Origin of the sequence: Eisenbergiella tayi, assembly GCF_001881565.1 — a bacterium.
GTDB classification, from domain to species: domain Bacteria; phylum Bacillota; class Clostridia; order Lachnospirales; family Lachnospiraceae; genus Eisenbergiella; species Eisenbergiella tayi.
The window spans coordinates 1,184,749-1,242,419 of record NZ_MPDJ01000001.1 but is presented as its reverse complement, the minus strand read 5'-3'; the positions used below and the strand labels follow the sequence as shown (position 1 = coordinate 1,242,419).

The 57,671-nt window shown below is 46.2% G+C and carries 46 protein-coding genes and 1 tRNA gene (1 of these 47 running past the window's edge); 34 read left to right on the top strand and 13 right to left on the bottom strand.

What is annotated here, in order from left to right; genetic code table 11:
* From BLA28_RS05135 to BLA28_RS05110, 6 genes are all read left to right on the top strand, one after another.
* Positions 1 to 721: the end of a response regulator transcription factor gene (locus BLA28_RS05135; protein ID WP_069156215.1), read on the top strand. 728 nt of this gene lie to the left of the window's left edge; 721 of the gene's 1,449 nt are visible here — the last part of the coding sequence; its start codon lies off the left edge, out of view; it ends in the stop codon at positions 719 to 721.
* Positions 722 to 890: 169 nt separating this feature from the next.
* Entirely contained in the window at positions 891 to 2,312 is a 1,422-nt protein-coding gene (locus BLA28_RS05130; protein WP_069156214.1) for an ABC transporter substrate-binding protein, read from the top strand.
* An 85-nt stretch (positions 2,313 to 2,397) separates the two neighbouring features.
* Positions 2,398 to 3,300, top strand: a complete 903-nt coding sequence (locus BLA28_RS05125; RefSeq protein WP_069156620.1) for a carbohydrate ABC transporter permease — start codon at positions 2,398 to 2,400, stop codon at positions 3,298 to 3,300.
* Positions 3,301 to 3,302: 2 nt separating this feature from the next.
* Entirely contained in the window at positions 3,303 to 4,130 is an 828-nt protein-coding gene (locus tag BLA28_RS05120) for a carbohydrate ABC transporter permease (RefSeq protein WP_044969881.1), read from the top strand.
* Between the two features lie 47 nt (positions 4,131 to 4,177).
* Positions 4,178 to 5,887, top strand: a complete 1,710-nt coding sequence (locus BLA28_RS05115) for an amylo-alpha-1,6-glucosidase (RefSeq protein WP_069156213.1) — start codon at positions 4,178 to 4,180, stop codon at positions 5,885 to 5,887.
* A 142-nt stretch (positions 5,888 to 6,029) separates the two neighbouring features.
* Entirely contained in the window at positions 6,030 to 7,952 is a 1,923-nt protein-coding gene (locus BLA28_RS05110; protein WP_069156212.1) for a glycoside hydrolase family 36 protein, read from the top strand.
* A gap of 31 nt (positions 7,953 to 7,983) precedes the next feature.
* On the opposite strand, the gene BLA28_RS05105 is transcribed toward BLA28_RS05110, so the two are convergent.
* Together BLA28_RS05105 and BLA28_RS05100 are read right to left on the bottom strand one after the other, a co-directional pair.
* Entirely contained in the window at positions 7,984 to 9,723 is a 1,740-nt protein-coding gene (locus BLA28_RS05105; protein WP_069156211.1) for a S8 family peptidase, read from the bottom strand.
* Positions 9,724 to 9,731: 8 nt separating this feature from the next.
* On the bottom strand, positions 9,732 to 11,438 hold the full coding sequence (locus tag BLA28_RS05100; protein ID WP_069156210.1) for a S8 family peptidase: 1,707 nt from the start codon (positions 11,436 to 11,438) through the stop codon (positions 9,732 to 9,734).
* A 195-nt stretch (positions 11,439 to 11,633) separates the two neighbouring features.
* Here BLA28_RS05100 and BLA28_RS05095 point away from each other — a divergent pair, with 195 nt between their 5' ends.
* The gene (locus tag BLA28_RS05095) at positions 11,634 to 12,992 is read left to right on the top strand and encodes an SPFH domain-containing protein (protein WP_069156619.1); all 1,359 of its coding nucleotides are present in this window, start codon (positions 11,634 to 11,636) and stop codon (positions 12,990 to 12,992) included.
* 103 nt (positions 12,993 to 13,095) lie between these two features.
* Here the strand turns inward: BLA28_RS05095 and BLA28_RS05090 are convergent, their stop codons facing one another.
* From BLA28_RS05090 to BLA28_RS05080, 3 genes are all read right to left on the bottom strand, one after another.
* Positions 13,096 to 13,716, bottom strand: coding sequence for a flavodoxin family protein (locus BLA28_RS05090; protein ID WP_069156209.1), 621 nt, complete (start codon positions 13,714 to 13,716; stop codon positions 13,096 to 13,098).
* Between the two features lie 278 nt (positions 13,717 to 13,994).
* On the bottom strand, positions 13,995 to 14,192 hold the full coding sequence (locus BLA28_RS05085; RefSeq protein WP_069156208.1) for a hypothetical protein: 198 nt from the start codon (positions 14,190 to 14,192) through the stop codon (positions 13,995 to 13,997).
* Between the two features lie 88 nt (positions 14,193 to 14,280).
* Positions 14,281 to 14,658 carry a response regulator gene (locus BLA28_RS05080; RefSeq protein WP_069151626.1) on the bottom strand — a complete coding sequence of 126 codons (378 nt, stop codon included), beginning with the start codon at positions 14,656 to 14,658 and terminating at the stop codon, positions 14,281 to 14,283.
* A 488-nt stretch (positions 14,659 to 15,146) separates the two neighbouring features.
* On the opposite strand from BLA28_RS05080, the gene BLA28_RS05070 reads away from it, so the two are divergent.
* On the top strand, positions 15,147 to 15,872 hold the full coding sequence (locus BLA28_RS05070; protein WP_044970881.1) for a LytR/AlgR family response regulator transcription factor: 726 nt from the start codon (positions 15,147 to 15,149) through the stop codon (positions 15,870 to 15,872).
* Positions 15,869 to 17,218 carry a sensor histidine kinase gene (locus BLA28_RS05065; RefSeq protein WP_176726806.1) on the top strand — a complete coding sequence of 450 codons (1,350 nt, stop codon included), beginning with the start codon at positions 15,869 to 15,871 and terminating at the stop codon, positions 17,216 to 17,218. Before BLA28_RS05070 ends, BLA28_RS05065 begins: the two co-directional genes overlap by 4 nt.
* Before the next feature lie 70 nt (positions 17,219 to 17,288).
* Here BLA28_RS05065 and BLA28_RS05060 read toward each other — a convergent pair whose 3' ends face one another.
* Complete coding sequence (locus tag BLA28_RS05060) at positions 17,289 to 18,377, bottom strand: Abi family protein (RefSeq protein WP_069156206.1); 1,089 nt, start codon at positions 18,375 to 18,377, stop codon at positions 17,289 to 17,291.
* 654 nt (positions 18,378 to 19,031) lie between these two features.
* Here BLA28_RS05060 and BLA28_RS05055 point away from each other — a divergent pair.
* From BLA28_RS05055 to BLA28_RS05035, 5 genes are all read left to right on the top strand, one after another.
* Entirely contained in the window at positions 19,032 to 19,556 is a 525-nt protein-coding gene (locus tag BLA28_RS05055; RefSeq protein ID WP_069156205.1) for a hypothetical protein, read from the top strand.
* Positions 19,557 to 19,645: 89 nt separating this feature from the next.
* Positions 19,646 to 20,995 (top strand): TrkH family potassium uptake protein, encoded by a 1,350-nt coding sequence (locus tag BLA28_RS05050; protein WP_069156204.1) that lies wholly within the window; start codon positions 19,646 to 19,648, stop codon positions 20,993 to 20,995.
* A gap of 8 nt (positions 20,996 to 21,003) precedes the next feature.
* Complete coding sequence (locus BLA28_RS05045) at positions 21,004 to 21,654, top strand: potassium channel family protein (protein ID WP_009255949.1); 651 nt, start codon at positions 21,004 to 21,006, stop codon at positions 21,652 to 21,654.
* 58 nt (positions 21,655 to 21,712) lie between these two features.
* Positions 21,713 to 22,852, top strand: coding sequence for a sensor histidine kinase (locus tag BLA28_RS05040; protein ID WP_242877664.1), 1,140 nt, complete (start codon positions 21,713 to 21,715; stop codon positions 22,850 to 22,852).
* On the top strand, positions 22,849 to 23,556 hold the full coding sequence (locus BLA28_RS05035; protein WP_069151630.1) for a response regulator: 708 nt from the start codon (positions 22,849 to 22,851) through the stop codon (positions 23,554 to 23,556). Before BLA28_RS05040 ends, BLA28_RS05035 begins: the two co-directional genes overlap by 4 nt.
* Before the next feature lie 120 nt (positions 23,557 to 23,676).
* On the opposite strand, the gene BLA28_RS05030 is transcribed toward BLA28_RS05035, so the two are convergent.
* The 6 genes from BLA28_RS05030 to BLA28_RS05005 all read right to left on the bottom strand — a co-directional run bounded on the left by BLA28_RS05030 (position 23,677) and on the right by BLA28_RS05005 (position 34,448).
* Positions 23,677 to 25,206 (bottom strand): glycoside hydrolase family 43 protein, encoded by a 1,530-nt coding sequence (locus BLA28_RS05030; RefSeq protein ID WP_069156203.1) that lies wholly within the window; start codon positions 25,204 to 25,206, stop codon positions 23,677 to 23,679.
* 1 nt (position 25,207) lies between these two features.
* Positions 25,208 to 26,728 carry an ABC transporter substrate-binding protein gene (locus BLA28_RS05025; RefSeq protein WP_081329853.1) on the bottom strand — a complete coding sequence of 507 codons (1,521 nt, stop codon included), beginning with the start codon at positions 26,726 to 26,728 and terminating at the stop codon, positions 25,208 to 25,210.
* 44 nt (positions 26,729 to 26,772) lie between these two features.
* A complete protein-coding gene (locus BLA28_RS05020; RefSeq protein ID WP_069156201.1) occupies positions 26,773 to 27,657 on the bottom strand; it encodes a carbohydrate ABC transporter permease in 885 nt (294 codons plus the stop codon).
* 14 nt (positions 27,658 to 27,671) lie between these two features.
* The gene (locus tag BLA28_RS05015) at positions 27,672 to 28,625 is read right to left on the bottom strand and encodes an ABC transporter permease (protein ID WP_069156200.1); all 954 of its coding nucleotides are present in this window, start codon (positions 28,623 to 28,625) and stop codon (positions 27,672 to 27,674) included.
* A gap of 198 nt (positions 28,626 to 28,823) precedes the next feature.
* Positions 28,824 to 31,046 (bottom strand): helix-turn-helix transcriptional regulator, encoded by a 2,223-nt coding sequence (locus BLA28_RS05010; RefSeq protein ID WP_069156199.1) that lies wholly within the window; start codon positions 31,044 to 31,046, stop codon positions 28,824 to 28,826.
* Positions 31,047 to 31,280: 234 nt separating this feature from the next.
* Positions 31,281 to 34,448 carry a leucine-rich repeat domain-containing protein gene (locus BLA28_RS05005; RefSeq protein WP_069156198.1) on the bottom strand — a complete coding sequence of 1,056 codons (3,168 nt, stop codon included), beginning with the start codon at positions 34,446 to 34,448 and terminating at the stop codon, positions 31,281 to 31,283.
* A gap of 755 nt (positions 34,449 to 35,203) precedes the next feature.
* On the opposite strand from BLA28_RS05005, the gene kdpA reads away from it, so the two are divergent.
* The 11 genes from kdpA to BLA28_RS04950 all read left to right on the top strand — a co-directional run bounded on the left by kdpA (position 35,204) and on the right by BLA28_RS04950 (position 49,120).
* A complete protein-coding gene (kdpA, locus tag BLA28_RS05000; protein ID WP_069156197.1) occupies positions 35,204 to 37,021 on the top strand; it encodes a potassium-transporting ATPase subunit KdpA in 1,818 nt (605 codons plus the stop codon).
* 72 nt (positions 37,022 to 37,093) lie between these two features.
* Positions 37,094 to 39,172 (top strand): potassium-transporting ATPase subunit KdpB, encoded by a 2,079-nt coding sequence (gene kdpB / locus BLA28_RS04995; RefSeq protein WP_207648274.1) that lies wholly within the window; start codon positions 37,094 to 37,096, stop codon positions 39,170 to 39,172.
* 42 nt (positions 39,173 to 39,214) lie between these two features.
* Positions 39,215 to 39,823, top strand: a complete 609-nt coding sequence (gene kdpC / locus BLA28_RS04990) for a potassium-transporting ATPase subunit KdpC (RefSeq protein ID WP_069156196.1) — start codon at positions 39,215 to 39,217, stop codon at positions 39,821 to 39,823.
* A 94-nt stretch (positions 39,824 to 39,917) separates the two neighbouring features.
* On the top strand, positions 39,918 to 42,650 hold the full coding sequence (locus tag BLA28_RS04985; protein ID WP_069156616.1) for a sensor histidine kinase: 2,733 nt from the start codon (positions 39,918 to 39,920) through the stop codon (positions 42,648 to 42,650).
* 37 nt (positions 42,651 to 42,687) lie between these two features.
* The gene (locus tag BLA28_RS04980; RefSeq protein WP_044965431.1) at positions 42,688 to 43,389 is read left to right on the top strand and encodes a response regulator; all 702 of its coding nucleotides are present in this window, start codon (positions 42,688 to 42,690) and stop codon (positions 43,387 to 43,389) included.
* Positions 43,390 to 43,416: 27 nt separating this feature from the next.
* A complete protein-coding gene (locus BLA28_RS04975) occupies positions 43,417 to 44,979 on the top strand; it encodes a DUF4118 domain-containing protein (RefSeq protein WP_069156195.1) in 1,563 nt (520 codons plus the stop codon).
* Positions 44,963 to 45,661 carry a response regulator gene (locus BLA28_RS04970; RefSeq protein WP_069156194.1) on the top strand — a complete coding sequence of 233 codons (699 nt, stop codon included), beginning with the start codon at positions 44,963 to 44,965 and terminating at the stop codon, positions 45,659 to 45,661. The genes BLA28_RS04975 and BLA28_RS04970 overlap by 17 nt, the downstream gene beginning before the upstream one ends.
* A gap of 302 nt (positions 45,662 to 45,963) precedes the next feature.
* Positions 45,964 to 46,392: a hypothetical protein gene (locus tag BLA28_RS04965; protein ID WP_081329852.1), complete on the top strand. Its 429-nt coding sequence runs from the start codon at positions 45,964 to 45,966 to the stop codon at positions 46,390 to 46,392.
* A gap of 34 nt (positions 46,393 to 46,426) precedes the next feature.
* Positions 46,427 to 46,918 carry a potassium channel family protein gene (locus BLA28_RS04960; protein ID WP_069156614.1) on the top strand — a complete coding sequence of 164 codons (492 nt, stop codon included), beginning with the start codon at positions 46,427 to 46,429 and terminating at the stop codon, positions 46,916 to 46,918.
* Complete coding sequence (locus BLA28_RS04955; RefSeq protein WP_069156193.1) at positions 46,896 to 47,579, top strand: potassium channel family protein; 684 nt, start codon at positions 46,896 to 46,898, stop codon at positions 47,577 to 47,579. Before BLA28_RS04960 ends, BLA28_RS04955 begins: the two co-directional genes overlap by 23 nt.
* A gap of 44 nt (positions 47,580 to 47,623) precedes the next feature.
* Positions 47,624 to 49,120 (top strand): TrkH family potassium uptake protein, encoded by a 1,497-nt coding sequence (locus BLA28_RS04950; protein WP_069156192.1) that lies wholly within the window; start codon positions 47,624 to 47,626, stop codon positions 49,118 to 49,120.
* A 15-nt stretch (positions 49,121 to 49,135) separates the two neighbouring features.
* Here the strand turns inward: BLA28_RS04950 and BLA28_RS04945 are convergent, their stop codons facing one another.
* Positions 49,136 to 49,474, bottom strand: coding sequence for a cyclic-di-AMP receptor (locus BLA28_RS04945; RefSeq protein WP_044965442.1), 339 nt, complete (start codon positions 49,472 to 49,474; stop codon positions 49,136 to 49,138).
* A 245-nt stretch (positions 49,475 to 49,719) separates the two neighbouring features.
* Here BLA28_RS04945 and BLA28_RS04940 point away from each other — a divergent pair, with 245 nt between their 5' ends.
* From BLA28_RS04940 to BLA28_RS34070, 9 genes are all read left to right on the top strand, one after another.
* The gene (locus BLA28_RS04940; protein WP_081329851.1) at positions 49,720 to 50,421 is read left to right on the top strand and encodes a GTP pyrophosphokinase; all 702 of its coding nucleotides are present in this window, start codon (positions 49,720 to 49,722) and stop codon (positions 50,419 to 50,421) included.
* Positions 50,422 to 50,701: 280 nt separating this feature from the next.
* A complete protein-coding gene (locus BLA28_RS04935) occupies positions 50,702 to 51,748 on the top strand; it encodes an HD domain-containing protein (protein ID WP_081329850.1) in 1,047 nt (348 codons plus the stop codon).
* Positions 51,745 to 53,184: a phospholipase D family protein gene (locus tag BLA28_RS04930; RefSeq protein ID WP_069156191.1), complete on the top strand. Its 1,440-nt coding sequence runs from the start codon at positions 51,745 to 51,747 to the stop codon at positions 53,182 to 53,184. Before BLA28_RS04935 ends, BLA28_RS04930 begins: the two co-directional genes overlap by 4 nt.
* 34 nt (positions 53,185 to 53,218) lie before the next feature.
* Positions 53,219 to 53,824 (top strand): GNAT family N-acetyltransferase, encoded by a 606-nt coding sequence (locus BLA28_RS04925; protein ID WP_069156190.1) that lies wholly within the window; start codon positions 53,219 to 53,221, stop codon positions 53,822 to 53,824.
* Positions 53,825 to 53,907: 83 nt separating this feature from the next.
* The gene (locus BLA28_RS04920; protein ID WP_069151639.1) at positions 53,908 to 54,294 is read left to right on the top strand and encodes a DUF5301 domain-containing protein; all 387 of its coding nucleotides are present in this window, start codon (positions 53,908 to 53,910) and stop codon (positions 54,292 to 54,294) included.
* Between the two features lie 84 nt (positions 54,295 to 54,378).
* Positions 54,379 to 54,451 (top strand) — tRNA-Phe (locus BLA28_RS04915).
* Between the two features lie 203 nt (positions 54,452 to 54,654).
* Positions 54,655 to 55,290 carry a hypothetical protein gene (locus BLA28_RS04910; RefSeq protein ID WP_069156189.1) on the top strand — a complete coding sequence of 212 codons (636 nt, stop codon included), beginning with the start codon at positions 54,655 to 54,657 and terminating at the stop codon, positions 55,288 to 55,290.
* 204 nt (positions 55,291 to 55,494) lie between these two features.
* Entirely contained in the window at positions 55,495 to 56,046 is a 552-nt protein-coding gene (locus tag BLA28_RS04905; RefSeq protein WP_069156188.1) for a zinc ribbon domain-containing protein, read from the top strand.
* Positions 56,047 to 56,260: 214 nt separating this feature from the next.
* A complete protein-coding gene (locus BLA28_RS34070; protein WP_069156187.1) occupies positions 56,261 to 57,412 on the top strand; it encodes a zinc ribbon domain-containing protein in 1,152 nt (383 codons plus the stop codon).
* Positions 57,413 to 57,671 lie beyond the last annotated feature (259 nt).

The window sequence follows — 57,671 nt, the reverse complement described above, 5'->3', positions numbered from 1 at the left end:
GTTTGAGGATACCCTGAATATCCGGTTTTATCATCCGGAATACAGGCTGATGAAAATAAAAAGCCAGAGCTGTGAAAAGCCGGGGATCTATTACGAGGCCTTTGAGGCGGCCCTGGAATGCACCAGAGAAAACAAGTATTCCGAATGTCTGAGTGAAATCATGAAGACTCTCTTTTCCGATGAGAATTATTGTAATTTAGTCAAGCAGGTCTATCAGTCTGTTATTTTGATAATAGCCAATAAGTATACGAAGTATGATTTGCAGCTGCCTGTCAAGCTGCGTCAGGAGCTGTTCCCATTCGCTGCGGCAGCCTTTGAAAACAAAAGGGACATGTTTTCGAGGCTTGACGGATATTCGGAGGAAATCAATAAACGGATAGGGGAAATCCTGTCGAGGAGCGAATTGGTTGACAAGGTAATACAATATATCGGGCTGCATTATAAGGAGGAAATCAATTTAGGCGACCTTGCGGGAGAATTTTTTGTGGTACCCACTTATCTGGCAAAAAGGTTTAAGGAAAAGAAGAACTGTACGGTAATGCAGTATCTGGAAAATGTCCGGCTGAAGAAAGCGAGAGAGCTTCTGGAAACATCGTCCTTATCTATTTCGGACATATCGCTTATGGTGGGGTATAATGATCCGAATTACTTCGCCCGGAGCTTTAAGAAGGTTTATGAACTGACACCGCGGGAATACAGAAATATATGCGGTGAGGAATAAAAGAGGATGCAGGAAATCTGAAATATCAGGTTTTCCTGCATCCTCTTTTTATGAAACGGAAAAATTGTGCTAGTAGCATGATAATATTGTACTAGGAGCGGAGCCTGAAAACCAATATTATATACATGTCGACGGACGAAACTATTAATTAGAAAGGGAGAGGTAAAAAATGAAGAAAAAGTTATTGGCATGGTTTATCGGAGTTTGTATGGTATGTACATGTGTGGGATGCGGGAGCGGAGGAAATACTGCTGCAGCCGGAAGTACAGCCGGCTCAGGACAGACGGAGGCTTCCCAGGCGGAAAGCTCCTCAGGGGAGAAGAAAAAAGTAACCTTCTATATGTGGGCGTCGGATGCCGAACAGGAATTTGATAAGGCGATCGTAGCCCAATATGAAAAAGAAAACCCGGATATTGATATTGAAGAAAACTATATTCCCTATGCGGAGTATCTGAGCAAAATCAATACGATGGCAGCGGCCGGAAGCATGCCTGATATTTTCAACCTGCCGGAGGGAAATGTATTTGAATGGGGCGAAAAAGGAGCGCTGCTGGATCTGAAGCCTTTATATGAAGCCGCGGGAGTGAATCCTTCCGATGTTTCTGTGGATTCTGCTATTTTTTCCACGGATGAAAATGTATGGTCGGTAGGCTATAACGTGACAACTCTGTGTTTGTATTATAACAAGGAGCTTTTGGAAGAGAATGGGATTGCGTTCCCCGGCATTGATGCATCACAGCCCTGGTCATGGGATGAGTTCGTGGAAAATGCCAAAAAGATTACGAAGGACAGCAGCGGCAGCGGACCTGACGATGCGGCTTTCGATCCGGACAACATCACGGTGTATGGGACGATGATGCCTACAGACTGGGTAAAATTCATACCCTTGCTCCATACCAATGATTCGGGAATTCTGAATGAAGATGGTACGGCTCTGGGAATCAGCTCTGATGCAGGGATCGAAGTGATTCAGTCCATTGCCGATTTGGGGAATAAGATTCACTGCGCACCCTCCAATGCCATGGCAAAAGGCGCGTTTTCAGATGCCTCCGCCATGCTGATGAACGGACAGGTTGCCATGGTAATTGACGGCGGCTGGGCGCTTGCCAATTATACCAATGAAGGCTTTGACGTAGGCGTGGCTCCGATCCCGGCCTTTAAGCATCCGGCGGATATCAGCTGGACTGCCGGTCTTTGTATGTCACCTAATGCGGCTGACAATAAAGAAGCATTTGATTTTTATCAGTACTTTACCAATTTTACCAATTCCATTCAGGCTGCACTGGATCAGGGTGTTTCTCTCGGCGGCCTTCCTCATACGCTGGAAGTATTTGACGGAGGGGAAAATGAGGCAAAATGGGTTTCCACTTATACGAAAGTAGATGCGACGCAGATGTGTGAGGCCTTCAAAAATATTCTGCAGGCGGATACCACTGTCCTGGGAGATAATGTCAGAGTGAAAAACTTCCCGGTTATCGTGGATAATACCATTGTTCCCGCGCTTGACAATGTCTGGCTGGGAGAGGTATCTGCAAAAGAGGCTCTGGAAGCGCTTGATCTGTCCGACAGCATAGATGGTTACTGGAAATAAATAAATGGCGGCGGGATACCGGATGGCAGCAGATATACGGCTGCCGTCCGGGTATCCTGCGGGCAAGACTGGAGGGCAGTTAAAGATGAAAAAAAAGGAGAGGATGTCATTAAAGGAAAAGACCCAGCTGAAATGGGGGTATTTCTTTATCGCTCCGGCAATTATCGGTTTGGTTTGTTTTAATTTCGGTCCCATGCTGTTCAGTATGTGGCTCAGCTTTACAAAATGGGATGTGATCACACCTCAGGAATTTATAGGCATAAAAAATTATGTAAATCTTTTTAAGGATCCGCTTGTGATCAAGTCGTTGAAGGTGACGGCATATTATACTCTTCTGAGCGTTCCGCTCGTCACCTGTATCCCTTTGCTGATAGCCATGCTGCTGAATACAAAGGTGAAGGGGCTGTCCGTATTCCGGACAATTTTTTATATTCCTTCCATTGTGCCGGTAGTGGCAAGCTCCGCCATCTGGATGTATATTTATAATCCTATGTATGGCCTGCTGAACAGTATTATCAAATCCTTTGGCGGGCATACCCACAATTTTATTTTCAGCCCCAAAGAGGTTATCCCTTCCCTTGCCGTGATGGCAGTCTGGGCGGCGGGCAATACGGTCGTTATCTATCTGGCCGGACTGCAGGGAGTATCCAAGCAGCTGTATGAGGCGGCGGAAATCGATGGTGCGGGCGGTTTTGCCAAGTTCAGAAAGATTACCATTCCCATGATGACTCCTATTATTTTCTATAACTTTGTTATGGCAATTATCGGCTCCATGCAGACCTTTACCCAGTCCTATATTATGACCGACGGCGGGCCGTCCAACGCCAGCCTTTTCTATTCCCTGCTGGTATACCGCACCGCCTTTAAACAGTCACAGATGGGGTATTCGGCGGCGATGTCCTGGATATTATTTCTTATCATTGCGGCGCTCACCGCATTTGTGTTTAAGACCTCGGACAACTGGGTGATTTACGAGAATGGAGATTGATTATGAAAAAAAAGAATAGAGGAAAGATTGTTTCTTATATATTGCTCTTCGGCATATCAATACTGATGCTGTTCCCTTTTTTCTGGATGGTGCGTAGTTCATTTATGACAAACAGGGAAATCATGACGACACCTATCCAGTGGCTGCCCAGCCATTATAATCTGGACAATTTCAGGGATGCTTTTGCACGCGCCCCCTTTTCCAGGTATTTTGTGAATTCGGCGGTTATTGTGCTTATCAATATGGCGGGAAGCATACTCAGTTCAAGCTTTATTGCCTTTGGCTTTTCCAGGCTTCGTTTTGTGGGAAAAAACTTGTGGTTTGCCCTGTTATTGTCTACAATGATGATACCGCAGACTGTTTTGATGATTCCCCAATTCCTCATCTGGCAGGCGGTTGGGGCTTATAATACCTTTGTTCCCCTGACGCTGCCCTGCTTTTTCGGAAGCGCCTTTAATGTATTTCTGGTAAGGCAGTTTTATTCGGGGATTCCGAAGGAATACGATGAAGCGGCGCTGGTGGACGGCGCCAATTATTTTGTGATATATCTGCGCATTATTGTTCCTATGGCAAAGCCGGTATTATGTACGGTGGGGGTATTCACCTTTATGAATACCTGGAATGACTTTATGGGGCCGCTGCTGTATCTGGATAAGGAAAACCTGAAAACAGTTTCCCTCGCGCTGCAGAATTTTATGGGACAGCATGTAAGCGAGTGGAATCTTATGATGGCCTTATCTTCGGTTATCACTCTGCCGATGATTGCAGTATACTTTATGGCACAGAGATATTTTATTGAAGGAATTACCTTTTCCGGCCTGAAAGGGTAGGGAAAGAAAACATAATAAAAAGGGATTTGAAAGAAGGAGGTAGAAGGATGTATCTGGATTTAAAAGAGGTACCGTTCAGCACCAGGGGGAGCTATATGGCGGTATCGTATCATGAAAAGAATTTCCGCGGATCCGGAATGGAGGAGGGGCTGTATCTCAGGACTGTCCATGGAAATGCAAAAACGCCCTTTGTGGCGGGAATATCGCCTTTGCAGGACGGTAAGGCCTGTACATACAGGATAGAAGCGCACCCGGAAAAGGTGGAACTGAAATGGGAGGAAGGAATGGTCACATTGGCCTATGCGGATTCCGATACGCTTCTGATAAGCGGGAGAGGAAAAGGGGCCGGAATCAGGCTGGATTTCCTTCCGGGAGAGGCCTTTGATTTTATCCAGCCGGTTTTATCCGGAAAGGATACCTGGTATCTGGCGGACTGCTTTAAGAATTACATGAGATATATGCTGTTTAACCAGGCCGGAAGGATTGCGCTTCACCAGGAATGGAAGGTGAGCAATTCGGAATTCTGCCAGCTTGATGTCCTGGAGGAAAACGGGGAATTCCTGCTGGTGCTGGAGGAAGTCAGGGATTCCTGGATAAACCGCAATATCAGCTATGATATACAGGAAGTATGCCGAAATGCGCGGGAAGATTTTGAGCGTTTTTATCAGTCCATGCCCTCTGTGCCGGAAGAATACGAAGATGCCAGGGAAAAGGCGGCTTATGTTAACTGGAGCAGTATCGTGAATAAGCTTGGATTTCTTAAAAGAGACGCCATGTTTATGTCGAAAAACTGGATGTGCAATGTCTGGAGCTGGGATCACTGCTTTAACGCCCTGGCATTGGCATATCATAATCCGAAGGAGGCCTGGAATCAGTTCATGATCATGTTTGATCATCAAAGTGAGACAGGGCGGATTCCTGACAGCATTAATGACTCTATCGTCATTGACAATTATTGTAAGCCTCCCATTCATGGCTGGACACTGCGCCGGTTAAAAAGAATTATGAAGCTTGACATGGAACAGCTTGAGGAAGCATATGGAAAGCTGAGCAGATGGACACTGTGGTGGCTGAATTACCGGGATCAGGACGGCGACGGCCTCTGCGAATATACACATGGAAATGATTCCGGCTGGGATAATTCCACACCCTTCCGTATGCTTCCTCCTGTCACTCTGCCGGATTTGGCTGCGTTTCTCATAATTCAGATGGATGAACTGAGTGTCCTTGCGGAGCAGACAGGACGCAGGGCCGACAGTGTCCTGTGGAAGGAACGGTCGGAGAGCATGCTTTCCCGGATGCAGGAAAAGCTATTTGACGGAGGCAGGCCTAAAGCCCTTCAGACAGTTACCGGAAAGGAAATCGAGAATAACAGTCTGCTCCTCTATCTTCCTGTGGTGCTTGGGAAAAAGCTTCCGGCGGATATCAGGGGATATCTGACGGAGCAGCTTAAAAGTGATAAGTTCCTCACAGAGTTCGGACTGGCTACGGAAAGCCCGTCCAGCGAGCTGTACGAAGCAGACGGCTATTGGAGAGGCCCCATATGGGCACCCAGCACGATGCTTCTTGCTGATGGCCTATGGGAATGCGGAGAAGAAGATTTCGTCCGTGATATAACCCATCGTTTCTGTAAGGTAGTACAGCAAAGCGGCTGTGCGGAGAATTTCGATGCGCTGACCGGAGCGGGGCTGAGAGATCGTGCGTATACCTGGACAGCCAGTGTTATGCTTGTCATGGCTCATGAATATCTTGGGTAAAAAGGGATAACGGATTGGAAGGCGGCATTCTTGCCGCCTTTGAATGACGGAATCACCTGAATGATACTCATACCGGAACCATTTACATGGAAGAACTAACATATCAGGATGCCGCACAGGACGGCATGGCGGGGAGGCTGGAATGGCACTAAACTGCAGAATAGAAAAAGACGGAAGCCTTACGGTAAGCAGCGGTACGGCTTATCTTATAAGAAATATGTATCCGGGAATCGACGGACATTCCCTTCATGTGATACGGATTATAAAGGAAGAAAATAAAGTAGTCTGGGAAACAGTTCATGGAAAAGTAGCATGCAGTCTGCATGAAGAAGAGGAAAGTTTCGAACTGGAATTTTCCCTGGATAATTATACAGGCCCGATTCATACCCTTTATTTCTTTTATCAGGCTGACATCCGGGCCGAAGGCTTTTACCAGGCGGCGGAAGGGATGGGAGGAGATACCGGCTATTATGGGAAAAACAGCATGCTTGAAAGGGGAACGATCGTAAGCTATGGTTTATGTTCGCTGAAGCTTCCCGGGGGGCATGCACTCACCATCTATCCGGTTTCGCAGAAGCACTATGAGACCGTCTGTGAGGTGAATGCCCGGGAGAACGTCAAATATACGGACGGAAGCGGCAAACACAGCACAGAAACAGAGCTGTCACTGTCTGTCGGCGCACGGATGGAAAATACCGGAAGGGAACAGGTCATTTTTGAAAGGCTCAGGTTCCTCCTGACCCCTTCCATGGAAGAAGGCCTGGAAAAAGCCGCGGAAGAAATCGGCAGAAACATGTCGGCCAGACTCTTAATGCCGCCGGCCTATCACTGGTGCTCCTGGTATTACTGCTACCAGAACTTTGACAGAATACAGCTGAAAGAATACCTGGAAGGCTTTTCCCAGCTGGAATGCAGCAAAGAAATCAGGTATTTTCAGCTGGACGTAGGATACTGCACCTCCATAGGCGACTGGCTGGAACCGGGCGAACGGTTCCCGGAAGGCCTGGAAGAGGCATTTCAGGAGATAAAAAAGGCCGGATACATTCCGGGCATATGGGTAGGAGCATTTATGGTCGGCAACAGAAGCAGACTCTACGGAGAACATCCGGACTGGGTACTGCATGATTGGGAAGGGAACCCCATACGGCCCTGGATTACAGACAATGAGCCCAAACCATGGGGATACCAGGATGAAGAATATTATTGCCTCGACACCTCCCACCCCGAAGCCATGGCCTACATGAAGCATGTCTTCACCACCCTGAGAAAATGGGGCGCCGGGATGTTCAAGACGGATTTTATGCTCTGGGGCCTCCAGGACAGCAGCCGTGTGAAAAGATACAATCCCGGTAAAACTTCTATAGAATATTACAGGGAATACCTGCAGATGATCCGTGAAGCCATCGGAGAAGACAGCTACTGGCTGGGCTGCATAGCCCCCTTCCTCCCCTTTGTGGGATATGCCGACGGCATGCGGATAGGCGGCGACGTTGGTTCCAGCTGGGACGGTGAATTCGGCCCTCAGAATATGATGCGCTGCCTGACCGGAAATAACTATACGAATCACCGCTATTACCAGACAGACCCCGATGCCGTCATGCTGCGGGATTTCCAGATCCGCCTGACAGAACGGGAGACAGAAAGCCTGGCACTGCTGGCGGCTGTATCGGGAAGCTGCATTTACACTTCCGATCCCCTCCACAAAATAGCCCCTGCCCGGCAAAAGCTTTTTGATTTCATCCGCCCTGACAAAAGAAGAAAACCCTCCCTGCCTTTTCTTTCGGAGGAACGCCCTGAAATTGTCATGGTACACAAAGAAAACAACAAAGGCCTGATATATATACTCAACAAATCAGAGGCTGATTTTTACTACGCCTATGATATCGGGAAACTCGGTTTTACTCCCGACTGGCATATATTCCGCTTAAAAACAGGCAGGAAAGAAGAACTGTGGAAAAATAATCTTGTGGTCAGCATTCCGCCTCATGGCTGCCGCCTGTTCATTCTTTCAAGGGAAGAACAGATTATTCCGGATTATGAAAGTTTATGGAATAACCTGCAGTAATATGGCAGGATACCTTGCTGCACCATACAGGTCAGGGAAAACTGTCTTCCAGGCAGAGCCGTCCCCAGCCCCACTGGCTGTCAGGATAGTGCTGCTGTCCGCGCCGCCTGGCTCCCTTCAGCAGGCAGGCCTTTAGCTTTTCCCCATACAGATAAGGATCATTACCCTTTACGATACCCCATTCCATCAGTAAGGCCGCGGCTCCGGTAACGAAGGGAGTGGCGAAAGAAGTGCCGGTTACCCTGTCATAGCCGCCGCCTGCCGCTGTGCTCATAATATCCACACCCGGGGCGGCTAGATCGGGCTTGATGCTTTGATTCAGGCGAGTGGGGCCACGGCCGGAAAAGGTGGCATAATTATTATTGTGGTGATTATAAGCACCAACCGAAATGACCTTTCTGGCGGTAGAGGGGATGGTGAGCGTAGTATCACCGTCCGGATAATAAAATCTGGACATGCTGTTTAAGGAAATGCTTCCCGGCATCCAGATATCATATTTTCCGTCAATAATATTCTGCGCTTCCAGATGGACACTCCAAAGGCCCGGCTGCAGATAATAGCTTCGGTTAATAAAATCGATGAAGATCTCCTGGGACATGGAATACGGACTCGGTTCGCCATAGAAGATTATGAGTTCCATGTCCTCAGCCGACACTTTTACCGTTTTATTTTTTGTTACCAGCGGGCCTACCCGGATCCCTGTTGGGGTTATCAGTGAGATGCTGATATCGTCGACATACTGTTTCCAAAGCTGGAGACAGAGATTTGTTTCGTAAGGGCTGATACTGAAGTATACATCTTCCGTCTGGCCGGTCTTCAGCAGGCCGCCGGTATGAGTCGCCGCCGCGGCTTCGTTGCCTGTACCGACACAAATAGCCGTCCGTCCGATTCCTGCAATCTGGTCGATAAACTGCTCTAACAGAGATTCCCCGTCATGGCCGCCGTAATTGTTGCCGAAACTCAGATTGATGGCAGTAGGGCGGCCAAGCGCCACCCCTTTCCGGCTGACATAATCGATTGCCTGCATCAGCTCCAGAGTTCGGGGAAAACCGGAAGCGTCCGGGGTACCCAGCTTGACAACGATGATATCACAGTCAGGCGCTGCGCCGGGATAGTTACGGTTAGAGGCACGTCCGTTTCCGGCGGCAATCCCTAATACGGCAGTTCCATGTCCGGAAAAATCCCAGTGGGGCAGCAGCTGCTCCCGTTCAGAACGATTCTGAAGCCTGAGTGCTGCATTTATCTGTTCCCGGGTAAATTCGGCACCCTGGCGATATCCTGAAGGCGGAGTGCCCGCGGCCCCCTGATCCCAGATAAACAGAATCCGCGAGCTGCCGCTGTCGTCGATGAAATCCGGATGGGTATAATCAATGCCGGAGTCAATGCAGGCGATAATCGTCCCCCGTCCAAGAAGACTGTCCGGTAGTTCCGGGTTAGAATAGTGACGGTAATTTAAGATACAGGAAGAAGTGACAGCCGTATTTACAGCAGTATACAGGGTTTTGGGTTTTTCAATAAATTCAACCAGCGGGTTGGCGGTTAAACGGGGGATATCTGCTTCGTTTAAAGTCACAATGGCATAACCGCCCTGCAATACTGTGACGGCGGCATAATCACTGATGGAGCTTAAGTCGCCCGAATATTTAATGATCAAGTCCCATTGCTTCGTATCCGAATGAAAGCCGGAATCCAGGATTAAGGATTCTTTGCGTTCCGTTTCCGTAACCTGCAGGGAGACATTCAGTAAATTTTCTAATTTTTGACTTTCCATAGTATTCCTTAAAGATTAAGAACTTGTTCGTAGGAGGAGGCCAGATCGAGTTTTCCATAGCCCATTCGTTTGTTTGGGAACTGTATTCCGGGAATCTGCCTGGTTCCTCTGGTTAAAAAGTTTTTGGTCCCGGGGGAATTTGGAGCCCAGGGGATATGATAGCGAATCATCCATTCAAAGAGAAGGGCAATGCTGCCGGCCGTGCAGGCGGCTGCGATACTGCTGCCTGTTGCCGTAGAAAAACCGTGATGTAAATTGGGTACAAGGATGTTGACGCCGGGAGCCGCCAGATCCGGTTTCGTGTCGTATACATTGATGTAACCCCAGCTGGAGCCGTTATATACATTGCCGGTCTGCAGATCGTAGGCTGCGACAGAAACAATATTCCTGACACCGGCCGGTTTAACCAGTGAATAGTCCGGAGTGGGGCGCATGAAGCGGGTATCGCTGCGCAGAAAATTCCTGATAGGAAGCTTCATAAAATAATCACTGGTATCATAGGCCTGCTTATATACCGTAACAGTCCAGATCCCAGGCATAGGATTCTTAAACTTAACCTGAATGATCTGATTCCCGGAATTTTGCTCGGACATCAGATAATCAATCTGAAGAATGGTTTGGGAAGTAATAAATTCATGGGACAGTGTACCCCGGCCCCGGATATGCAGCTTTGGCATAGTTTCACCAAAAGGTGTCTGGATGCTGAGCGAATATATATTAGGAGGCTGCCCCCAGAGCTCAAGAGTGAATCCGTATTCCTGCCCGACGAGGATTTCTACATTTTCACGGCCAAGGCTGTTGTTGATATTGCCAATATAGGTAGTCCCTTCCAGTCCTTCATTTCCTATGGCGCTCACAATGGAGAAGCCTTCGGTCTCGGCGAGATTTTCAATATAGTGTTCAAGCGGATTGCGCAGCGTTAAGCCGCCGAGGCTGGTTCCCAGCCCGATACAGATAACCATGGGTAAGCCCAAACGAACAGCGGCATTTCTCAGGTAAGAAAGGGCCATCATAAGATCAGTGGTCTGAAAGGCCAGCATATCCGGAGCAATACCATAGTATTCTTTTAAATTTGCTTTAGCTTCTTTCAGTTTTACAATCACCAGCTGGCTTCCGGGAGCCATTCCGGAGAAAGCATCTGCCGACTGCCGGTTCCCGGCAGCGATTCCGGCCAATTGTGTCCCATGTCCGATGGTATCCTTGCTGGGAACTATTTCAAAAGGATTCTCATGATTTAAGGCTTCATTAATCTGCTCCCTGGTAAATTCGGTTCCATAGGGGAGATCGGGGTGATATGTTTCGGCCGGAATCGTCTGATCCCAGATTGAAAGGATCTTTGTCCGCCCTCCCGAATCAATGAAAACCGGGTGAGTGTAATCAATTCCGGTATCAAGGAAACCAATTAATACCCCATTTCCGGTTACATCCAGATTAGACTGGTTTTGGATAAAATCGCTTCCTGATTCATTTAAGGCTGAAATATCCATAAGACCATAGCAATGGGGAATTTCATAGTAATTATAGTATCCTAAATTCAATGGCGGATTGGTTTTCCGATCTAAAAAATGAATTTTATATTTGGGATTGGGTGTAACCGAAAGGGGATTTTGTTCCATACGCCCTTCCTGAAAGACGCTGGCATTTGGATCGAATATCAGATCCAGATAGTCATTGCTGTATATTGCGTCCTGCAGTTGATTTTGTTCATTAGTCATAGAGCTCCTTTGGCGGACGTTTATTATAATATATTATGGGATTGCGGCAGATATACATCGGTTATCCGCAGTTTACTGCCCGCAGTGTTTCCCTTTGCAAAAACAGCAATAGTATCCTATAATAGAAACAGATTCCCGGCAAATATCAGAAGCAGAACGAGCGCTTATGCAACAGACACAGAAAGGAAGGTCTTTATGGGATTAATCAGAGCGGCAGTGCAGTCGGCGGCATCGGTAATGGCGGATCAGTGGGAAGAATATTTCTATTGTGATTCGATTCCGGCCAATATCCTTGCAGTAAAAGGAAGCAAGAAAACCTCCAGAAGAGGTTCCAATAAAAAAGGGAGCGAGAACGTGATATCCAACGGATCGGTTATCGCGGTAAATGAAGGACAGTGCATGATGATTGTGGATCAGGGGAAAGTGGTGGATGTGTGCGCCCAGCCCGGAGAATACATTTATGATGCGTCCAGCGAACCCTCCATCTTTTACGGAGATTTGGGAGAGAATGTGAGGCGTTCCTTTGAAACCTTCGGTATCCGGTTCGCCTTTGGCGGAGAGACCCCCAAGGATCAGAGAGTATATTTTTTTAACACTAAGGAAATCGTTGGAAATAAGTACGGAACGGCCAATCCGGTGCCCTTCCGCGTAGTGGACAGGAACATTGGGCTGGACATTGATATCGCCATCCGCTGTCATGGGGAATATTCCTATCGCATGGTGGATCCCATCTGTTTTTATGTGAATGTATGCGGAAATGTGGAAGTGGCCTACTCCAGGGAAAATCTGGACAGCCAGCTCAAAAGTGAGCTGATGACCGCCCTGCAGCCCGCATTTGCCAGAATTTCCGATATGGGTATCCGTTACAGTGCCCTTCCGGGACATACGGACGAAATCGCATCCGCTTTGAATACGGTGCTTTCGGAAAAATGGGTGAAGCTCCGGGGAATCGCCCTTGCATCCTTCGGCGTAAGCAGCGTGAAGGCCTCGGAAGAGGATGAGGATATGATTAAGCAGCTGCAGAAGGCGGCTGTGCTGAGAGATCCCAACATGGCGGCGGCGACGATTACCGGCGCTCAGGCAGATGCCATGAAGACGGCGGCGGGAAATAAATCCACAGGCCCCATGATGGCCTTTGCGGGCATGAACATGGCCGCTAATGCAGGCGGAATCAATGCAGGGCAGCTATTCGAAATGGGACAGAAGAACCGCCAGCAGGAGGCTTCCGCACAGCCTTCGCCGGCCGGAGGGCAGGCGTACACGCCTGCGAATACGCCTGCGGCGGGAAGCTGGAACTGCAGCTGCGGGGCCGTGGGTAATACCGGAAAGTTCTGTTCCGAGTGCGGAAAGCCCAGACCTGCGGAGGAAGGCTGGGTATGCTCCTGCGGAGCGGTGAATAAGGGCAGGTTCTGCTCGGAATGCGGGAAACCCAAACCGGCAGGAGCCCGGCTTTATAAGTGCGATAAATGCGGCTGGGAGCCGGAAGATCCGGCCCATCCTCCTAAATTCTGTCCGGAATGCGGCGATCCCTTCGATGAAAGCGATATAAGATGATATAAGATAAGGAAACGGAATAAATAAAAGAAAGCAGAGATATCCGAAGAGGAAAGCGGGAGTTTCCCGCAGACGGATATTTCTGCTTCTTTTTTTATTTATATTAACGGATAAAGTTGGTGGTACTGCCTGATTCCGGCTGAGGAACAGAGATTCCCGCTTTTTTGCCGGCTTCGATACAATGCAGCAGCCAGGCCATATTCCGCGCCAGATTGCGCATGGTCTGTAGACCTTCCTTGTCCTGCAGCACCTCTTCCGGAGTGTTTCCGTGTACCATGTTCCAATAAGAAGAGCCCACCAGCGGCATACTCGATATGGTAAAGTATTTATTCAGCTGGTCAAGGGTTGCGGTGGATCCTGCACGGCGGCAGCTGACAACGGCGGCTCCGGGCTTATAAACCATGTTTTCTTTGCCTGCAAAAAACATCCGATCCAGGAAAGAGGTGATCGCGCCTCCGGCGGATGCATAGTGAACCGGCGAACCAAAAATAAAACCGTCGGCTTTTGCAGCCTTATCAAGGGCAACATTTACCTGATCCTGAAAAACGCATCTGTTTTTTCCGGCACAGCCTCCGCAGCCCACACAGCCCCGTATGGGGTCGCTTCCGACCTGAAAGATTTCCGTGTCGATTCCATTTTCATTCAGCACGCCGGCAATCTCAGAAAGTGCGGTGTAGGTACAGCCTTTTTCATGAGGGCTTCCGTTAATTAATAATACTTTCATTGTTATGTACTCCTTTCGCTGCAGTCAGTGGATTCGATATATTAAAAGAATACTACCGAATCATTTATGTTTTCTCCCCATATAAAAAACACTCCCTGAGACACATCGCTGAGAGGTGTGGGAGTATCTACCATTTACAGTATATGCATAATCTGTAAATAAATCAATAACAAAATAAAAGTTAATAAACACAGAGGCCTTTCCGTATTCACGAAAGGCCTGTACCATTTCGATTTTTAAGTTCCGAAAGAACATGATACCGGCTTTCAGGGAACCGGTTATACCTTTGCATTCTCCTCCCAGGGAAGCTTTTCCCAGGAAAAAACCTCCATATCCTCCAGGTACATCTGGTTTGATATGGCATCCAGAAGCTCCAGCTCATTCATAAAGGGATGCGAACCGGTTTCTGTCTGCAGTACACCCTGCCATGTATGATGTGCACAGGCGGATATCGTTATTTTAAATGTGTATTCCATAAAATATCACAACTCCTTTTTTCGATTTTCTATATTTTCAGGGGCCATCTGTTGTCTGTGAATGAAAACAGTTCACAGGCCTCATGCCTCATGTTTTACCGAGCCACGGGCTTACCTCAAAGAAACGGGTCAGAGCCTGTTCCATCTTCTGATAGGTAACCGGCTTTGTGGAAAAATAGGGAACGCACAGCCGATATGCCTGAACACCGAAATCCAAATCGGAAAACCATATGATTTTCCGGGACAGGAGTCTGGCGCTGGTAATAGTATTCAGTCCATCCACGCTGTTCTGGGCCACAATGACAACATCCGGAAGAGACTGTTTTACCATACCTTCAAGCTCCGGCCAGTCCATGCAGCCTGCAATCTGTGCATCCTTCTTCTTTTCTTCAAAATACTGCCGGACAAATCCCATCAGCTGCTCCCGTTCCGGTTCATCGCCGTCACAGATAATTACATTCCACATATAGGCCTCCTTTCCACCTCCACGGTTTTCTATATCTTCAAGATAGAGGAAATGAAGCCGATTTTCAAGGAGTTGGCCGGAATTTGCACTTTTTGGCCGGAACCTGCGTTGCAGAAAAAGAATCGTTCCTGTAAAATAATATTAATGACTCAAACTTCACACATACCCTTCGCCCCTCAGGCCACTGCTTTCGTGGCTGCTGCCCGGTTTGGATTTCCTCCCTTCCCTCTGCGCCGGACGTGCAGGAATCCTTACAGGGGACACTTTCGTTCGGATAAACACGCAGCGGTACTAAGGCCGCAAAATACGCGGCCTAAGGACCGGCGAGTTTATACGCCCCTTACAGGAAATCCTGCACGTCCGGCGCAGAGGGAAGGGAGGAAATCCAAACCGGGCAGCAGCCATGAAAGCAGTGGCCTGAGGGGAGAAGGGTATGTGCGAAGCTTGAGATATGAAAGTTTTATGTACCAAGGAAGGAGACTCCGGAAATGAGAGTCGCTATTATAGATGACTTAAGTCTTTGCAGGGAAGAAATGCGGAAGTGTCTGTACCGATACCTGGAGGAGAATTATGCAGGGGAAGAACCCGTAATAAAGGAGTTTGCCAGCGGTGAAGAATTTTTATCCTGCTTTGTGCCGGAGGTATGGGATATTATTTTTATCGACCAGTACATGACCGGAATTTCCGGGATTGATACGGCGAGGAAAATACGGGAAACGGACAGGCTGGTGGCGCTGGTATTTGTCACTACCAGCGAAAGCCATGCCATTGAGAGCTATGGCGTGCGGGCATGCGGATATCTGCTGAAGCCTTATCTGTATGAGGACTTTGCAAGGACTATGGATCTGGCCGGACTGGATAAAGTACGGAGCGCCCGGTTTATCCGGATGGAGGAGGAAAAAATCCTTCTGCATGAGATACTTTGGTGTGACAGGGATGAACATTATATTCAGGTACATACGGATAAGCGCGGTATCCTGCGGTTCCGTAACTCTTTCAAGGAGTTTGCGGATATGTTTGACACCTATCCCCAGTTTTTAAACTGCTATAAAGGCTGTATCGTCAACGCGGAACGGGTGGAGAGAATAGACGGCCTGGATTTCCTGATGGATAATGGAGTGAGAATTCCGTTTGCAAGACGGGAAAAAAAGAAATTGGAAACGCTGTTCAATTCCTATCTGTTCAGAAAAGAAAGGGAGGATGCTCTGTTATGATGAAGCTGATCGATATTCTGATGATACTGTTGTTTCCGCTTCTGGATTCCCTTCCCTTTGCTCTGCCCCGGTATTGGCTGTTCCGTGACAGACTGCGCCTGCCCTTTCGGTATATAGTCCTGCTGCAGAGCATTCTGGCGGCAATTTACAGCGTCGTCTTTTATGCTATTAACCGGGGCGGTTATGCGGCGGCGGAACAGTGGACTACAATTACACGCTATAGTTTTTTGCTGGTTTATCTGATCCTTGCGTTCCTTCTGATCCGAGACAGTTTTTCAAAGCTGATGTTTACCTGGCTGTTGTTTCTGGCATGGCAGTTCTTTGTGTTAGGAAATGCGAATTATATTGAAAGCAAGTTCTTCTGGGACTTTTCCGATCAGCATCCGTATCTTGTATATAATGCTGCGCGTATAGTGATCTATCTGATAACCTGTCCTTTCCTGTTCCATTTTTTCAGCCATACCATTGCTGATGCACTCAAAATCAATGATAAAGCCATGTGGAAGAATTTTTGGAAAATCCCTTTGTTTTCCACACTGTTCGGCATGCTTTACTGTACGGTGACTGACGTATATGCGTACGCCTCCTGGCAGTTTCTTGTTTCCCGTTATCTCATGCTGTTCGGCGCCTGCTATGTCTCTTTTGTGACGCTTCAGGTCCTGGAAGTCTCCCGCACCCGGACGCAGCTGGAGGAAGAATTGAAATATGCCGACAGGAGCCTTCAGGCACAGAAGAAACAGTTTGACGGCCTGGCCACCCATATGGATGAAATGCGCAGGGTCCGTCATGATCTGCGGCAGCATCTGGCCGTGGTGCAGTCCTATATTGATCGGGATGATAAAGCAGGGCTTGCGGATTATATTGATCTCTATAAAAGTCAGATGCCTCCGGATACAAGGGAGCGGTATTGCCGCAATGATGTGGTTAATGCTATTATCTGTTATTATGCATCCCTGGCGCGGGACAGCGGAATCGAATTTGAAGCGGGAGTGGATTATCCGGATGACTGCCCCGTATCCGATACGGATATTACAGTGCTGTTGGGAAACCTGCTTGAGAATGCGGTGGAGGCCTGCAGACAGGAGGCGGTGGAACGCCGGTTAATAACGCTTCGGGTAAAGCGCCGCGGCAGCTCCTCCCTTCTGATTCTGGTGGATAATACCTGTGTGACGCCGGTGATGTTTGCGAATGGTATGCCGCTTTCCTCAAAAAAGGAAGGGGGCGGAATCGGGACGGCTTCTGTGAGTGAAATTGCCGCCCGCTACGGAGGAACCGTACAGTTTGAACAGAATTCAGAAGTGTTTTATGCATCTGTATTACTTCAGATTGTGCCAGGAAGTAATTAATTATTCTGCTTTGACATAGTTTGTAATTCAGAAATGAACAGGTGGGGGTTGAGTAAAAGATTAATATATTTTATGTCCAAAATTGCCTTCCACACCTTTTGCATGGAATGTAACCATTAGCTTTTAGTCTTTCAATTTCCATTAACTGTGGGTTTATTATTCCGCTACAGGTAGGAATTGTATGAAATTTTTTACTGTTTTTCGTAATCCACACACAATTTGTCATTTTTATCGAAATATTTATTGCAGACTCTATATAGGATATATCATCAGAATATAATTTCACATGGCGGTTAATTTCTGTTTGAAGGGAGTCTTTAATTATATTTCCAGGCTGTTGATAAGCAAAAACATCCATAAGTATTAATAGTTGAGAAAGGCCATAGCTTGTTTTTAAGTGAAACATTGTATCTGATAAGTTTAAAAATTCCGGTACAAATGAAATGGATTTAGAATGCTTAGACATGAAATTATATATACGTCCACCATGTGCAGCCGTATTTCTGTAATCTAAAAAAATGAATAAAGAGTCAGAAAAGAGTTGTTTTATATCAGAAGTTATTTTTTCCTGGGAGATGCCATATAGTTTTGAGATGAGTACACTTTTCTCTTTATTTTTAAAAAGCCTTATGTAATTAATGAGTGTACTGAAATAAGTTCCCTTAAATAAAATCCAAGGCGGTACAATGCCATATTTTTCCCGATAATATTTTATTGGATCCTTGTCTGAATAAACATTTTGCTGCAAGGTGCTAAGGATACCTTTTAGACTGAAGCGGTCACGGGTAACCTTCCTGTCACGATAATGATTCCATTTTAAGTATTCATTATTATCAATTCCAAAAGATTCTGCAATTACATCAGCGGTAACGGCCCGTAAATGTTCCTCTAAGTCGAGCATGGCAGCCATAATTGAATTGCGAAGGTTATGATCTAAAGTGAACAAAGAAAAAATTTGTTCAAAAGTGATCCCGGTTTTATATATTCTTTTCCCATTTTTAGTTTCTGTGTAAGGCTCTTTGTAGCTGTTAATAATATTATAAAAACCATATCTCTCAATTTTATTAAGGGCAGAGATTTCATCATTAATTATTAGGTTTTTCTTTTTTAATAATTCCAGTTGTTGGGATGGAGTAGTGTATACAATATTTTTATCCATAGTAAATACCTCGTGCAACAAAAAGAGCCTGGAATAAAAATTCCAAGGCTCCTTCTGTGACCGGACTCCAGTCATTCGCTAATTAGCTACATTATAATTGTATGTCAGAACCTTGTCAATATATTCATTATTTTTTATTATACCGTATTTTGGGTATCGTTTTGATGGATTTGCAGAGAACATGAGAAAGTGAGGAGGCGGCAGGCACCGTCCATTGGGCTTGCCTAATTCTTAAAAGATTTAAAAGCTGATGTGCAAAACATAACAAACAGATATGAATTTTTTGAAATTTATTATATTATAATTTATTGCTTCCCATTTTTCAACTACAAGTTAAGCTTTAGAGACAAAGCGGCAGCTACCATATTTTGTATAGAGACTACAGCATAGTGATATATGCATAAGAACAAGTTAATATAATTAACAGCAAATCAGTAACATGATGCCTGTTATATTTACGTATAAAGTACAGAAAATCCAGTGTTTATGCGGGTTTTCAATCTTATTACAATCTTAATGCCCTCATAATCATTCTTAAGACTATCTTAATACCGGGGATGCTATGCTTAAACCAAGAAAAGAGTTTAGGCTGGCATCCTCTTCCTGTGAAGAAATAAAATTTACGCAGGAAAAAAGCAAGGAGGCGATTATGAAATGACTATTTTAACAAATATTTTGCTGCTTACAGCATTAACGGCTTATCTGCTTATTGTAGGCTTCGTATTTACCGGGCAAATGAATGATATTCTGAAAGGCTATCATTTCAGGCCAAAGGATGCGGCGCCGGATGATGATTACGAGGTCCTGATAGGCGGAGAAGGAGAACTGGCCATTCTGTTCGAGGAGAAACTGAAGGAAAACGGCGTCAGCTGCCTGCGGATTCCCGAATTTGACAGCAAGGCAAGGGAAGAAATGATGGCAGTTTCCTCACGCTGGCATGAGGTGGCGGGTGCGCCGGGAATGGCGGTGTTTGCTTTAGACGGTTCCGATTACCATAACCTTCTGCTGTGCGGTATGGCAAACCGTATGGCAGGAGCGGAGCAGCTGTACGGAATCTGTAATGAATCGGGAAACCGGGGGATTTTCCTGGAAAACCGGATACGGGTTCTGGAAAAGACCGGTGCAACCCCGGAGGGACTGTATCATCTTTTTATGAGGCAGTGCACGGGAAACGGATAGACAGCGGATTGTGCGGAAATAAGCGGAAAGCATGACTGGCCGGGGAGTATCTCCCGACAGAAATATAGCAAAAGGAAAAGGATAAGAAAATGTTTCATTATATCAGAAAAAAATTGACACAGGCGCAGATTATTGCGTTGGGATATTTTCTGGTAATTGCTGCGGGAACGCTCATTTTGATGCTTCCCATAGCCACAAAAAGCGGTGAGATGGCTACGCCCCTTACCGCTTTGTTTACGGCGACAAGCGCTACCTGCGTGACCGGCCTTGTGGTGGTGGATACCGCTTCCTATTGGAGCCTGTTCGGACAATGTATTATTTTGCTGATGATACAGGTGGGCGGCCTGGGATTTATGACTATAGGGGTATTGTTTGCTATGTTCTTAAATAAAAAGATATCCTTGAAAACAAGGGGTATTCTGCAGGAAAGCATGAATACCAACCAGGTGGGCGGCGTAGTGCGCCTGGTGCGTAAAGCTCTTATCGGGACGGCGGTTATTGAAATGGCAGGCGCCCTGCTCCTGATGATCCGGTTTATCCCGGAATTTGGTTTCGCGCGGGGGATTTACTTTGGGATTTTCCATGCGGTGTCCGCTTTCTGCAATGCAGGCTTTGATTTGATGGGAACCAGCAAGGGACCTTACTCCTCTTTTACCGCATATGCAGATGATGCCTTGATTAACGTTACCATTATGGCTCTGATCGTTGTGGGAGGCATCGGATTTTTTGTATGGGATGATATCTGCCATAATAAATTTCATATAAAAAAATATAAGCTTCATACGAAAATAGTTCTTTCCTGTACGGCAATACTTATTGTAGGCGGGGCTTTATTTATCTATTTGTTTGAAAAAGACGGTCTGATGGCGGGGATGTCTGCCAGAGAAGCGGTCCTTACCTCTGCATTCAGCTCTGTAACGGCAAGGACGGCAGGTTTCAACACGATAGATACGGCAGGCCTTACCACCAGTTCCAAAATGCTTACGGTGCTTCTGATGTTTATCGGCGGAAGCCCCGGTTCCACAGCGGGAGGTATTAAAACGACCACCATTGTGGTGCTCCTTATTTATGTGTGGTCCAATCTCAGGGGAGCCAGAGGCTGCAATATCTTTGAACGGAGACTGGAAGACGATGCCGTAAGAAAAGCGAGTGATGTGGCGGTAATCAGCCTTTTTATGGCTGTTGTGGCATCCATCGCCATCCCTTATTTCCAGCCCCATCTGCTGATGGAGGATGTGGTTTTTGAAGTATTTTCTGCAATAGGCACTGTGGGGATGTCAACAGGTATCACCCGTGATTTAAGCGCGGCCAGCCGGATTATCGTTGTTCTTTTAATGTATTGCGGACGGATTGGCAGCATGTCCTTTGCCCTGTCCTTTATGGAACGGAAAAAAGTGGCGCCGGTGAAGCTGCCGGAAGAAAAAGTTATGATAGGATAAAGGATAAAATGAAAACTGTACTGATCATAGGAATGGGCAGGTTTGGACAGCATTTATGCCGTAAAATGCTGAAACTGAATAATGAAGTGATGATTGTGGATCGAAATGAGGAAGCAATGGAGGATCTGCTTCCCCTTGTTACCAATGCCAAGATTGGAGACTGCACCAATGAGGAAGTCCTGCACAGTCTGGGTATTGGGAATTTCGACCTTTGCTTTGTCTGTATCGGGACTAATTTCCAAAGCAGCCTGGAAATTACCAGCCTGTTAAAGGAAGCGGGAGCCAAATATGTAATCAGCAAAGCCACTCGTGATATCCAGGCCAAGTTTCTGCTGCGCAACGGTGCGGATGCGGTAGTGTATCCGGAGAAGGATATCGCGGAGAGGATAGCCGTGAGATACTCCGCCGATAATGTGTTTGACTACATTGAGCTGGATGAGGAATATTCTATTTATGAAATTCCGCCTTTGCGGGAATGGATCGGAAAGACTATCGGGGAGGTGGATTTCAGGGCAAGGCTGAACAGCAGCATCATAGGCACCAAGCTTAATGGAATCACCAGCTTTCTTCCGGGAGCCGATCATGTATTCCGGGCGGATGAGCACCTGATGGTAATCGGCAAGAAAAAAGATATTGATAAAATTCTCAAACATCTATAAAATAGAGGCAATATGAAAGCTGCGGAAAGCACGGCAGGCGGTTTGAGGAGGATACCAAATGAAAAAGAAAATGGAAAGGTTTTTCGGAACGCATCAGCTCCGGTATGCCTGCCGGCTGGCAGGCATTATGCTCATTACCTCTCTGTTTTCTTTTTTGCTGCACTGGCTTGGGATAGGAAAAGAAAATATACTCATGCTTTTTATCGTAGGGGTCCTTCTGGTGGCCTACTGCACAAACGGCTATCCGTATGGAGTGACCGCGTCGGTGGTAAGCGTGATGGTTTTCAATTATCTTTTTACGGAGCCGGTGCGAACCTTTTCCATTTCCAACCAGGATGATGTAATCCTTCTTCTCTTTTTTCTGGTGGCCGCATTGATTTCCTCCAATCTTACCGTCCGCTTCCGAAAGCAGGTGGAGGTTGCCCGGAAAAACGAACAGCTTGCGGAACAGCTGACCATGGAACAGGAACGGATTAAGTTCGCCATGGAAAAGGAACAGATGCGCAGCAATCTCCTGCGCAGCATATCCCATGATCTGCGCACGCCCCTGACCGGGATCGCCGGGGCGAGCAGCCTGATAGCGGAGTCCGGGGACAAGATGGATCCGGAGAGCATTATGAGTCTCGGGAAGGATATTAATGAGCAGGCGGACTGGCTGATACAGCTGGTGGAAAATATATTGAATATGACCAAAATCGACAGCGGCAAGCTGGTGGTGGAAAAGAAACCCGAGGCTGTGGAGGATGTGATCACCAATGCCCTGGCCTATGTGAAGGGCAGGAGAAAGCAGCGCAGAGTGGAAATCGATATCCCGGAAGAAATGCTGCTTGTGAAAATGGACGGCAAAATGATTGTCCAGGTTCTGATTAACCTTCTGGACAATGCGATTAAGCATACGAAAGAGGATGGAGTCATCCTTATCAAGGCCCAGAAAGAGGATAAGGGTGTCTGGTTTTATGTGGAGGATGACGGAACCGGTATTGAAGAGAAGATTAAGGAACGGATATTTGACGAGTTTGTAACCTTCCGCCCGGTCAGCCGGGATACCGGTAAGGGGATAGGCCTGGGGCTTGCCATCTGTAAGGCAATAGTGACGGCCCACGGAGGCACGATAGATGCCTCCAACAGGGAAGAGGGAGGCGCCAGCTTCCGTTTTTTCCTGCCATTTGAAGATAGGAACGGAAAGGACAGCAGATGATGGAAGGTGTGGAAAAGGAAGTAAACGTCCTTATTGTGGAGGATGATAAATATATATCGAATTTTATTTGCATGAGCCTGAAGCAGGAAGGATACCATTATCTGAAAGCAGATACGGGCAGGGAGGCTATTGGTTTAAGCTATGCCAATAACCCGGATGTGGTGATCCTGGATCTGGGCCTTCCGGATATGGACGGAATGGAAGTGATCGAGCATATCCGCAGCAATTCGGATAAGCCTATTATAGTGGTTTCCGCCAGACAGGAGGAAACGGAAAAAATAAAGGCCCTTGATCTGGGAGCGGATGATTATGTGGTGAAGCCCTTTCATATGGGAGAGCTTCTGGCGCGTATCCGCGTGGCTATCCGTAAAAGTGAACAGAACGGCGGCGGAAACGAGCTGGGGGAAAGTTTTGAATGCGATTACCTGCGCATTGATTTTGTGAAGCGTATGGTCTTTATTGACGATAAGGAAATCCATGTGACACCTATAGAATATAAGCTGCTCACGCTCCTGGTGAGCAATCGGGGAAAGGTCCTGACCCATAATTATATCCAGAATAAAATATGGGGGTATGGGGAAGGCGGGGATCCCAACAGCCTCAGGGTATTTATGGCGACGCTGCGCAGGAAAATTGAAAAGGATACCACTAATCCCAGGTTTATTATTACAGAGGTGGGGGTAGGGTACCGGTTTTCGGAATAGTGAAAATTAGTGGTTCTGAGATAAAAACGGGCCTCACATAATAAATGATATATTATGTGAGGCCCATTTTTCAGTTATCTTCTTAGAAGATTTTCACTTTTTTCAGATTACCCATTCCTTCTATCCTTCCAGTATTTTAACCTCGAAGTCTTCAAAGGCTGCCTGGCCGAGTTCTGCAAACATCCCAAGATATGTTCCGGTAAAGGTCATCGTCTTTGTACTTTCCGAACACAATCCTACGGCAAGCCCGGTTCCCAGAAGAATATAGTCCTTATCATTCAGACTGTAGTAAAAAGAATACCTTTCACCATCTGATTTTATTTTAAGGGAAATATTTTTTGTATCCGGTATCTGGGCACTTTCCGTAACCACAAAAATGTCATGTATATGCTTTGCCAGACATACTTTGCAGCAATTGGCCTCATGGGTTATGTAAATCTCGTAATGGTAAGAATCATTATAAAAGGCTGTTATTCCTGCCCTTATGTTTTGATGCTGTTCCAACAGGCTGACCCGGACATGGGTTTCCGTATCAAAATCCTTCTGTCTGATACCAATCCAGGTGGGGCTGTCTGCATCATTCAGTGTTACCCTTGTTCCCTTCAGGATAAGGCGTTTATTCTCTGTATCACGAATATAATTTTCGGTATGAGGATTGCGCAGGTAATTATAATGAAGGCTGAATGCTTCCATACTGAAATCATCAAGGAAATTTCGGTCAACTGCAAAGGGAGGTTCTCCCGGAAGCGGTCCGTCCATTTCGAGGGATATCAGCCCGTTATCACCCACAATCGGCCATCCGTCTTCACTCCATTTTACCGGGGCAAGAAAGGTTTCCCGTCCCAGATGATGAAGCAGCAGACGATTAGGAGCAATACCAGCAGGCCTCACACCAAGACAGACAAGCCACCAGTTATTGTTATGATCCTGCATTAATTCTGCATGGCCCGTACAATGGATTTCCGCCCGCATATCTTCTTTGTGAGAAAGAATCGGGTTATGGGGACAGGCTTCATAGGGACCGTAAGGGCTGTCCGCTCTCTGCATTGTCTCCATATGTCCATATTCAGTCCCGCCTTCTGCCAGCATAAGATAGTATTTTCCGTTGATTTTATATAAATGGGGCCCTTCCGGATAGCTTCCCCCGCAGCCATGGCTGATAATAACGCTTTCTGTCAGTTTTTCGCCTGTATACGGATTCACTTCACATAAAAGAATTCCCTGTCCCAGTTCATCCGAACCGGTGGAAGTAAAATATACCTTTCCGTCATCATCAAACAGCAAAGAGGGATCAATGCCTCCCTGATCAACCCAATGGGGCTCCGACCAGCCGTTCTTAATATCTTTTGTGTGTACTATGAAATTTCCGCCTGAACTCACATTAGTTGTTGTCATAAAAAAGACAGAATCATGATAGCGCAGGGTAGGAGCATATATTCCTCCGGACGAGCCGCAGTGTTCTAAATCAACCTGCTCTTTTGAGGTAAGGCAGTAGCTTTCCAGAGTCCAGTTAATAAGGTTTTTACTGTGATAAACAGGAACAGAAGGAAAAAATTCAAAGGTTGAATTAACTAAATAATAATCTTCTCCCACACAGCAAATGGAGGGATCCGGATTATAGCCTGATATAATGGGATTTTTATAGTTCATATTATTCTCCGTTCTTTTTTGCCATAAATTCACTGAACTGGCGCTGATATTCTTCTACATATTTATCAAGGCCTGCCTGTTTCAGTTTTTCAATTGCCGCCGGCAATGCTTCTTCATAATCGACAAAACCGCTGGAAATGGGATTCAAATATTCCTGTTCAATCGCAAGAAGCTGGGCATATTCCGTTTTAACAGGTGTCATATCAAAGGCGAAGCCGATATTCTTCTGAAGGATGGAATCTTCATCCCAGTTCTTAAAGGTTTCGATCTGTTCTTCCGTCGCATAAGTAGGATATCTTTTAAAATTAATGTTATTGGGCATCCAGGTATCAAACAGATTTTCCTGGGTAATTCTTTCTACCTGCCCGTCTTCTGTCAGCTTATAATCTTTGTCCTTAACACCATAAGTGATAAAATCAACCCATTCCTGGCTGCTCTGCAGTAAATCAATAAGCTTAACATAGCCTTCCAGCTCCGCACCTTCCACATTGGCGCTTACGGCAAAAGCGGTGGTATAAGTTCCTCTGGACATAAGCGGTTTCCGTTTTTTATCACCGAGAAAGAAGTTCTCAAAAACAGCATTTGGCGTGGACTTCTTAACCATATCCATGAATTCAAAAACCGTATTGTTGGTACCGGATGCAAACAGCCCATTTCCATTGACAAATTCCGCATCCCCCTGCGAACTGTTTGATAACAAATAGCTGGGTATAATTCCCATCTGGTTCCATCTTCTTGTTATTTCACACATCTGTCTGTATTCTTCGGATTCATAATAGCTGTAAACCGAATCATCATCAACTTTGTTCCCGTCTGTCATTACAAAATTGTCAAGCTTCAGCACATTCACATCAGAAGCAATAGCAGCGTTCAGATTCAAAAGGTTCATGCCGCCTCTTGAAATCCCCACGATTTCAGGATACTTTTCTTTGGCAAGCTGATAGAATTTTTCCACATCCTCTATGGAATCCAGGCTGTCCATGCCGACTTCATCCATAATATCCCTTCTTGCCGAAATAACATAATTTTCACCGGCATTCGGGTTATTGCCCATCGGAATGGCATATACTTTACCATCTATTGTCCATACGTCAAAGGCACTATCACCTCCGCAGTATTCTTTGATATGTCCTGCATATTTATCGACTGCATCTGTCAGATCGGCATAATATCCTTTTGAAATACATTTGGACAAATAGGCAATATCTGTATAGGTTGCAAATTTTTCTCCGGAAGAAAGCATCAATTCAGATTTTCCGCCGGCATATTCTGACCAGGGCAGATACTGTATGGTCACATCAACGTTAATCTCATCAAGGACTCTGTCGTGAAATTCATTTTCGGAAAATTCCCGCATTCTTTGAGATTCATCCCCGTACAGAATCAAGAGCGCTTCTGTGGGTTCCGCTTTTGCAGTTTCTGTTGAGGAGACAGTGTTTTCCGTGCTTCCTTTACCGCAGCCTCCCAGCAGCAGCGCTAATGCAGCTGCTGCAATTAATACTTTTGCTTTTTTCATACTCATAAAACCCTCCTGTATAATTTTTATTAATCAGCTGATCAGCTGTCTTAACCTTTTAATGCACCTACCGTTACCCCTTTTACAAAATACTTCTGTATAAAAGGGTAACATAATATAATCGGCCCGATTGCAATGCAGGTAATAGCCATTTTTATTGTCTGGGTCGGCAGTATTACATGGGATGCCATGGCTCCTGTAGGATTGGATGCCAGATATTGAATATTGGACATCATTTTATATAGAATATACTGAATGGAAAACAGGTTATCTTTATTTATAAGCATCAGCGGAAGATAGAAATCATTCCAGTATTGAAGCGCATAAAATAATGCAATGGTCACAACTCCGGCTTTGGATAAAGGCAGAATAACCTGAAGTAAAATACGGAAGTGCCCTGCGCCGTCTATTTTTGCGCTTTCCACTAATTCATAGGGCAGCCCCTTGAAAAAATTTCTCATCAGATACATATTGAAGACATTCATGCAATAGGGCAGAATCATGGCCCACATGTTGTCTTTAAGCCCCAGATACTGTGTGCAGATTAAATACCAAGCCAGCATACCGCCGTTAAACAGCATGGTAAAATACGCAAAGAAAGCGAATTTATTCCCCATTTTAAAGTCTCTGACGGATATTACATAAGCATATGTAATGGTTACGAAAAGGGAAATCGCAGTCCCTGCTATCGTATTTATTATGCTGATTTTATAAGCATTTACTAGTTTTTTGCCCTGTGTGAGAAATACATACTTATAGGTATCCAGTGTCAGGGATTCCGGGAACAGCCTGAAGCCGTGTGATGCTACTTCTGCTTCGCTTGTAAAGGAACCGATGACGGCAAACAATATAGGGAAAATGCAAAAAGCAGAGATTACAGTTAATAAAAAATAAAATAGGACCAGCAGCAGTTTATCCTTGCCCAGTTTTTTCATTTCATCTTTTCTCCTTAAAATAATGTGGATTCACTGTCGAATTTCCCTGCAATTTTATTTGCAGTTATTACCAGTAAAAAGCCGAATATGGACTGGTAAAGGGAAATTGCAGAGGCAAAAGCCATTTCTCCGTTTCTGACGCCGCTGCGGTAAACAAACACATCAATCAAATCTGTCATTGGCAGTAAAATAGGATTCAGATTTGTCAGGCCGATGATCATATTCAGGTTTCCTCTCAGCATGTTGCCAACGGAAAGCAAGAACAAAATTACTACGGTTGGCTTTATTAAGGGAAGCGTGATCTTCATAATACACTGCCACCGGGTAGCCCCATCCACATGTGCGGCTTCATATAAAGAGGAATCAATTCCGGTCAGAACGCCATAATAGATGATGGAATTATACCCGCAGCTCTGCCATGTGTTAGCGATTACCAGTAAAAAGCCCCATGCTCCCGGATGAGAATAAAAATCAAAGGTTTGTCCCGTTACGGACAGCAAAAGCCGGTTTACAAGGCCTGTTTCAGCATTCAGTAAAGAGAACATAATAGCGCCCATAACCATCCATGATATAAAATACGGAAGAAACATGATGCTCTGGGAAATCTTAATAAACTTTTTGCTTGAAATCTCACTGAGCATTATGGCAATTGCCACAGAAAGGATTGTGCCTGCCAGAAAGAAAAGCAGGTTATACATTACAGTTAATCCCGTAGCACGCATTGCCGTGGATATATTATTAAAGAAAAACTGAAAATTTTTGTATATGGGTTCTGCCCAGGGACTTTTATAGATTCCTCCTTTGAAGTTGTACTCCTTAAATACAAGGATAATGCCTGTCATTGGCAGATAGGAAAACAGCAGTAAGGCGATAATTCCCGGCAGGGCCAAAATATATAATGGCCCGTCCTGCCTGATTGCCATTCCTATTGGCCTTTTTTTCTTTGGAATAATTTTTTTCTTACTCATTTAAAATAATAACCATCCTTCCCGGTAGCTGAATTGTCTTTTCTTTTCCAGTCTCCTCATAATAATCTGTCTGTCATCCGGATAGCACCATTATCAAGTTGCCGATCGCATAATTCAATAAAAAAAATACGCAATCAAAACAGAAATAAGCTTTTTTCCTGTTTTAACTGCGTACTAATTTTATATTTTTTATTATTTTTATAGGATTTTTCTGTAGCCGGAAGGTGTAAAGCCGTATTTTTTCTTAAATTGAGCGGAAAAATAGGAAAGATTGGAAAATCCGCTTATTTCTGCCACTCGTTTGATACTGATTATGGAATTGGCCGTCAGCAGCTCTTTAGCAAAGGAAAGCCGTAAATCGTTTATGTATTCAGGAAAGGTCATACCCACAAATTCATTGAACAGTTTACTGTAGTAAGAGACGGAGATATGAAACTTTTCGGCTACCTTATCCACACAGATATCCGGGTTTTTGTAATTCTGCTGTATATAGTCTAAAGAATCCACAACCTGAATACGAAGATTTTTTTCTTTCACAACCTTATTCTCCAGGCAGCTGTTAGTAATTAATTGTTCAAAAAAGCGCTTAAGCTGGTTTTGATCCTGCAAAGCAGCGATTTTCATATAATGATCCAGATATTTTTCCTGCCACTCCCTGTTATTCAGCGGAACCTCATAAGATAGCTGGGAAATCTGCACCGCAAGTTCGGCCAGGAAATGAAGCTGCCGTGCAAAGGAATAGGGACTTATACTCATCAATAGTTTTCTTATTTCAATTACAGCGGATTCTTCTTCGCCTTCCCGGATAGCGCGGAGAGTATCCTGATAGAATTTGACAGGAATCACGTTATCATCCCTGCAGTTCATATCATCCTCGGACATGACGGTATCACTTTGGCCTAACAGGTTTGATTTGCGGAGCATATATATTTTTTTATAGGCTCCGGGTAAATCTTCTTCCTCTTGGACTAAGGAGGAAACCGCACAGAAAATCCGATTGCCGTTTTCTTCTTTATCACATATTTCTTTCAGGATTTGTACGATAAAGGCATGATCGGAAATCCGGTTTATCCATCTGGGTTCCTTGAGTAAAATAAGAAAGGAATCCTCTGACTTATCTACAATAACGGATACTTTGCAGCCCTGGACTGCGTTTTCCAGCAGATGGCAGATTTCCATGGACAGGATGCCTGTACGGCTGCTGTCTACATATTCCTGCCAGAATAGAATAAGAAGACAATGCTCATTCCGATCCTTCAGTTTTAATATATCCGGTATACCGTCCTTTTCATCCGGGCTGTTCAGATAGCTCAGAACTCTGTCGGAATAATATCCGGCCGACATCATACCGACCTGATATAATATTTTGTCACTGGTTATTTGGGTACGTTCCCTGCTGTAAGCCTCGCTGCTATCTGTAAACTCAGCTTTATCTTTAAGTACCTCCATAAATTTTTTGAATGGGAAATAGACACATCTTGCCATAGCGACGGAGAATCCAAGAACGGCAATCAGAACTCCCATAAAAATCATATACATCATTCTGCTGGCTTCTGACATTTGTGCTTCCTGTACATGGAAATCCTGGAGCAGGACAAGAAACTCACCTCTCTGTTTGCTGGGCATGCTGTTATAAATATAAGAATTTCCGTCAATTGTTATTTTGTTGTCTTTCTTCAAGCCCTGCTGATTTTCAATACTTTTCCAAAGTTCAGTTTCTTCCTTTTCCGTAAAATTATCATTTTCCAGCAATGGGGTCCCTGAATTAGAAAATATAATGATACGGCTTCCGGATACATCCGATGAAAATAATTCATTCTGAAGCTTTCTTAAATTAACCATGAAGACAATTCCCCGTTCCGGTTTACCGTACAGCATACCTCTTTCGGTCAGAAAGATACATAATTTCCGTTCTCCGGACGGAGACTGCAGGACAAAGTGTTCCATATCGTCTTTAGACTCGGATAATCTTTTATTCACTTCTTCCTGCTCCTGCATATCCGGGTATTTTGTCCCCACCTGAACATGGAAGGTATCATTTTTATAAAAGCCGACATATTCAATTACTTCATTATATACAATCATATTCTGCAGATATCGGCTGAGTTCATAATCACGCTGAAAATCACTCGTATCCGAATAGATATAATTTTTAATCGCAGGTTCATGATATGCATTTTTCAGCTGGGTATGATATAAATCAATTTTGCTGTTATATACCGTATCAATCTGCTTCAGTTGCTCGATTCCTATTGCAGAGACCTGTTCCTTGAAATAAACATTGAACCATGAAAAAACACCTGCTACCATTAATATAAGAGCAAGTCCTCCCACCAGTACGTAGCTGACAAACATAATGCCTCTGTATGACTGGCTGGCAAAATCCAGTCGCTTCCAAACACCCTTTTCTTTTCCCCTCATGCTGTATCCCCTTAATTTGACATAAATATATTTTTAAATTATAACATGAGGCTTATATACAGACATTATCATTTATATCTTATATTTATAATTTTATATGATTTGGCTTATAAGGGCTTTTTGATAATAAAATTGCTCCCATCCGGGAAACAGACATGAATCGGTCTGCCCGGATGGGAGCACATGGTACAATCATATGATTTTGTTTTTTACAGAGTCACGTTAATCTTGCGGTCAATCCTGCTTTTTCTTAATAGAAAGCAATACCACTATAATTACCACCACCAGAATCAGCAGAACACAGGAGGCGATGAGAACAACAGCAATCGTTTTGCTTTCCGATGTCTTCCTGATCTCCTGTGTGTCAAGATCCTTATGAGGAACGGATTCCGGCACTTCAGAGGATTCCTCCATACTTTCCGAGGGAGTTTCCGTTTCCTGTGTTTCCGTATCACTCTCACTCTCTGTTTCCGCTTCTATTTCTGTTCCCTTATCCTTGGATGTAGGGGTATAAGTGGTGTTATTGGAGGAAGGAGCGGATATATCCCAGGAGTTGCCGCCGCCGGAGGTACCGGAACTGGGAGGGGTTGGTACAGGAGCGGTCAGGGAAGCATTTACCTTGGCATAAAGCTCACTTAATAATGACAGCGGATAGTAGACACGTCCCTTTTCGAAAGCGAGGGCAGTCTGTGCAGGAATAATTACCGGCTTTCCTCCGTCCCATCTGACAATTAATGCCACCTGAGGATTCTCCCGCAGGGCGGCCATTACGGATTCCGGCATTTTGTCATAGGTTACCGCGTTTACATTCACCGTGTCACCGGCCTTGGCCTTCTTAATCAGATTCGACACATTATCCCAGAAATCCTTTTCATAGTCAGGGACATAGGTGTTGGAGGAAGAATTATTGTCATTGTTTTTATTATCCGATGAATTATTCTGGCCGGAGGATGTATGAGGATCCTCCGCTTTCTTAATATCCTGATATAAGACGGTAAAAACAGAGAATCTGTCGGTGGCAACAGTTATGGTTTTGCCGCTGCTGTCCTTATTCGAAAGAATATCCGTGGAAGAACGGCTGTTGCTCTGCTCATGGACAGCAGCAACATAAAAGGTTCGTTCATATCCGGAAGCAGGAGCCTTGATACCCTTGGGAACAGGGAATTTGAGGGTAAGAGGATACCTGGGATCTGTGAGGTAGGTATCATTGGTACCCTCTGGTTTGGTAACCGACTTTTTCAGGCTGATATTGTAACTGTCAGTAATAACCGCATCTTTTTTCGCCGCTTTTATCATATCCCTTTGCTGGGTATTTAAATTCGTATCCTTCACATCAATACTGATACTGAGATGAGAGACTGTACCGTCCCTTAATCCCTTCGCATCCTCCAGAGTCATGCTGTCCAGCAGCGCTGTATAGTCGGATATGCTTACAGGTCCCTTATTATCGATATCAAATTCTATTTTAGGATGCTTTGCCAAAGTACGATAAAATGCCAGCAATGTATCCTGGGAAACAGACGTAGTCCGATTAGCAGAAAGAGATCGATACTGAATGATTGCATCCAGATAGGCATTTCCCTGATCAGGTGTCATTTTATCAGAAGTTATTACAGGAAGGCTGCTAAACATCTGTTTCATATCATCACTGTCCAATTGCTTAAAGGATACAGACAGCTTATGCTCCTGGGAATCCCCAGCGGGGGCATTCTCTATTTTATAAGAATTATCTTTTACTTTGCCCGTAACATCAATATTATCCAGGGTAACTGTCCCCAGCTTATAACCCGGATCCGGGGTGAAGGTAAACAGAATATCCTTTCCTTTTTCAACGGTTACGGTGCCGTCCGGAGATACCTTCCCCCTGCCGCTTGTACTTACATTGATTGTATAAAGCGGTGCCGCAGTTCCCTGAAGGGTCACTTTTCCGGCAGCAGTGCTGTAATTGATTTTATCTTTGGGAGTAAATGTCCAGGAATATTCCTTTTTCCCTTCCTGAATAGTCTGATTCTCATCCCACACAATATCACCGGGAGTACTGCCTTCGCCCAGGCTCAAATCGGGGAGCTGACCATCCACAGATACCGTTCCTGAAGAAACTATGGGCTTAACAACAGACGATACCTGCCTGATTTTTACATGATAATCATGGCTTTCTTCATAAAAAGCCTTATCATCCCCCTTGACAAAAGCCTGAACCTTAACATTGCATGTGAAATCTGAAGAATTAGTAAATTCCAAACTATTCTTATCATATTCAGATTCTTTATTGTGAATACCAGTGTTATCTGTCCATTCCCAGGTATAAAAGAAAACAACATCCCCGTTCACCGCATCCTTATAAGCCTTAGCCTTGGGATGACTGGCCGTAACGGTAAGGACGGCCTCAGATTTATCATAGGTTTTATTAATGTCGCCGCCGAAACTGATTGCCGGTTTCGTAATAGATTTGACTGCTACCAGTAAATTCCCCTTCACAAGGGATGCAGGCGTTACGGAATTTGAGCTGTTCAATTCCGTGCTCCATTTCCAGGTATAGTCTCCTTCAAAGCTAGGCGACGGCAGCTTATAATCCTTATCATTAATCCAGGAACGATTATCCTTCATTACATAAGTAAGAGGCATATTATAGAGGGCCGCTCTGTTCTTTGCTGCAGTACTGCCGTTCTCATCCTGAAAATAAAGAGTAAGCGGATAGGTAAGCTTGTCCTGGTTAACAATAGAGAGCGAAGAAAGATTATGATAAGAAGTTTCGTCAGGACATATGGCGGCAGCAAGATTCTTCATATCTCCAAAAGCCCCCGTCCCATAGCTGCATTTACCCGAAGGAAAATAAACATAGGAGAAACCGGTGTAAGAGAAAGCGTTTTCACCTACTGAAGTAAGGGTCGCCGGCAGCCTGAGCGTACCGGTTAAGCCTGTACAGCCTAAGAAAGCATTATTCCCGATGGAAGTAATGGCTGCTTTAGAAAAATCAAGAGATACAAAGTTAATGACATATTGAGGATAGTAAGCCGGCATAAATGCATTAGGTCCAATTCCTGTGACTTTAGTCCCATTTACAGAAGAAGGTATCGTCAAAGATATTTTCAATTCTTGTGTACCAAGGCTCTGCAAATACTCCGGATTAACCCCGGTTATAATCCCATTTTTGTCACATACAAACATTTCTATTACAGAAGGATTGGATGAAGTATTATCATTCCCATCCGTCTGAGAATTCTCTGTCGAAGTGCCGGATGAGGTATCAGTGCCTTCAGGTTCCGTCTGAACGGAACCATTTATAGAATCACTATCTGTCCCACCGGGCGGATTATCAGCCAAAACCGTCAAATTTCCCGTAAACAATGCAAACGCAGCACTGACAGCCAATAAAGTAAAAAAACGTTTTAACCCCTTCATTATGGACCCTCCCCTCTTCCTATATAAATATCAAAATTACTTCCTTATACTACCATTATGGGCTATATAACACCAAAAAACAATGAAGTTAATCTTAAGATTCCTATAAGATTTCATGACATACTTCTATTTGCGCCTGCCTCCTGCCAAAACCATTCCTGCCCCTGGGTGGAGTCCGTATTCTCTGCCGTCCTGCGGGCCTCTCCCCTTCCGTCTATGCCTGGGGTGCCGGGGCTTCTGTGTCTGTCGGGACATCACGCCAAAAGGGTGATATTTCTTACAGCTTTCTTCTTCCCTTACACTGTCTGCCCTTAGCGGCGTTGTCTGACGAAGGAGTTCAGCCGCGTTGACAGAGTAAGGGAAGAAGAAAACTGTTAGAAATCTCCCCTTTTAGCGTCTGGCCCGGCGGACACAGAAGCCCCGGCACCCCAGGCATAGACGGAAGGGGAGAGGCCCGCAGGACGGCAGAGAATACGGACTCCACCCAGGGGCAGGAAACCTTTTCGCTACCGAACCCCACAGATACCAGCCCCCATTTTAACATAATTTTAACACCAAACCCATTTCTCTAACCCCATCTTTTTACCCTCTTTGCTATACTTCATCAGGTAATCAGGAAATTTAAGTTATGAGCATGCCGCACGCTGCGGCGGAAGGGAGACAGATATGGATATACTGATTTGGCTTATAGCGGCAACAGGAATTGGTATGCTGATTTACTATTTTGTTATTTTACTGAAGGGAGAAGACAGGTAATGGAAAGCTTTATTCAATATGCAGTTTATCTCATTATACTGGTAGCGCTCGCCATTCCGCTGGGAGCCTACATCGGAAAGGTTATGAATGGTGAAAAAGTATTCCTTTCCCGAATCTGCGGTCCCTGTGAAAAGCTGATTTATAAGATCATGCGTATTGACAGCAGGGAAGAAATGTCCGCGAAGAGATACATAATAAGTGCGGTGATTTTTAATACAGTTGGTTTTCTGGTATTGTTCCTGATGCTTCTGCTGCAGGGGATACTGCCGCTGAATCCGGAGCATATACCCGGAAATTCCTGGCATCTGGCCTTCAACACAGCTGTCAGCTTCATGACAAATACGAACTGGCAGGCCTACAGCGGCGAGAGTGCGCTGAGCTATCTTTCCCAGATGATGGGGCTCACCGTTCAAAACTTCGTATCGGCGGCAACGGGTATAGCGGTTCTGTTCGCAGTTATCCGGGGCTTTACCAGAGTAAAACAGAATGGCATCGGAAACTTCTGGGTTGACCTTACAAGATCGGTTGTCTATATTTTGCTTCCCATAGCCATTGTGGGAGGGATTCTCATCAGCTCCCAGGGCGTGGTACAGAACCTGAAGCCTTACGATGAGGTGCAGCTGCTGGAGCCTGTCGCACTGGATGAAAACGGTGAAATCATTGACGGAGCCATTGTAAATAAAGAAACAGGAGAGGTTACGGTAGACGGAGATCCTGTTCAGGCGGCCGATATTGTTACGGAACAGGTAGTTCCTCTTGGACCGGCGGCGAGCCAGATTTCCATTAAACAGCTGGGGACGAACGGCGGAGGGTTCTTCGGATTGAATTCCACGCACCCTTTTGAAAACCCCACAATATTCAGCAATCTGATCCAAATGCTTTTCCTGCTGCTCATTCCGGTGGCGCTCTGCTTCACCTTCGGACGCAGTGTTAAGGACAAACGGCAGGGGATCGCGATTTTTGCAGCAATGTTTATCATGCTGACAGCGGCATTAGCAGTCTGCGCGGTAAATGAACAGAAGGGTACGCCTCAGCTGGCGCAGAACGGCGCGGTGGCTGTGGACAGCACGGATGGAACGGCAGGCGGCAATATGGAAGGAAAGGAAACAAGGTTCGGTATTGCCACCTCGGCCACATGGGCGACATGGACAACGGCGGCTTCCAATGGTTCCGTAAACTCCATGCATGATTCCTATACGCCAATAGGCGGCCTGGTACCGATGCTTCTTATGATGCTTGGCGAAGTCGTGTTCGGCGGTGTTGGCTGCGGGCTCTACGGCATGCTTGCTTTCGCCATCCTGGCCGTATTTATCGCAGGCCTGATGGTCGGGCGTACGCCGGAATATCTGGGCAAAAAGATTGAACCCTTTGAAATGAAGATGGCAGTCCTCTGCTGTCTGGCAACTCCCATCGTAATTCTGGTGGGCAGCTGCATTGCAGCGCTGCTTCCCTCCACGGCAGACAGCCTGAATAATGCGGGGGCACATGGCTTATCGGAGGTGCTGTATGCATATTCCTCCGGCGGCGGCAATAATGGTTCGGCTTTTGCAGGCTTTAATGCCAATACCCCTTTTCTTAATGTTTCCATCGGCCTGGTTATGCTGGGAGCAAGATTTATACCTCTTGTCACCATGCTTCTCATCGCAGGCAGTATGGCAAAGAAGAAAAAGGTTGCCGTCACGGCGGGAACCCTGTCCACCAGCAACGGAATGTTTGTATTCCTTCTTATATTTGTGGTGCTGCTTGTGGGTGCCCTGAGTTTCTTCCCGGCGCTGTCACTCGGGCCGATTGCGGAATATTTCCAGATGATAGGCTGATATAGAGGGAGCATGAATCAGTGAGCAGATGTTATTTCCTAAAAGGAATGTGTATAAATGGAGGTAGTATAAATGAGCAGCGGTATGAAAACAGAAAATGCTCTGCATGATAAAAAAATGGTCATGCGCGCCATTAAGGATGCTTTTCTAAAGCTGGCGCCCCGGACCCAGATCAAAAATCCCGTAATGTTCCTGGTCTTTGTATCAGCCATTATGACCACAGTTCTCTGGGCCGTATCCCTGTTTGGAATCAGGGACGCGGCGCCGGGATATATTCTGGGGATTACCATAATCCTCTGGTTTACCGTATTGTTTGCGAACTTTGCGGAAGCCATTGCGGAAGGGCGGGGCAAGGCCCAGGCGGACTCCCTGCGGGCGGCAAAACAGGATATGGAAGCGCATAAAATCCCTTCCCCTGATAAAAAGGATCAGATTGCCAGTGTTCCTTCGGCAAAGCTGGTAAAGGGAGATATCGTCATTGTAAAAGCCGGGGAACAGATCCCCGGCGACGGAGAAGTGATAGAGGGCGCGGCCAGTGTGGATGAAAGCGCCATTACCGGCGAATCCGCACCGGTAGTCCGGGAAGCGGGCGGCGACCGCAGTGCTGTGACCGGAGGAACCAGAGTACTCTCCGACTGGATTGTAGTAAGAATTACCAGCGAACCGGGCCAGAGCTTCCTGGACAAAATGATTGCCATGGTAGAAGGCGCGGCGAGAAAGAAGACACCGAACGAAATCGCACTGGAAATTTTTCTGGTTGCCTTGTCTATTATATTTATTCTTGTGGTTATGGCCCTGTACGCTTATTCCCTTTTCTCTGCCAAACAGCTGGGAGAGGCCAATCCCACATCCATAACCTCTCTGGTGGCGCTGCTGGTTTGTCTGGCGCCTACCACTATCGGCGCTCTGCTTTCTGCAATCGGCATCGCGGGAATGAGCCGTCTGAATCAGGCAAACGTACTGGCTATGAGCGGCCGTGCCATTGAAGCGGCAGGGGATGTGGATACCCTGCTTCTGGATAAAACGGGAACCATTACGCTGGGCAACCGGCAGGCTGCGGAATTCATTCCGGTTGACGGGCATACGGCTCAGGAGCTTGCGGATGCGGCACAGCTGGCATCCCTTCCTGATGAGACGCCGGAAGGCAGAAGCGTGGTAATCCTGGCGAAGGAAAAATTCGGCATCAGGGGAAGAAACCTTTCTGAAAACCATATGGAATTCATTCCTTTCACCGCTAAAACAAGGATGAGCGGCGTCAATATAAAGGATTCCGAAATCCGTAAAGGCGCTGCCGATTCCATGAAGGAATACGTGACAGCCCATGGCGGAATATACAGCAAGGAATGTGACGAGGCGGTAAAAAAAATCGCAAATCAGGGCGGAACACCGCTGGTGGTAGCCAGGGATCATATTATCCTGGGGGTGATACATCTGAAGGATATCATCAAAGCAGGCGTGAAGGAAAAATTTGCAGATTTGCGGAAAATGGGGATACGTACCGTTATGATAACCGGTGACAATCCTCTGACCGCAGCAGCAATCGCCGCAGAAGCGGGAGTGGATGATTTCCTTGCGGAAGCCACGCCGGAAGGCAAGCTTTCCATGATAAGGGAACTGCAGGCCAGGGGGCATATGGTCGCCATGACCGGAGACGGTACCAATGATGCGCCGGCGCTGGCCCAGGCTGATGTTGCCGTTGCCATGAATACAGGAACGCAGGCTGCAAAGGAAGCGGGAAATATGGTGGATCTGGACAGCTCACCCACCAAGCTGATAGACATTGTGAGAATCGGCAAGCAGCTCCTTATGACAAGAGGAAGCCTTACCACCTTCAGCATCGCGAACGATGTGGCAAAATACTTTGCCATCATCCCCGCGCTTTTCATGGGACTGTATCCCGGGCTGGCCGCTCTGAATATCATGCGGCTGCATAGTGCGGAAAGTGCGATTTTCTCAGCCATTATTTATAATGCCCTGATTATCGTAGCGTTGATTCCCCTGGCGCTCAAGGGCGTGAAATACCGCGAAGTATCAGCGGGAAAGCTGCTTTCAAGAAACCTCTTGATATACGGGTTAGGCGGTATCATTGCACCGTTTATATTCATCAAATTGATTGATATGATCCTGGTTGCATGCGGATTGTTCCTGTAACAATCCGGGACGGCGGAACGTTTCACAGAAAGGAAAGAGAAGATGAAAGAGGTAAAAAAGGTTTTCGGAAAAACAACATTGTTGTTTTTTATCATGATGCTGCTGTGCGGTCTGCTTTACACTCTGGTGATGACCGGTATATCACAGCTGTTTTTCAAGGATAAGGCTAATGGAAGTATTATAGAGGTAAACGGGGTAAAATACGGAAGTGAACTGCTGGGGCAGCAGTTTACGGATCCCGCCCATATGTGGGGAAGAATCATGTTTTTGGATGTATCCACCTACACGGATGATGAGGGAAATCCGCTGATGTATGCAGGCGCGTCCAACAAGTCTCCGGCAAGTGAGGAATATGCCGCACAGATTGCGGAAAGGGTTGCAATGATAAAAGAAGCGAACCCCGATGCGGATATGGAAGCCATTCCTGTGGAACTGGTCACAGGCTCCGGCAGCGGCCTGGATCCTCATATATCCCCGGCAGCAGCCGAATACCAGGTCCCCCGTATTGCCGAGGCAAAGGGAATATCGGAAGAGGAGGTCAGGGAAGTTATCGATAAGTATACAAAGGGAAAATTCCTTGGTATACTGGGAGAGGAAACCGTGAATGTGCTCGAAGTGAATCTTGCCCTTGACGGAATCCTCACGGATTGATGACTTGTCCTTATGTTCATAAAAAGCCGGCAGTCTCTGGACTGGCGGCTTGATGTGTTTCAATCATAATCAGCTGTGGCTGGGAGAAAATAATATGGAAAATAACAGGCCCGACCCGGATAAGCTCCTGGAACAGGTAAAGGAAGAGGAATCCAGGATTAATCAGGGAAAATTAAAAATATTTTTCGGATATGCAGCAGGAGTGGGAAAAACCTATGCGATGCTGGAGGCGGCCGCACAGATGGCAGAAGCGGGGGTAGATGTGGCTGCCGGGTATATTGAACCCCATGCGCGTCCGGAAACCATGGCGCTTCTGGACGGACTGGAGCAGCTTCCCGTTCTGGAAATCCCGTATAAAAATATAGTATTGAGGGAATTCGATCTGGATGCAGCGCTTAAGAGAAGGCCGCAGCTGCTGCTGGTGGATGAGCTTGCCCATACGAATGCGTCCGGCTGCCGCCATACCAAGCGTTATCAGGATATTCAGGAGCTGCTGAAGGAAGGAATCAGCGTATATACCACGGTCAATGTGCAGCATCTGGAAAGCCTGAATGATATCGTGGCTTCCATAACAGGAATCACTGTACAGGAAAGGATCCCGGACTTTGTTTTCGATCAGGCGGATCAGGTGGAACTTGTGGATATTGAGCCTGCGGATCTTCTGGAAAGGCTGAAGGAGGGGAAGGTATACTGCCCGAAGCAGGCCGGCACGGCGATGGATCATTTTTTTACCCTGGATAATCTTACGGCCCTGCGGGAAATTACCCTCCGGCGGACGGCGGATCAGGTAAACAGGGTTACGGAAAAGAACAGGGAACAGAACCGGGAGAGTGAATATTATACGGGAGAACATATTCTGGTCTGCCTTTCGGCCTCCCCGTCCAATGCCAAGGTGATCCGCGCGGCAGCCCGGATGGCCAATGCATTCCGCGCCCGGTTTACGGCGGTGCATGTGGAAGCGCCCGGAGGAGAGGGGATGGGGGACGAAGATGCCCTGCGCCTTCGCATGAACCAGCGGCTTGCGGAACAGCTGGGAGCCAAAACGGTGACTCTTTACGGAGGAGATATTACCAGGCAGATTGCGGAATACGCGCGTATTTCCGGAGTGTCCAAGATCGTGCTGGGAAGGAGCTATACAAAGAAGAAGCTGTTTTCCCAGAATGTGAATTTTGCGGATCAGCTGACGGCCCTGGTGCCACGGATGGAAATTTATCTCATTCCGGACACCTATACAAGGCGTTATGCCAAAAAGAACAGACTGGAAAGCATAATCGCGGTAAAGGATAAGAATTACCTGAAGGATTCCCTCGCCATGCTTGCGGTTCTGGGGATATCCACGATTCTGGCGTTCCTGTTCCGGCTGCTGGGAATCAACGAAGCCAATATTGTGACCATCTATATTCTGGGAGTCCTGATTATTGCCCTGATAACAGAAAACCAGATATATAACCTGCTTGCCTCCGTACTCAGCGTGGTGTGCTTCAATATCTTTTTTACCATACCCTATAATTCCCTGAAGGTCAGGGATCCGGGATATATGATCACCTTCCTGATCATGTTTCTGGCCGGGTTTATCACCGCTTCCCTGGCTAAAAAAGTGAAATCCTACGGCCGTCAGGCTGTAAGGAAGGCCTGGAGAATGGAAATACTTCTGGATACCAGCAGGAAGCTGCAGATGGCCTATGGAGAAAAAGCGATAGCCGAAACGGTGGCCGGACAGCTGGTGAAGCTTCTTGATAAGGATGTTGTCTATTATCCGGGGGAACCTCGGGAAGGGGTAAGGCCTTACTGCTTTCCCAGGGAAAAAAACAGCTGTATTGAGCGTCTGCTCACGAAGGATGAGACTGCGGTAGCCTCCTGGAGCTACCGGAACAATAAACATGCGGGAGCCTCCACCGGGACACTTCCCGGAGCGAAGGGCCTGTATCTGGCGGTGAGAAGCGCCAATGCGGTATACGGTGTGGTGGGAATCTGTCTGGAGGACGGTTTCCTGCCTGCCTTTGATGAAAGCATTCTGAACGCCATGCTCAATGAAGCAGCGCTGGCTTTGGAAAAGGAACAGAGCACCGAGGATAAAAACCGCGCCAGGCTTCAGATCAGGCAGGAGCAGCTCAGAAGCAATCTTCTGCGGAGCATATCCCATGATCTGCGGACACCGCTTACCAGCATTTCCGGAAATTCAGGCATGCTGATGCAGCAGGGGGACAACCTGAGCGCAGATCAGAAGCAGAAGCTTTATGAGGATATTTACGACGATTCCGTATGGCTGTATAATCTGGTTGAGAACCTGTTGTCCGTGACCAAAATAGAGAACGGCAGTATGGAACTGAAGCAGCAGCCTGAGCTTCTCGAGGATGTGATAAGCGAAGCGCTGAGCCATATCCGGAGGCGGCTGAGGGGACATAAAATCCAGGTACACCTGGAAGACGAGTTCCTCATGGCCTGGATGGATGCAAAGCTGATCATGCAGGTGATCATGAATATCGTGGATAATGCTATCAAATATACGCCGGAGGATTCGCACATTGATATTTCCGCGAAAAAACTGGGGGACAGAATCTATATCAATATAGCCGATGACGGACAGGGAATACCGGATGACAGAAAGGAAAAGGTATTTGACCTCTTCTATACGGGAGAATACCAGGCGGCGGACGGAACGAGGAGCATGGGAGTAGGCCTGTCTTTATGTCGTTCTATCGTGGAGGCCCACGGAGGAAAGCTTGAGGTGAGGGACAACGTGCCGAAAGGGACCTGTTTTCTGTTTGACCTGAAGGCGGAGGATGTGGGCGGGGACAATTTCCCTGAAACAGCCGGAAAAGCATGACGGATATGCGCAATGCAGCGCAGAAATGAGGATAGAAATGGAAACGAAACATAATCTTCTGATTGTGGAGGATGAAAAGGCAATCTCCAACCTGATTGCAACCACCCTGGAGACACAGGGATACCATTATGAAAAAGCTTCCAACGGGGCGCAGGCCATGCTGGCGGTAACCTCCCACAGCCCGGAGGTCATCCTTCTGGATTTGGGACTGCCGGATATGGACGGCCTGGATATCATACGAAAGGTAAGAAGCTGGTCCTCCGTCCCCATTATCGTGATCAGTGCGAGGACCGAGGATCAGGACAAAATAGAGGCCCTGGATGCGGGGGCCGACGATTATCTCACGAAGCCCTTCAGCGTCGAGGAGCTGCTGGCAAGGCTTCGTTCCACCTTCCGCCGGATCAGCTATATGCAATCCGAGCAGGGAGAGATAAGCACGGTTTTTGTAAACGGAGATCTGAAAATCGATTTTGCCGCGGCGGCAGCTTATATGGGCGAACAGGAGCTGCACTTGTCTCCCATCGAATACAAGCTTCTCTGTGAGCTGGCCAGAAATGTGGGAAAGGTTCTTACGCATCAGTACCTGATAAAAAAGGTGTGGGAAAATGTGAACGTCAGCGATATCCCTTCTCTCCGGGTCTACATGGCGACGCTTCGCAAAAAAATAGAGCCGGACAGGGAGAATCCCCAATATATCCAGACAAGAGTGGGTATCGGCTATAAAATGAACCGGCTGTAGGATCGGCCGGAAAAGGAATGGGATATTATGGATAAAAAAGGGGAAAAAATAAGGGTCGGCATAATCTATTCCGCAGAATCGATTCTGTTTCTTTTGGCCGCTACCCTGCTGGGGATGGGGTTCCGGGAAATCGGATTTACGGAAACCAACGTGGTGCTGCTGTATATCCTCGCCGTATTTATCACCGCCAGCCTGACCAGGGGATATCTATGGGGGATTCTGTCGTCTGTGGCGGCAACTCTTACCTTTAATTATTTTTTTACCAAACCCTATCATTCCCTGCAGTTTTATGACGCAGGCTATATGGTTACCTTTGCGGTGATGACAGTAGTGGCTTTGGTAACCAGCGCCCTTACATCAAGAGAAAAGGAAAATGCCAAAAAAGCCCTGGAACGGGAACGGCAGACACAGGCCCTGTATCTTCTTACCAGCCATCTTACGGAAGCCAAGGAGCTCTCCGATGCTGCGGAAACAGCCGTATCCGTCATAAGCGATCTGCTGGACTGCCGGGCGGCGTGCCTCTGTTATGACGAAACGGGGGAACCGGAAAAAACATTTCTTCAGAGAACAGAAGAAGGAAAGCTTGTAAGAAGAAGGCTGGAAAACGGAGAAGAAGTGAAGAAAAGGCTGGAAAACCTCCGGGATCCTTTCTATGCGGGAGAGGAATTTTATGACTGGCCGGTCTACGGCGGCGAAGGGATTCTGGGCGTGGTGCGTATCCCCGGAGAAAAAGCGGAGGCTTTTGAGGAAACACAGAAGATATTTCTTCATTCCATGCTGGAATGCGTGGCGCTGGCTATGGACCGCATCCTTGCCGTGAGGAAACAGGTGCGTTCCCGCCAGCAGATACAGCAGGAACGATACCGGGGCAACCTGCTCCGGGCGATTTCCCACGATCTGAGGACGCCGCTGTCCGGAATCATGGGAACCTCTGAAATGATTATGGATATGTCGAAAAAAGAGGATCCCCGATTTGATTTGGCAGAAGGGATCCATAAGGATGCCATCTGGCTCCATTCCCTCGTGGAAAACATTCTGAGCCTGACCAGGCTTCAGGAGGGCAGGATGGTCATTAAAAAGCAGCCGGAAGCTGTGGAGGAAATTGTGGGTGGGGCCATAGCGCAGATGGCGGGACGTTCTCCCGGCAGGGAAATCCAGGTAGAGGTGCCTGAAGAGGTTCTGATGGTGCCCATGGATGCCAGGCTGATCATGCAGGTGCTGATTAACCTTCTTGACAATGGGGTGAAGCATACGCCGCCGGAAGCGGAAATAAAGATAACAGTAAAAAAGGATTTAGCAGGAGAAAATGCCGTATTCTGTGTGGCTGACCGGGGAGAAGGCATTGCGCCGGAGGATCTGCCTAATATTTTTCAGACCTTTTATACGTCCCGGATAAAGCCCGTGGATGCCCAGAAAGGAATCGGCCTTGGACTCACGATCTGTGAATCCATTGTCAGCCAGCACGGCGGACGGATGGAAGCGGGAAACAGAACCGACGGCCCGGGCGCGGAATTCCGGTTTACCCTGCCTTTGACGGATACCTGTCCTGTAGATAAGGAAACGGAGGAAACAGATGGAACAATATCATGAAACAATACTTGTGGTAGAGGATGATGTACAGATCCGGAATTTTATCTGCTACGCCCTGAAAGCGGAGGGCTTTACCTGCCTGACCGCAGGCAATGCGGCTTCCGCCATGAAGCTGCTGCTCTCCTCCCAGCCGGATATGATCCTCCTGGATCTGGGATTGCCGGACATGGACGGAGAGGAAATTCTGAAAAAGGTCCGGGAATGGTCGGAAATGCCAATCATAATAGTTTCCGCAAGAGATCAGGAGAAAGAAAAAGCGGCCCTTCTGGATCTGGGAGCGGATGATTACCTGACCAAGCCCTTTTCCGCCACAGAGCTGATGGCGCGCATCCGTGTGGCGCTCCGCCACCTGTACCGACAGGGCCTTCCCCGTCCCCAGTCCGTATACCGGGTGGGCGGGCTTGAGCTGGATGTTGAAAAGCATGCCGCCGCCCTGGACGGAGAGCCCCTTCACCTGACCCCCATGGAGTTCAGCCTGATGTCCCTGCTGATAAAAAATGCGGGAAAGGTCCTCACAAGCGGCTATATCCTGAAAGAGGTATGGGGAGCCGCCTATGACTCCGACACCCAGGCCCTCCGTGCCCTCATGGCCGCCCTGCGCCGCAAAGTGGAAAAAAATCCCGCCAAACCCCGCTATATTTTCACCGAAATAGGGATAGGCTACCGAATGGCCGATGAATAATTTCACGGCCTGTCCTTGTCTCCATTCGTCATACTCATAATTCTCACACTTTTCTCTTACCCTTAATATTCCTGTCTCTACTATCTGTTTTCTCTTATCCCGCCCTTACCTAATTCAATCTCTGTCCTTAAAAAGCGCGAGCCAACTAAAGCGGCCCCAGGGAGAATTGCAAAGCAATTCTCTGAAATTGCCGCCGCCGGGCGGCAATATTCTCACAGAATTCTCACACCATTTCCCCGAACTCTCACACCCCTCTCACAGGATATCAGCTAGAATGGAATCATCAAAAGGAGGATAAAGATATGAGAACAGTGATGGAAGAAGAAACCGAAAAAGAATATTTGAATCAGTTATGTGAAGAGGTGCGCAGCCTTATCCATGATTATCATATAGAAGAATCCCGTGAAAAGATCTGCGAGGCGATGAAAGACTGCCCGGACGCGGCCGAGCCTCATAACCTGTTTGGAATCCTGATGGAAAAACAGGGGTGCCATATATCAGCGATGAAGCATTTCCGCGCGGCCTGGTCATTGGATCCCACATTCCTGCCCGCAAGAAAAAACATAGATAATTACGGCGGCTTTTCCAGGCCCGGAGAGGCTGCATATACTATGGACGACTGCAGGACGGACGAAAAAAAAGAACGCTGTAAGATCGAATATGATGAGAATGGCGTAGGACATGTGGTGAAAAGAAAACAAAATGACAAATCAGGCTTCTTTGGTTTCTGAGCGCCGTCCCGGGAAAGGGAAGAAAGGGGAACATATGAAATACAGTGATTTCCGGTTATCCAAAAAAGATGAGAAAAAATATGTGGTGATCATAGGCTGCGGAAGGCTGGGAGCCAGCCTGGCCGCCGAAATATACGGACAGGGAAACGACGTATGCATAGCAGACAGGGACAGAGATGCCTTCCGCAAGCTGGACAGCTCCTATGGCGGACTGACAGAGACGGGGGATGCCGCGGATTTGGAAACCTTATCCCGTGCATCGGCGGAAAAGGCTGACTGCCTTATTCTGGTAACGGATAATGACAATATAAACATTATGATTTCCCAGATGGCGGAATCCCTGTTCCATACGAAAAAGATAGTGTGCAGGCTTTATGACCCTGAAAAGGAATGTATTTACAGGGGAACAGGGATTGAAACCATTTGCCCCGCCGTCCTGTCGGCTAGGGAAATAGAGAAGCTGCTGGGCAAAGAAAAAGCCATGGGCACTGAGAGGAGCAAAGATGAGAAGCAGTGTATCGGATAAAAACAGGATCCTCCTTGCAGGAGGCTTCCATAAAGTAAAATCCCTGGCGTTATCTCTGATACGCAAGGGTTATAAGGTGACAGTGATTAATAAAAACTATGCTGACTGTCATAGCCTGGCGGAAATCCAGGCTATGGAGGTCATATACGGAGATGCTTCCAAGCCTTATGTGCTGGAGGAAGCAGGAGCGGACTGGATGGACATTGCCATTGCGCTGACCCAGAATGATGAGGATAACCTGGTCATCTGCGAGCTGTGCAAAAAACGGTTTGGAACGGCCAAAACAGTGGCTCTTGTCAATGATCCCAAAAAGACCGAATTTTTCTATAGCATGGGAATTGATTCTGTGGTGTGCGCCATTAACGTGGTGGCAGGCATCATAGAACAGCAGGCCTTTATGGATGAGATGGCTACAAGGATCCCGCTGGGAAGCGGCAGGGTTGGAATTACAGAGGTTTTCATATCTCCGACGGCTCCTGCGGCGGAGAAAAGGATATGGGAGCTTGACCTTCCCAGGGATGCCATTATCGGCTGTATCCTGCGTGGAGAAGAAAGCATGATCCCCAGAGGGGATAACCGGATCTTTCCGGGAGACACTCTTGTTGTCATATCCACATCGGAGCAGGAAAAAGAAGTGATACGAAAGCTGACAGGAAGATAAAAGGCTTTCCGTCTGACAGAAATCTAAAAAAAGAAGGTTGCAGGATGAAAAAGTTTATATATGAAGAACGCAGCATCGGCAAACTGATTCTTCTGATAGGAGTGCTGCTGGCAGTCCCGCTTCTGGTACTGCCCTTTTATCCGGAAGATGCCGTATATATACCGGCCTTTTTAATTCCGGCTCTGTTCTCCATTTTACTCGGATTGGGGATAGGATTCCTGTCGGGTAAGAAGAAGGAACAGGAAAGCTGCAGAGGGTATCTGTATTCCTCCAGCATGACGGTGCTGGCCGCCTGGGGATACGGCATCGCGGCAGGAGCGGCGCCCTTTGTCATTGCCGGGCAGCTGACGGTGGTACAGGCTTTATTTGAAGCGGTCAGCGGCTGGACGACAACGGGACTGTCCGTCATGAACGTGGAAGAGGTCAGCCATATTTTTTTATTCCATCGAAGCTTTATGCAGTTCTGTGGAGGGCTTGGTTTCGTGATGATGATGCTCATCTTTATTCAGGAAAGAGAATCCATGAACCTGTACAGCGCGGAGGGGCATCCTGACAGACTCCTTCCGAACCTCGGGAAAACGGCCCGGGCCATATTCGTGATGTACTGCGCTTTTCTTGCGGCCGGCGTCCTTGCCTATGTGCTCGCGGGGATGCCGTTATTCGACAGCATCAACCATACCATGTGCGCTTTGTCCACGGGCGGATTTTCCACAAGGACGGACAGCATCGGCGCTTATGACAGCCTTCTGATCGATACCATAACCAACGTGCTTATGCTGGCAGGCACTACAAATTTCGCCGTCCTTCTCCTGCTTGTCAGGGGAAAATTCAGACGTGCTTTCCGGGTCAGCGAGCTGCGGTTTATGTTCCTGGTGCTTGCGGCGGCTGTTATTCCGGTAACATGGAGCCTGCACCATACATTGTTTCAGTCAGATGCAGGGGAAAGCATACGGCAGGCGGGCTTCAATGTGATAGCGGCCCTTTCAACCACAGGCTTCTCCACTATGGGATATCAGGATTGGCCCCAGATGTCCTTAGGAATTATGATTCTGCTCATGCTGATCGGCGGAGGGATCGGTTCCACAGCTGGAGGGCTGAAGATGACCAGAGTATATCTCATGCTGCGTATGGCGGCCGAAAATATGAAGGAACGAGTATCCTCCAAACGCAGGGTCAGCGTGCCTGTTTACACAAATGCCCAGGGCAGGCAGCCGATTGACGGAGAACTATATAAACAGACAGGCAGCTTTGTAACCGCCTATCTGGTGATTTTTATTACCGGTTCCTTACTTCTTACGGAAACCGCAGACTGCAGCCTGACGGAGGCCATGTTTGAATTTGCCTCCGCCCTGGGAACCGTAGGCCTTTCCATAGGGGTTACCGGTCCGGCATCAAACAATGCCACGCTTATAGTGGAGATGACAGGCATGCTTCTGGGGAGGCTGGAAATTTTTATCATTTTCATCGGCTTTTACTGTATGGCCGACCGGATTAAAAATACCCTTGTAAGGAAACGGAGGCAGCATCGCCCTTCCGAATGAAAAAGAGAAACGCGCTCATAGCTTTTCAAACTGTATCATATCAAGAACAAAAATGGTGCAGCCTCCTGTTTCCGTTTCCACGGGAATGGCAAATGCCGCCGGAGAACAGTGGGGGCCGGAGGCAGAGGGCTGGGGATAATATCTCGGCTCCTGCCTTTTTCCGGCATCCTTATGAAGGATAGTTATTGCGTCGCTGACCAGATGATCCTGCGTTCCGATCAGCAGGGTTACATTGTGGTTTTTAAAGAAGCCCCCTGTGGTAGCAAGCTTTGTGACAAAAAATCCTTTTTTATTCAGATCCTCTACAGCAAGAGGTTCATCCTCCTGGTGGAGAATCGCAATGATGAGCTTCATAATGGTCCCGTCCTTTCTGATTCCCTTGATAAAAGAAAATTATGGGTTGTTTTTCTTTCATCAGCTTCATTATAATTAAAGATATATAAAAAAAGCATAAAGGTTTGGCTAAAAAAGTTAAAATACTATAAAGATTGCTGGGACTGCTCCCTTTTTTCTTTTCATTACATCCCTTTTTATGATATGATATGTAAGAATTACCCGATAAACATGAAAGACAGGCAGGAGAAGGAAAGAATAGATTTATGGATGAATTAACAACAAAAGAAACCATATTGTTTGACGGACTTTCAGGAGATGCGTTTACAAGAATTCTGGATGGAGAGCGGCCGGAAGAGGTTCTGGAGAGTGCGATCCCTTTTATAGAACTCATGAGCAGGTACCGCTGTGCCATGATGGAGGTGGAAACCAAGCTCCGTGTCCTGGATGAAGAATTTTCTATCACATATAACAGAAATCCCTTTGAAACCATAAAGTCACGGCTGAAAAAGCCGATGAGCATCGTAGATAAGATGCGTAAAAAAAAGATTCCTCTTTCAGTGGAAAACATAGAAAAGAATCTGAATGATATTGCGGGTGTCCGCGTGATCTGTTCCTTCCCGGACGATATCTACGCATTGGCGGCTATGCTGGTGCAGCAGGATGATATCCGGCTGATCGCGAAGAAGGATTATATAGCCAATCCCAAGCCGAACGGATATCGAAGCCTTCACCTGATTGTGGAGGTGCCTATTTTCCTTTCCAACTGCAAGAGATATATGCGGGTGGAGGTTCAGTTCCGTACCATTGCCATGGACTTCTGGGCCAGCCTGGAGCATAAGCTTAAGTATAAAAAGGATATTGACAATCCGGATGATATTGCGAAGGAGCTGGCGGAGTGTGCCAGGATTATCAGCAGTATGGACGTTCGGATGCAGGAAATCCGCAACCGGATAGAACAGAGTTAAGAATGGAATCAGAATCAGTTACAGGCCGGAGTGCCTGCGGGAAGACCTTCCCGCAGGACTCCGGCCGCTTTCGTATGCCGTGATAATGCGTTGCAGGATGAATTTGAAAAAAACTATAAAAAAATTGTAAAATATCGATTGTATGAGAAAAATTTTCATGCGCGCAGTTGCATTTGCAGGGAAGTGCGTTATAATATTTTGTAATTGTTCCGTACCTTTGCAATTATACTATTTTACAATATACAGCAGGCGCCGGGCAGGATGGCGCAGGGGAGGCATTATGACAGAATCGATACCTGAGGAAATGAGCCCTTTATGGGACATATATAATGATGGTTTCCCGGATTTTCTGGCAGAGCTGCTTGAGGCAGAGGAACTGCAGCGGCTGAAAAAGGTGGGAATGCACTGCGGATGTGAATACAGTTCCTTCCCCCTGTTCCGGTTTTCCTCGCCCTATACGAGATGGATTCACAGCGTGGGAGCAGGGCTGATCGTATGGCATTTTACCTTTGATGTAAAGCAGAGTATTGCGGGACTGCTTCATGATATTGCCACACCGGTTTTTGCCCATGTGGTTGATTTTATGAAGGGGGATCACCTGAAACAGGAATCCACGGAAGAATATACCCGTAAACTGATAGAGGAATCGGAAGGTATCCAGAAGGTATTACATAAATACGGCCTGTCAACGGAGGATGTGGCGGATTACCATCGGTATCCCATTGCGGATAACGATTCTCCGGGGCTGTCCGCCGACAGGCTGGAATATACGCTGGGCAATTTTTATTGCCGGGAAAAGAAAAGTCCGGGGGAAATCCGCCGGATATACAGGAACCTCACAACCGTCCTGAATGAAGAGGGGATCCCCGAACTGGCTTTCACCTCTTCGGAAGAAGCGCTTACTTTTACTTTGGGGTCATTGGATAATTCCCGCATGTTCACCGCGGATGAGGATCGGTTCTGCATGCAGTATCTGGCAGATTTATTAAGAAAAGCCGTGGAATGGGGGATATTATCGGAATCGGATCTGTATACCACAGAGGAGCAGGTGCTTGATAAGCTGCTTCAGGATGAAAGGGCGGCAGGCCTGTGGGAGGAGTATACCCGTTTTTCCCAAATCCGCAGCAGCGCAGAGCCGGTGGAGGGAATATACTGTGTTAACGTGCCGTCAAAGCTGAGGTATATTGACCCTCTTGTGGTACAGGAAGGGATTCCTGTAAGAATAAGTAAAATATGTACACAGGCGGCAGAGGCAGTCAGGGAGTATCTGCATACGGATTTTGACAGATGGATCAGCGTCAGCGGGGAACAGGAGTGTAAGCAGTGAGAATAAAAGCAAAACGGATGATACTGATAATTGTGGTATGCATTGTCGTATATCTGGTAGCGGGGGCCATAGGCCCTTTTATAAAGTATAAGGATGTGAGCAGTCAGACCGCGGAAGAGTTCCGTGCGGACAGCTTCCGCAGCAGCGAGGCGGGAACGGACAGGGCCATGCTTCTGGAAACAAGTGAAAGCGCCCTGGAACACCGCATACGGTTGATAAACGGGGCGAAATCCCGTATCATACTCAGCACCTTTGATATGAGGAACGGAGAGAGCACCAAAGATCTGCTGTCTGTCATCTGGCATAAGGCGGAAGAAGGGGTAAAGGTACAGATACTGGTGGACGGAGTCAGCGGACTTATCCGAATGGAGCCGGATCCTCTTTTCCATGCGGTTGCCTCCCATCCGAATATCCAGATTAAAATTTACAATCCCGTCAATCCTCTGATGCCCTGGAAAACCCAGGGGAGAATGCATGATAAATACGTGATTGTGGATGACAGCGCTTATATCCTGGGAGGAAGGAATACCTTTGACTACTTTCTGGGGGATTATGATTCGAAAAATAAGAGCTTGGACAGAGAGGTGCTGATATACAATACCGCACAGGGAGAGGAAAACAGCGGGGAAAGCTCCCTGTTCCAGGTAGAGGCGTATTTTAACCGGGTCTGGAATCTGGATGTGTGCCGTCTGTTCCATGACGATGAAGGACAGCAGAAGAAAAAAAGGATTCAGAAGCAGATGGAACTTCTTGAAGCCCGTTACCAGGAGCTTCGGGAAAAGCAGGAAGGCTTTTTTGATACCGCCTATGATTATACAGCCCATACCTGTGCAGCCAACCGTATCCGCCTGGTATCCGGCCCCATCGGGATATACGGGAAAGAACCGGATATTTTCTATACCCTGACGGAGCTGATGAAACAGGCACAGGAGCGGGTGGTTATCCATACGCCGTATGTGGTGACCAATGATTATATGAACGAAACCCTTGCGGAAATCGTGGATACGGTCCCCCAAGTGAAAATGGTAATTAATTCCGTGGAAAACGGGGACAATTTCGTGGCTTCCAGCGATTATCAATATCATAAAAAAGATGTGGTTGCCACCGGTATCAGCCTTTATGAATATGACGGAGGACTTTCCACCCATGGAAAATCTCTGGTAATTGACAATGATTTGTGCGCTGTAGGCTCCTATAACTTCGATCTTCGCAGCACCTATATGGATACGGAGCTCATGCTTGTGATCCAGAGTGAGGAGCTCACACAGCAGCTCATGGAATACATGGGAGATATCGAAAAGGATTGCCGGATGGTGGTGGATGAAAAGAACTATGTTGTTCCGGATCACGTAACCGTGGCCAAAGTACCATTTTTAAAGAGATTAGCTTGGAAGGTTGTGGGATTCCTGCTTCAGCCATTCCGGGTGCTTGCTTAATATACGGGAACGATAAAGAAAGGATAAGGCAGAAATGGAAAATATCACGATACGGCCCGCCCGCCTTGAAGATGCCTCAGAAATACTGAAAATATATGAACCCTACATAAAAAAGACGACGATTACTTTTGAATACGAAGTACCGTCCTTAGAAGAATTCCGAGGCCGCATGACAGGCATAATAGGAGCTTATCCCTATCTTGTTTGTGAAGCTGACGGAAAAATCCTGGCCTATGCCTATGCACACCGTTTTCATGAAAGAGCCGCATATCAGTGGGATGCGGAGCTGTCCGTTTATGTTGAGGAAGAACATACGGGATTGGGGATGGGAAAGGCGCTGTACCATGCATTAATGGAACTGCTGAAGCTCCAGAATGTGAAAAATGCCTATGCGCTAGTTACCAGCCCTAACGAAAGAAGTGAAGCGCTTCATCTGGGAATGGGCTTCCGGCTGGAAGGCCTCAACCGCGAAACCGGTTATAAAATGGGAAAATGGCTTGATGTTTCCTGTTTTGTGAAGAATATAGGGACGCATGAGTGCGATCCGGAAGGCATTCTGCCGTTTGCCGGGATAGAGAAGGCCCGAGTTGAGCGGATATTAGAAGATAGTATGAAGTTAATGAAAGGAAATATTAAATAAAATGGATTATTGATTGATAAAATGATATGATAAAACGGAATGAAGGTTAAAATAGCGGGGCGGAATATGCGGAGGAATAATTTATGAAAAAGCTCATACTACTGATCATGATCGCCGTTATAGGGCTTTTGGCAGTTTCTTGCTCTCGAAAGGCAGAGCCTGTCGTTTTGCCTGCCCGGGATACCATAGATTCCATAGATGTGACAATAGGCGATGAAGCAGTGAATTATTCTGACGATGACTGGATAAGCCGGTTTGTTTCGGCGGTATTAGATGCGGAAGGAACCCGCAGGCAGAGCATACAGGATATGCCAAACGAAGAAGAGTATATTAAGATTGATATAAACTGCAGGGGTTCGGTAAATACCTTGTTTGTATACAAGGAAAAAGAAATATATTATATCGAACAGCCCTATCAGGGTATTTATCAGACAGATGCATCATTTTATGAAATGCTCATCGGTAAATGAATTCGAAAAAGGATCTTGACAGATAAAAAGAAAATAGTTAGAATAATCAATGTTGCAGATTACAGTAGCAGTTTGCTGCAATGGGCCCAGATAGCTCAGTTGGTAGAGCAGAGGACTGAAAATCCTCGTGTCACTGGTTCGATTCCGGTTCTGGGCATAAACCCTTACAAATACTATTTGGCAGTATTTGTAAGGGTTTTTTATGTGCAATTGCTGCCTGTCACGGCAAATAACTTCCTTTCTGCTGAAATAAATAGTGACTGCAGGACTGAAACAGAATATACACATGATGCTAAAGTGGTGGAAGACGGTACCTTTTTAAAGTATAATTAAGAAATAATCTTATGGGAGGGAAATCGTGTGAAGAATCAAAAAAGCAGGGCTTTCTTTTTTCTGTCTTTTATTGTTGTAATTGCATTAAGCGGATGTGCATCAGAAGCGGATAAGGAGACGGTTCAAGCTGTTTCACGGCAGATAAGTGAAATTGGGGAAGTTACATTAGAAAAAGCGGATATGATAAATGAAATTCAGAAGGCATATGAATCTCTGAATGAAAAACAGAAAAAGCTTCTTGATAATTATGAAACTCTGGAAAGCGCATCCGCTGTGCTAAAAGAGCTTACAGAGGAAGAAGAAATGAAAAAGGATCCGACCTATTCTATTACAAAAGATGATTTGGTTGGAATATGGGAGGAAGATGATACGTCTGATTTACACAGAGGGTATTTTTATTTTACCAAGGATGGAAATGTGTATTATCTGGCAAGTAAAACAAAAATAGCACTATCAGATTTTACAAGTGAATATTTATTATCCCGATCTTTTGAACTAGGTGAGTATAACAGAGAAACCAAGTTGAAAGAGGGAAGTTTTTATTGTATTCCAGCAGAATCGGATTATCAACTTGCAGTCAGCAAGACCGCATTTGGGGAGATAAATCTGGAAATAATAGGAAAAACAGTTGGGGGTACATATCATAAGATCACCACAGACTGATTCCGTATCAGAATAATACAGGCAGGTGATTTTTTGCATCACTGATTTGGTTCGGGACACATATATAATGACAGATGAATCGGAAGAATTGTCCTTTTACTGGGAAATAAAGGTTATGTTAAATGGAATGAATATGTAGATTTATGTTTTCTTTAAGTATATAATGAAATAAGTGTAAAATATGAGTAGGGGGATTTTGGTATTATGGAAAATATAACAGAAATAGTTTGTCCTAATTGCGGTGAGAAATTGCCGGGTGATTCTGTGTTTTGTGCTAAATGCGGAACGAGATTTAATGAAGATGCACAGCAAGAGGTACAGGGCGTTGAGCAGGCTGCAAAACCCACCGGTTTTTTTGCCAAATACAAGAAAATAATAGGAATTGCAGCTGCCGCGGTTATTATAGTATTAATTGTTTTGTTTGCCGTCAATACGGTACAGAGAACGAATCTTAAGAAAGAGCTGCTTCGCGATTGGTGTAAGGTGGAAGGGGAGAAGGATTCCTATATCCTCTGTGTATTGGATTTTTCCGAAAAAGAAGTGGAATACCGGCTGGAAACAGGATATGCATGGATGGATACCTCTTTGGCAACTTATGATTATAAGGTTATAAGCGGAAATAAAATTAAGGTTTTACGTTATGGGGATGATTGGGAAACATTTTCTATAGAATTCAATGATGAAAAGACAATTATGATAACAACTCCTGCTCTTACAAGTACGGATGCAAGAGAAGTATGGGTTAATTTGGATTAGTTAACAATTAAGCCGGAATAATATGTCAATGCTAAAGGTCTGCTGTCAATAGGCAGCAGGCCTTTTCTATGAATACTTATCCTGCGGTAAGAAAGATTGTTCTCAATATGAAAATTAAGGGGGAAGAAAAGGGAAGATTTTTATTAGCCTGATTTGTAGATTTTAGCTGCTTTAAGAGATATAATAGAAAATACTACCAGAGGGAGGAAAAAACATGGCACTTATTCAATGTTCAGAATGCGGAAAAGAAATCTCGGATCAGATAGCGGCATGTCCGCATTGCGGATACCCCGTACAAAAGCAGACCGATGAAAACAAGGGGAAAAATAAAAAGAAATTACTTCTGCCGATTATTATTGCCGGTATCATTTTGGTCCTTATAGCAATTATATTTATTTGCTACAAATTTGTGTATAAGGGTTCTTTTGAAGTATCCCAATCCAAGGATAGCATCGAATTGGGAACCGGGGCTGATCTGGTTAAATACATAGAGTTTGATCCGGAGAAAATTCTTGAAGTTAAGGTAGCTGATGATGGAAATTTCGATGCAGATAAATTAGGTGATTATACAGTTGTTTTCAGTATAAAAAACAAGAGAGGAAACATGAAAGATGTTTCGTATGATTTTCATGTTGTTGACACGGTTGCACCGGAATTATCTGTTTTAAATGACACTGTGTATGCAGCAAGGGGAAGTGAATACAATCCGGAAGATAATGCAGAGGCAGCGGATGCGGATGCCTGTACGATTGAGGTGAGCGGAGAGTATGACCTGAACCAGGAGGGTACTTATGAGATAACCTTTGTGGCGAAAGACGGCAGTGGGAATGCCTCGGAACCCAAAAGCATGAATTTGATTGTGGAAGACAGAGATAACTGTGTTTTCAGGAATGTTAAGTTTGGCGACAGTGCAGAAGTTGTAAAACGCTATGAAACGGCAGATCTTATAACAGAAGGTGATGATAATGCCAGACATCATATTTTATATGAAGGAATAGTGGAAGGCGATGATGCTTTTATTAATTATGATATGAATGAAAACGATGAACTGCATACTATAACAGTAATTTTTAATGAAACCCATACGGATCATGATTTATATATTAATTCATTCAACAATATTTCTGATAAATTAACAGCGCTTTATGGGGAAGCTAAAGTGGAAAAGGCAAAGGGAAGCTTATATGGTTATTGTGATTCGGAAGGAGAGGCCTTAAACCTCGGCCAGGTAAAGTATAGAAATACCTGGGATACGGATGAACTCTCTGTTATTTTGTATTTGGCAAAGGATAATTATGAAGTTACCTTTGCATTAATGTACCAGTCAAAAATATATGAAGTTCCGGAGGATACCGGAATAAATTAACGATTTATTCTATTTCAGAAAAGGCGGATGAAATTAGATATGCTGTTGTGGAATGGGCAGACATATTCCCAAAGGATTATGTCTGCTCATTATTGTTTCACAGCACAGTAAAATCGTAAACAATAATATCCTAAGTAAAAACGGTCAATATTTAAACTAACATCCACTTTCTGAAATTAACATCCACTTTGCGTAAAGAAAATTTCAAAAAGTGGGTGCATTTTTCCCTCAATGAGTGTAAAATTAGGATAGAACCGTT

Excerpts from the sequence above, each read along its gene's own strand:
- BLA28_RS05105 (WP_069156211.1), bottom strand. The coding sequence starts at position 9,723 with ATGGAAAGTCAAAAATTAGAAAATTTACTGAATGTCTCCCTGCAGGTT.
- BLA28_RS04985 (WP_069156616.1), top strand. The coding sequence starts at position 39,918 with ATGGAAAATAACAGGCCCGACCCGGATAAGCTCCTGGAACAGGTAAAG.
- kdpA (WP_069156197.1), top strand. The coding sequence starts at position 35,204 with ATGGAAAGCTTTATTCAATATGCAGTTTATCTCATTATACTGGTAGCG.
- BLA28_RS04955 (WP_069156193.1), top strand. The coding sequence starts at position 46,896 with ATGAGAAGCAGTGTATCGGATAAAAACAGGATCCTCCTTGCAGGAGGC.
- BLA28_RS04925 (WP_069156190.1), top strand. The coding sequence starts at position 53,219 with ATGGAAAATATCACGATACGGCCCGCCCGCCTTGAAGATGCCTCAGAA.
- kdpC (WP_069156196.1), top strand. The coding sequence starts at position 39,215 with ATGAAAGAGGTAAAAAAGGTTTTCGGAAAAACAACATTGTTGTTTTTT.
- BLA28_RS05120 (WP_044969881.1), top strand. The coding sequence starts at position 3,303 with ATGAAAAAAAAGAATAGAGGAAAGATTGTTTCTTATATATTGCTCTTC.
- BLA28_RS05095 (WP_069156619.1), top strand. The coding sequence starts at position 11,634 with ATGGGATTAATCAGAGCGGCAGTGCAGTCGGCGGCATCGGTAATGGCG.
- BLA28_RS05125 (WP_069156620.1), top strand. The coding sequence starts at position 2,398 with ATGAAAAAAAAGGAGAGGATGTCATTAAAGGAAAAGACCCAGCTGAAA.
- BLA28_RS05110 (WP_069156212.1), top strand. The coding sequence starts at position 6,030 with ATGGCACTAAACTGCAGAATAGAAAAAGACGGAAGCCTTACGGTAAGC.
- BLA28_RS04970 (WP_069156194.1), top strand. The coding sequence starts at position 44,963 with ATGGAACAATATCATGAAACAATACTTGTGGTAGAGGATGATGTACAG.
- BLA28_RS05130 (WP_069156214.1), top strand. The coding sequence starts at position 891 with ATGAAGAAAAAGTTATTGGCATGGTTTATCGGAGTTTGTATGGTATGT.
- BLA28_RS05100 (WP_069156210.1), bottom strand. The coding sequence starts at position 11,438 with ATGACTAATGAACAAAATCAACTGCAGGACGCAATATACAGCAATGAC.
- BLA28_RS05020 (WP_069156201.1), bottom strand. The coding sequence starts at position 27,657 with ATGAAAAAACTGGGCAAGGATAAACTGCTGCTGGTCCTATTTTATTTT.
- BLA28_RS04935 (WP_081329850.1), top strand. The coding sequence starts at position 50,702 with ATGACAGAATCGATACCTGAGGAAATGAGCCCTTTATGGGACATATAT.
- BLA28_RS05015 (WP_069156200.1), bottom strand. The coding sequence starts at position 28,625 with ATGAGTAAGAAAAAAATTATTCCAAAGAAAAAAAGGCCAATAGGAATG.
- BLA28_RS05080 (WP_069151626.1), bottom strand. The coding sequence starts at position 14,658 with ATGTGGAATGTAATTATCTGTGACGGCGATGAACCGGAACGGGAGCAG.
- BLA28_RS04960 (WP_069156614.1), top strand. The coding sequence starts at position 46,427 with ATGAAATACAGTGATTTCCGGTTATCCAAAAAAGATGAGAAAAAATAT.
- kdpB (WP_207648274.1), top strand. The coding sequence starts at position 37,094 with ATGAGCAGCGGTATGAAAACAGAAAATGCTCTGCATGATAAAAAAATG.
- BLA28_RS05065 (WP_176726806.1), top strand. The coding sequence starts at position 15,869 with ATGATGAAGCTGATCGATATTCTGATGATACTGTTGTTTCCGCTTCTG.
- BLA28_RS05045 (WP_009255949.1), top strand. The coding sequence starts at position 21,004 with ATGAAAACTGTACTGATCATAGGAATGGGCAGGTTTGGACAGCATTTA.
- BLA28_RS05055 (WP_069156205.1), top strand. The coding sequence starts at position 19,032 with ATGACTATTTTAACAAATATTTTGCTGCTTACAGCATTAACGGCTTAT.
- BLA28_RS05030 (WP_069156203.1), bottom strand. The coding sequence starts at position 25,206 with ATGAACTATAAAAATCCCATTATATCAGGCTATAATCCGGATCCCTCC.
- BLA28_RS05085 (WP_069156208.1), bottom strand. The coding sequence starts at position 14,192 with ATGGAATACACATTTAAAATAACGATATCCGCCTGTGCACATCATACA.
- BLA28_RS05025 (WP_081329853.1), bottom strand. The coding sequence starts at position 26,728 with ATGAGTATGAAAAAAGCAAAAGTATTAATTGCAGCAGCTGCATTAGCG.
- BLA28_RS04975 (WP_069156195.1), top strand. The coding sequence starts at position 43,417 with ATGGATAAAAAAGGGGAAAAAATAAGGGTCGGCATAATCTATTCCGCA.
- BLA28_RS04980 (WP_044965431.1), top strand. The coding sequence starts at position 42,688 with ATGGAAACGAAACATAATCTTCTGATTGTGGAGGATGAAAAGGCAATC.
- BLA28_RS04945 (WP_044965442.1), bottom strand. The coding sequence starts at position 49,474 with ATGAAGCTCATCATTGCGATTCTCCACCAGGAGGATGAACCTCTTGCT.
- BLA28_RS05070 (WP_044970881.1), top strand. The coding sequence starts at position 15,147 with ATGAGAGTCGCTATTATAGATGACTTAAGTCTTTGCAGGGAAGAAATG.
- BLA28_RS04950 (WP_069156192.1), top strand. The coding sequence starts at position 47,624 with ATGAAAAAGTTTATATATGAAGAACGCAGCATCGGCAAACTGATTCTT.
- BLA28_RS05115 (WP_069156213.1), top strand. The coding sequence starts at position 4,178 with ATGTATCTGGATTTAAAAGAGGTACCGTTCAGCACCAGGGGGAGCTAT.
- BLA28_RS34070 (WP_069156187.1), top strand. The coding sequence starts at position 56,261 with ATGGCACTTATTCAATGTTCAGAATGCGGAAAAGAAATCTCGGATCAG.
- BLA28_RS05035 (WP_069151630.1), top strand. The coding sequence starts at position 22,849 with ATGATGGAAGGTGTGGAAAAGGAAGTAAACGTCCTTATTGTGGAGGAT.
- BLA28_RS05090 (WP_069156209.1), bottom strand. The coding sequence starts at position 13,716 with ATGAAAGTATTATTAATTAACGGAAGCCCTCATGAAAAAGGCTGTACC.
- BLA28_RS05010 (WP_069156199.1), bottom strand. The coding sequence starts at position 31,046 with ATGAGGGGAAAAGAAAAGGGTGTTTGGAAGCGACTGGATTTTGCCAGC.
- BLA28_RS05060 (WP_069156206.1), bottom strand. The coding sequence starts at position 18,377 with ATGGATAAAAATATTGTATACACTACTCCATCCCAACAACTGGAATTA.
- BLA28_RS05050 (WP_069156204.1), top strand. The coding sequence starts at position 19,646 with ATGTTTCATTATATCAGAAAAAAATTGACACAGGCGCAGATTATTGCG.
- BLA28_RS04965 (WP_081329852.1), top strand. The coding sequence starts at position 45,964 with ATGAGAACAGTGATGGAAGAAGAAACCGAAAAAGAATATTTGAATCAG.
- BLA28_RS04920 (WP_069151639.1), top strand. The coding sequence starts at position 53,908 with ATGAAAAAGCTCATACTACTGATCATGATCGCCGTTATAGGGCTTTTG.
- BLA28_RS05040 (WP_242877664.1), top strand. The coding sequence starts at position 21,713 with ATGAAAAAGAAAATGGAAAGGTTTTTCGGAACGCATCAGCTCCGGTAT.
- BLA28_RS04905 (WP_069156188.1), top strand. The coding sequence starts at position 55,495 with ATGGAAAATATAACAGAAATAGTTTGTCCTAATTGCGGTGAGAAATTG.
- BLA28_RS05005 (WP_069156198.1), bottom strand. The coding sequence starts at position 34,448 with ATGAAGGGGTTAAAACGTTTTTTTACTTTATTGGCTGTCAGTGCTGCG.
- BLA28_RS04940 (WP_081329851.1), top strand. The coding sequence starts at position 49,720 with ATGGATGAATTAACAACAAAAGAAACCATATTGTTTGACGGACTTTCA.